At 51.6% G+C, this 56,674-nt stretch carries 53 protein-coding genes, 4 tRNA genes and 1 riboswitch (1 of these 58 cut by a window edge); of the genes, 37 read left to right on the forward strand and 20 right to left on the reverse strand.

The features are described 5' to 3' along the window. Positions 1-90 precede the first annotated feature (90 nt). From hpf to IEV97_RS10555, 4 genes are all read right to left on the reverse strand, one after another. Positions 91-390, reverse strand: coding sequence for a ribosome hibernation-promoting factor, HPF/YfiA family (gene hpf, locus IEV97_RS10540; RefSeq protein ID WP_188501498.1), 300 nt, complete (start codon positions 388-390; stop codon positions 91-93). Positions 391-414: 24 nt separating this feature from the next. Continuing rightward, a complete protein-coding gene (locus IEV97_RS10545; RefSeq protein ID WP_188501499.1) occupies positions 415-1,293 on the reverse strand; it encodes a tyrosine-type recombinase/integrase in 879 nt (292 codons plus the stop codon). A gap of 74 nt (positions 1,294-1,367) precedes the next feature. After that, positions 1,368-1,562 (reverse strand): 30S ribosomal protein S21, encoded by a 195-nt coding sequence (gene rpsU, locus IEV97_RS10550; RefSeq protein ID WP_007653500.1) that lies wholly within the window; start codon positions 1,560-1,562, stop codon positions 1,368-1,370. A gap of 161 nt (positions 1,563-1,723) precedes the next feature. Further along, positions 1,724-2,863, reverse strand: a complete 1,140-nt coding sequence (locus IEV97_RS10555) for an acyl-CoA dehydrogenase (RefSeq protein ID WP_188501500.1) — start codon at positions 2,861-2,863, stop codon at positions 1,724-1,726. A 327-nt stretch (positions 2,864-3,190) separates the two neighbouring features. Between IEV97_RS10555 and IEV97_RS10560 the strand changes: the two genes are divergently transcribed. The 15 genes from IEV97_RS10560 to IEV97_RS10630 all read left to right on the forward strand — a co-directional run bounded on the left by IEV97_RS10560 (position 3,191) and on the right by IEV97_RS10630 (position 18,473). Further along, on the forward strand, positions 3,191-3,937 hold the full coding sequence (locus IEV97_RS10560) for a tyrosine-protein phosphatase (protein ID WP_188501501.1): 747 nt from the start codon (positions 3,191-3,193) through the stop codon (positions 3,935-3,937). Positions 3,938-3,960: 23 nt separating this feature from the next. Continuing rightward, positions 3,961-4,971, forward strand: coding sequence for an NAD-dependent epimerase/dehydratase family protein (locus tag IEV97_RS10565; protein WP_229733897.1), 1,011 nt, complete (start codon positions 3,961-3,963; stop codon positions 4,969-4,971). A 68-nt stretch (positions 4,972-5,039) separates the two neighbouring features. Then, the gene (locus IEV97_RS10570; RefSeq protein WP_188501502.1) at positions 5,040-6,437 is read left to right on the forward strand and encodes a tetratricopeptide repeat protein; all 1,398 of its coding nucleotides are present in this window, start codon (positions 5,040-5,042) and stop codon (positions 6,435-6,437) included. Continuing rightward, complete coding sequence (locus tag IEV97_RS10575; protein ID WP_188501503.1) at positions 6,437-7,225, forward strand: phosphosulfolactate synthase; 789 nt, start codon at positions 6,437-6,439, stop codon at positions 7,223-7,225. Before IEV97_RS10570 ends, IEV97_RS10575 begins: the two co-directional genes overlap by 1 nt. 89 nt (positions 7,226-7,314) lie before the next feature. After that, entirely contained in the window at positions 7,315-8,259 is a 945-nt protein-coding gene (locus IEV97_RS10580) for a polyprenyl-phosphate transporter (protein WP_229733898.1), read from the forward strand. A 20-nt stretch (positions 8,260-8,279) separates the two neighbouring features. Next, positions 8,280-9,017 (forward strand): shikimate dehydrogenase family protein, encoded by a 738-nt coding sequence (locus IEV97_RS10585; protein WP_188501504.1) that lies wholly within the window; start codon positions 8,280-8,282, stop codon positions 9,015-9,017. Between the two features lie 97 nt (positions 9,018-9,114). Further along, positions 9,115-9,516, forward strand: coding sequence for a YkvA family protein (locus IEV97_RS10590; protein ID WP_188501505.1), 402 nt, complete (start codon positions 9,115-9,117; stop codon positions 9,514-9,516). A gap of 231 nt (positions 9,517-9,747) precedes the next feature. Continuing rightward, the gene (locus IEV97_RS10595) at positions 9,748-10,326 is read left to right on the forward strand and encodes an RNA polymerase sigma factor (protein WP_188501506.1); all 579 of its coding nucleotides are present in this window, start codon (positions 9,748-9,750) and stop codon (positions 10,324-10,326) included. After that, positions 10,310-12,049, forward strand: a complete 1,740-nt coding sequence (locus tag IEV97_RS10600; protein ID WP_188501507.1) for an outer membrane beta-barrel protein — start codon at positions 10,310-10,312, stop codon at positions 12,047-12,049. The genes IEV97_RS10595 and IEV97_RS10600 overlap by 17 nt, the downstream gene beginning before the upstream one ends. A gap of 91 nt (positions 12,050-12,140) precedes the next feature. Next, entirely contained in the window at positions 12,141-12,308 is a 168-nt protein-coding gene (locus tag IEV97_RS10605) for a hypothetical protein (RefSeq protein ID WP_188501508.1), read from the forward strand. 98 nt (positions 12,309-12,406) lie between these two features. Beyond that, on the forward strand, positions 12,407-12,784 hold the full coding sequence (locus IEV97_RS10610) for a hypothetical protein (protein ID WP_229733899.1): 378 nt from the start codon (positions 12,407-12,409) through the stop codon (positions 12,782-12,784). 122 nt (positions 12,785-12,906) lie between these two features. After that, positions 12,907-13,275 (forward strand): hypothetical protein, encoded by a 369-nt coding sequence (locus IEV97_RS10615; RefSeq protein ID WP_188501510.1) that lies wholly within the window; start codon positions 12,907-12,909, stop codon positions 13,273-13,275. A gap of 190 nt (positions 13,276-13,465) precedes the next feature. After that, a complete protein-coding gene (uvrB, locus tag IEV97_RS10620; RefSeq protein ID WP_188501511.1) occupies positions 13,466-15,493 on the forward strand; it encodes an excinuclease ABC subunit UvrB in 2,028 nt (675 codons plus the stop codon). A 316-nt stretch (positions 15,494-15,809) separates the two neighbouring features. After that, a complete protein-coding gene (locus tag IEV97_RS10625) occupies positions 15,810-17,483 on the forward strand; it encodes a M28 family metallopeptidase (RefSeq protein ID WP_188501512.1) in 1,674 nt (557 codons plus the stop codon). Between the two features lie 93 nt (positions 17,484-17,576). Beyond that, complete coding sequence (locus tag IEV97_RS10630; protein WP_188501513.1) at positions 17,577-18,473, forward strand: hypothetical protein; 897 nt, start codon at positions 17,577-17,579, stop codon at positions 18,471-18,473. A 21-nt stretch (positions 18,474-18,494) separates the two neighbouring features. On the opposite strand, the gene IEV97_RS10635 is transcribed toward IEV97_RS10630, so the two are convergent. The 3 genes from IEV97_RS10635 to IEV97_RS10645 form a co-directional block, all read right to left on the reverse strand. Beyond that, the gene (locus tag IEV97_RS10635; protein ID WP_188501514.1) at positions 18,495-20,699 is read right to left on the reverse strand and encodes a B12-binding domain-containing radical SAM protein; all 2,205 of its coding nucleotides are present in this window, start codon (positions 20,697-20,699) and stop codon (positions 18,495-18,497) included. A 408-nt stretch (positions 20,700-21,107) separates the two neighbouring features. Next, on the reverse strand, positions 21,108-21,341 hold the full coding sequence (locus IEV97_RS10640; protein ID WP_188501515.1) for a DUF2798 domain-containing protein: 234 nt from the start codon (positions 21,339-21,341) through the stop codon (positions 21,108-21,110). A gap of 51 nt (positions 21,342-21,392) precedes the next feature. Further along, a complete protein-coding gene (locus IEV97_RS10645) occupies positions 21,393-21,569 on the reverse strand; it encodes a hypothetical protein (RefSeq protein ID WP_188501516.1) in 177 nt (58 codons plus the stop codon). Between the two features lie 143 nt (positions 21,570-21,712). Here IEV97_RS10645 and IEV97_RS10650 point away from each other — a divergent pair, with 143 nt between their 5' ends. Next, a complete protein-coding gene (locus IEV97_RS10650; RefSeq protein ID WP_188501517.1) occupies positions 21,713-21,997 on the forward strand; it encodes a hypothetical protein in 285 nt (94 codons plus the stop codon). Between the two features lie 80 nt (positions 21,998-22,077). On the opposite strand, the gene IEV97_RS10655 is transcribed toward IEV97_RS10650, so the two are convergent. Together IEV97_RS10655 and IEV97_RS10660 are read right to left on the reverse strand one after the other, a co-directional pair. Beyond that, positions 22,078-23,217 carry a DUF5074 domain-containing protein gene (locus IEV97_RS10655; RefSeq protein ID WP_188501518.1) on the reverse strand — a complete coding sequence of 380 codons (1,140 nt, stop codon included), beginning with the start codon at positions 23,215-23,217 and terminating at the stop codon, positions 22,078-22,080. A 23-nt stretch (positions 23,218-23,240) separates the two neighbouring features. After that, positions 23,241-25,154, reverse strand: a complete 1,914-nt coding sequence (locus IEV97_RS10660) for a TonB-dependent receptor plug domain-containing protein (protein WP_188501519.1) — start codon at positions 25,152-25,154, stop codon at positions 23,241-23,243. 103 nt (positions 25,155-25,257) lie between these two features. Next, a riboswitch (cobalamin riboswitch) is annotated at positions 25,258-25,460 on the reverse strand. Positions 25,461-25,810: 350 nt separating this feature from the next. Here IEV97_RS10660 and IEV97_RS10665 point away from each other — a divergent pair. After that, positions 25,811-26,410, forward strand: a complete 600-nt coding sequence (locus IEV97_RS10665; RefSeq protein WP_188501520.1) for a DNA-3-methyladenine glycosylase — start codon at positions 25,811-25,813, stop codon at positions 26,408-26,410. A 1-nt stretch (position 26,411) separates the two neighbouring features. Here IEV97_RS10665 and IEV97_RS10670 read toward each other — a convergent pair whose 3' ends face one another. The 4 genes from IEV97_RS10670 to IEV97_RS10685 form a co-directional block, all read right to left on the reverse strand. After that, on the reverse strand, positions 26,412-29,159 hold the full coding sequence (locus IEV97_RS10670; protein ID WP_188501521.1) for a TonB-dependent receptor plug domain-containing protein: 2,748 nt from the start codon (positions 29,157-29,159) through the stop codon (positions 26,412-26,414). A 220-nt stretch (positions 29,160-29,379) separates the two neighbouring features. Next, positions 29,380-29,556 (reverse strand): hypothetical protein, encoded by a 177-nt coding sequence (locus tag IEV97_RS10675; protein WP_188501522.1) that lies wholly within the window; start codon positions 29,554-29,556, stop codon positions 29,380-29,382. 141 nt (positions 29,557-29,697) lie between these two features. Next, a complete protein-coding gene (locus tag IEV97_RS10680; protein WP_188501523.1) occupies positions 29,698-30,204 on the reverse strand; it encodes a hypothetical protein in 507 nt (168 codons plus the stop codon). Positions 30,205-30,497: 293 nt separating this feature from the next. Then, on the reverse strand, positions 30,498-31,694 hold the full coding sequence (locus IEV97_RS10685; RefSeq protein ID WP_188501524.1) for a THUMP-like domain-containing protein: 1,197 nt from the start codon (positions 31,692-31,694) through the stop codon (positions 30,498-30,500). Between the two features lie 135 nt (positions 31,695-31,829). On the opposite strand from IEV97_RS10685, the gene IEV97_RS10690 reads away from it, so the two are divergent. Then, positions 31,830-32,519, forward strand: a complete 690-nt coding sequence (locus IEV97_RS10690; RefSeq protein WP_188501525.1) for a DUF4397 domain-containing protein — start codon at positions 31,830-31,832, stop codon at positions 32,517-32,519. Positions 32,520-32,669: 150 nt separating this feature from the next. Then, positions 32,670-33,977 carry an adenosylhomocysteinase gene (gene ahcY / locus IEV97_RS10695; protein WP_188501526.1) on the forward strand — a complete coding sequence of 436 codons (1,308 nt, stop codon included), beginning with the start codon at positions 32,670-32,672 and terminating at the stop codon, positions 33,975-33,977. A 66-nt stretch (positions 33,978-34,043) separates the two neighbouring features. On the opposite strand, the gene IEV97_RS10700 is transcribed toward ahcY, so the two are convergent. The 4 genes from IEV97_RS10700 to IEV97_RS10715 all read right to left on the reverse strand — a co-directional run bounded on the left by IEV97_RS10700 (position 34,044) and on the right by IEV97_RS10715 (position 40,408). Continuing rightward, positions 34,044-34,778: a glycosyltransferase family 2 protein gene (locus tag IEV97_RS10700; RefSeq protein ID WP_188501527.1), complete on the reverse strand. Its 735-nt coding sequence runs from the start codon at positions 34,776-34,778 to the stop codon at positions 34,044-34,046. Positions 34,779-34,894: 116 nt separating this feature from the next. Further along, entirely contained in the window at positions 34,895-35,635 is a 741-nt protein-coding gene (locus tag IEV97_RS10705) for a LytR/AlgR family response regulator transcription factor (RefSeq protein ID WP_188501528.1), read from the reverse strand. Between the two features lie 30 nt (positions 35,636-35,665). Further along, positions 35,666-38,638 (reverse strand): two-component regulator propeller domain-containing protein, encoded by a 2,973-nt coding sequence (locus tag IEV97_RS10710; RefSeq protein WP_188501529.1) that lies wholly within the window; start codon positions 38,636-38,638, stop codon positions 35,666-35,668. 228 nt (positions 38,639-38,866) lie between these two features. Next, a complete protein-coding gene (locus IEV97_RS10715) occupies positions 38,867-40,408 on the reverse strand; it encodes a glycosyltransferase family 2 protein (protein WP_188501530.1) in 1,542 nt (513 codons plus the stop codon). Between the two features lie 266 nt (positions 40,409-40,674). On the opposite strand from IEV97_RS10715, the gene IEV97_RS10720 reads away from it, so the two are divergent. The 4 genes from IEV97_RS10720 to nadD are packed head-to-tail and all read left to right on the forward strand — an operon-like array spanning position 40,675 to position 42,735. Next, a complete protein-coding gene (locus IEV97_RS10720) occupies positions 40,675-41,268 on the forward strand; it encodes a sigma-70 family RNA polymerase sigma factor (RefSeq protein WP_007653448.1) in 594 nt (197 codons plus the stop codon). 25 nt (positions 41,269-41,293) lie between these two features. Further along, the gene (locus IEV97_RS10725; RefSeq protein WP_188501531.1) at positions 41,294-41,575 is read left to right on the forward strand and encodes a zf-HC2 domain-containing protein; all 282 of its coding nucleotides are present in this window, start codon (positions 41,294-41,296) and stop codon (positions 41,573-41,575) included. A 6-nt stretch (positions 41,576-41,581) separates the two neighbouring features. Further along, positions 41,582-42,166 (forward strand): guanylate kinase, encoded by a 585-nt coding sequence (gene gmk / locus IEV97_RS10730; RefSeq protein WP_188501532.1) that lies wholly within the window; start codon positions 41,582-41,584, stop codon positions 42,164-42,166. Beyond that, positions 42,163-42,735, forward strand: coding sequence for a nicotinate (nicotinamide) nucleotide adenylyltransferase (gene nadD, locus IEV97_RS10735; protein ID WP_188501533.1), 573 nt, complete (start codon positions 42,163-42,165; stop codon positions 42,733-42,735). The genes gmk and nadD overlap by 4 nt, the downstream gene beginning before the upstream one ends. Positions 42,736-42,884: 149 nt before the next feature. On the opposite strand, the gene frr is transcribed toward nadD, so the two are convergent. The 3 genes from frr to IEV97_RS10750 all read right to left on the reverse strand — a co-directional run bounded on the left by frr (position 42,885) and on the right by IEV97_RS10750 (position 44,868). After that, positions 42,885-43,448: a ribosome recycling factor gene (frr, locus tag IEV97_RS10740; protein ID WP_188501534.1), complete on the reverse strand. Its 564-nt coding sequence runs from the start codon at positions 43,446-43,448 to the stop codon at positions 42,885-42,887. Between the two features lie 52 nt (positions 43,449-43,500). After that, positions 43,501-44,286: a UMP kinase gene (gene pyrH, locus IEV97_RS10745; RefSeq protein ID WP_188501535.1), complete on the reverse strand. Its 786-nt coding sequence runs from the start codon at positions 44,284-44,286 to the stop codon at positions 43,501-43,503. 84 nt (positions 44,287-44,370) lie between these two features. Further along, positions 44,371-44,868, reverse strand: coding sequence for an acyl-CoA carboxylase biotin carboxyl carrier protein subunit (locus tag IEV97_RS10750; RefSeq protein WP_188501536.1), 498 nt, complete (start codon positions 44,866-44,868; stop codon positions 44,371-44,373). Between the two features lie 87 nt (positions 44,869-44,955). Here IEV97_RS10750 and IEV97_RS10755 point away from each other — a divergent pair, with 87 nt between their 5' ends. The 14 genes from IEV97_RS10755 to rpoC all read left to right on the forward strand — a co-directional run. Continuing rightward, positions 44,956-47,511 carry a M1 family aminopeptidase gene (locus tag IEV97_RS10755; protein ID WP_188501537.1) on the forward strand — a complete coding sequence of 852 codons (2,556 nt, stop codon included), beginning with the start codon at positions 44,956-44,958 and terminating at the stop codon, positions 47,509-47,511. A gap of 154 nt (positions 47,512-47,665) precedes the next feature. Further along, a tRNA-Tyr gene (locus IEV97_RS10760) sits at positions 47,666-47,748 on the forward strand. Positions 47,749-47,788: 40 nt separating this feature from the next. Then, positions 47,789-47,861: transfer RNA gene (locus IEV97_RS10765), tRNA-Gly, on the forward strand. A gap of 113 nt (positions 47,862-47,974) precedes the next feature. Continuing rightward, positions 47,975-48,046: transfer RNA gene (locus tag IEV97_RS10770), tRNA-Thr, on the forward strand. Between the two features lie 69 nt (positions 48,047-48,115). Continuing rightward, positions 48,116-49,303, forward strand: a complete 1,188-nt coding sequence (gene tuf, locus IEV97_RS10775; RefSeq protein ID WP_188501538.1) for an elongation factor Tu — start codon at positions 48,116-48,118, stop codon at positions 49,301-49,303. Positions 49,304-49,410: 107 nt separating this feature from the next. Beyond that, positions 49,411-49,483, forward strand: a tRNA-Trp gene (locus tag IEV97_RS10780). Positions 49,484-49,511: 28 nt separating this feature from the next. Then, entirely contained in the window at positions 49,512-49,703 is a 192-nt protein-coding gene (gene secE / locus IEV97_RS10785; RefSeq protein WP_188501539.1) for a preprotein translocase subunit SecE, read from the forward strand. A gap of 9 nt (positions 49,704-49,712) precedes the next feature. Next, positions 49,713-50,270: a transcription termination/antitermination protein NusG gene (nusG, locus tag IEV97_RS10790; protein WP_188501540.1), complete on the forward strand. Its 558-nt coding sequence runs from the start codon at positions 49,713-49,715 to the stop codon at positions 50,268-50,270. A gap of 12 nt (positions 50,271-50,282) precedes the next feature. Further along, complete coding sequence (gene rplK, locus IEV97_RS10795) at positions 50,283-50,726, forward strand: 50S ribosomal protein L11 (protein WP_007654322.1); 444 nt, start codon at positions 50,283-50,285, stop codon at positions 50,724-50,726. Between the two features lie 16 nt (positions 50,727-50,742). Then, positions 50,743-51,435 (forward strand): 50S ribosomal protein L1, encoded by a 693-nt coding sequence (gene rplA / locus IEV97_RS10800; protein WP_007654321.1) that lies wholly within the window; start codon positions 50,743-50,745, stop codon positions 51,433-51,435. A 4-nt stretch (positions 51,436-51,439) separates the two neighbouring features. After that, positions 51,440-51,964 carry a 50S ribosomal protein L10 gene (gene rplJ / locus IEV97_RS10805; protein ID WP_188501541.1) on the forward strand — a complete coding sequence of 175 codons (525 nt, stop codon included), beginning with the start codon at positions 51,440-51,442 and terminating at the stop codon, positions 51,962-51,964. 41 nt (positions 51,965-52,005) lie between these two features. Beyond that, positions 52,006-52,386: a 50S ribosomal protein L7/L12 gene (gene rplL, locus IEV97_RS10810; protein ID WP_007654319.1), complete on the forward strand. Its 381-nt coding sequence runs from the start codon at positions 52,006-52,008 to the stop codon at positions 52,384-52,386. A gap of 151 nt (positions 52,387-52,537) precedes the next feature. Beyond that, positions 52,538-56,416: a DNA-directed RNA polymerase subunit beta gene (rpoB, locus tag IEV97_RS10815; RefSeq protein WP_188501542.1), complete on the forward strand. Its 3,879-nt coding sequence runs from the start codon at positions 52,538-52,540 to the stop codon at positions 56,414-56,416. A 102-nt stretch (positions 56,417-56,518) separates the two neighbouring features. After that, positions 56,519-56,674, forward strand: the beginning of a protein-coding gene (rpoC, locus tag IEV97_RS10820; RefSeq protein ID WP_188501543.1) for a DNA-directed RNA polymerase subunit beta'. Its footprint extends 4,170 nt past the window's final position; 156 of the gene's 4,326 nt are visible here — the first part of the coding sequence; it begins with the start codon at positions 56,519-56,521; the stop codon falls past the right edge of the window.

Genomic DNA, 56,674 nt, shown 5'->3' on the forward strand with positions numbered 1-56,674 from the left:
CGGCCTGCCTAAACAAACCGGGACCTTGTTAAATCTGTCAACTTATTTCAGGACGATTCACTGTTCAGGTATGGCAAAGTTCAAACGGGCTTAGTGCGCCATTTGCTTTTGCTTGAAGCGCTTGAGCTGACGGCGCATGGCCTCTACTGCCGCGTCGGCGGCTGCTTCGAAAGAGGCTGCGTCTTCTTTTGAGAATAGGGTGGAGCCTGGCACGTATAGCTTTATCTCTACAGTTTTGTTATCTGTTCCATCATTGTTGTTATGTTTAAGAAACACCTCGCCCTCTACAACGCGGTCGTAGAATGTTTCCAGTTTGTCTACTTTCTGCTGGATGAAATCGGTCAGCTGTCTGTCAGCCTCGAAGTGGATTGAATGCATCTGTAGCTTCATAATCGTAACATTTTATGGTTAAACTTATGCTTTTGGATGAGCCTTCTCGAAAATCGATTTCAGCTTTTCTATTGAATTGTGTGTGTATACCTGTGTGGCGGCCAGGCTGGCGTGCCCCAGCAGGTCTTTGATGGCATTGAGATCAGCGCCGTTGTTCAGCAGGTGAGTAGCGAAGGAGTGTCGCAGCACATGTGGGCTGTTATGTTCAGAAGTGGTAACCAAGCTGATGTACTTTTTAGCGACACGGTAAACGAACTTCGGATAGAGTGGTCGTTCTTTATTAGTAACGAGCAGCCTTTCCGAATTGTTATTGCCAAACAGGCTTTTCTTGAGCTCTAGATACTGCCTGATGGAATGGACGAGCGTGTCGTTCAGGGGGATGATGCGCGCCTTGTTTCCCTTGCCTAGTACCCGCACTGTTTTGGCATGCAGGTCCACGTCTTCGTGCGCTATACCTATGAGTTCGGCCAGTCGCATACCGGTCCCATACAGGAACTCCAGTATCAGGCGGTCGCGCTGTCCCTCAAAGGTGTCTTCGAAGATAAAGGTGTCCAGGAAATTATTGAAAGGTTCTTCCGGCACAAAGGCAGGCAGTTTCTTCGACACTTTGGGTGCCTTGATGCGCAGCATCGGGTTGGCGCTGATGCGTTGCTGGCCCAGTAGGAATTTATAGTAGGAGCGGAGGCAGGCGATCTTGCGGTTAACAGAGCGGGCCTCCAGGTTTTTGTGCACAAGAGTCAGGATCCACGACCGGATGATGGCATGGTCTGCCTCGGCGGGATCGGTGATCTGATAGGTGTCCTGCAGGTACTGCGCGAACTGGCCCAGATCGGTGTGGTAAGAGGTAAGCGTATGCGGGCTATACCGCTTCTCGTATTCGAGATACTTAAAAAATAATTCCATACCTTGGTGTAAAAGACAGGGGTACCTGCCATTTATACCAAGGTATGGAAAAATAAAATATCTTTAAAGAAAGACTAGTAGTTTTCGTTCGCGAAAAGCTGCTGCTTGTACTTGGCTCTTTCTTTTTGCTTTCTCTTAGAAACAGATGGCTTCTCGAAGAACGTTCTCGCTCTAAGTTCTTTCAGAACACCAGTTCTCTCAAATTTCTTCTTGAATCTCTTCAGGGCACGGTCTACAGACTCGTTATCTTTTACGTTTACAATAATCATGTTTTTCCTCGCTTCTTCTGATATTTAGGGATGCAAATTTAGTTAATGTTTTACTTAAAAATCAATAGTTTGGCGAAAATAATTCCGCGGACCATGCAAAAGTGCTGCAGGCACAGCCAAAACCAGCTTGCGTGCAAGTTAAAACACTTTTGATTGCCAACCTATTTCAGGATGGCTCTGGAGATAACAAGTTTCTGGATCTCGCTTGTTCCCTCACCGATGGTGCACAGCTTGGCATCGCGGTAGTACTTCTCGGCTGGGTAGTCTTTCGTGAAGCCGTAACCGCCGAAGATCTGCACACCCTCGTTGGCCACCCGCACCGATACCTCAGAGGCATACAGTTTCGCCATGGCCGATTCCTTGTTCACGTTCAGGCCGCGGTTCTTCATGTCGGCTGCCTGGTAGGTGAGGAGAGAAGCCGCCTCGATCTCAGTGGCCATGTCGGCCAATTTGAAGGAAATGCCCTGGAAGCTGGAGATCGGCTTGTTGAACTGGCTGCGCTCCTGCGAATAAGCCAGTGCCGCCTCAAAAGCGCCCTGTGCTATACCTAGCGAAAGCGCCGCGATGGAGATACGACCGCCGTCCAGCACTTTCATGGCCTGAATAAAGCCTTCGCCCACCTTGCCCAGCATCTGGTCCTTGTGCACGCGGCAGTCTTCGAAGATCAATTCCGTCGTTTCCGAGGCGCGCATCCCCAGTTTGTCTTCCTTGCGTCCCGCGCTGAAGCCCGGTGTGCCTTTCTCGATGATAAAAGCCGTCATGCCATGGGAATCACCCACTTCGCCGGTGCGCACGATCACCACCGCCACGTTGCCGCTCTTGCCATGCGTGATGAAGTTCTTGGCCCCGTTGATCACCCAATAGTCACCGTCCTGTACCGCCACCGTGCGCATGTTGCCGGCGTCAGAACCTGTGTTGGGCTCTGTCAGTCCCCAGGCGCCGATCCACTCGGCTGTGGCTAATTTAGGCAAGTACTGTTTTTTCTGCGCCTCGTTGCCGAATTGCAGGATATGGCCCGTGCAAAGGGAGTTGTGCGCCGCCATGGAGAGGCCAATGGAACCGTCAATCTTAGAAAGCTCCGCGATGGCCGTTACATATTCCAGGTAGCCGAAGCCGGATCCGCCGTACTCGGTCGGTACCAGCACACCCATCAGGCCCAGCTCGCCCAGTTTCTTGAACACTTCCACCGGAAATTCCTGGCTCTCGTCCCATTCCATCATTTTTGGTTTGATGTGCTTGGCTCCGAAGTCCCGGATCATATCGGCAATCATGCGCTGGTTTTCTGTGTAGTTAAATTCCATTTAAGTTTAGATGTTATAAAGTCGCGTGTATTAAACTGATAAACGAATAAAGGGTTTACAAAGCTAACTAAATTAGCCTGATTGCCAAATTCGGTGTTTTAGTTTCATTTAGTTGATGTTTGAACGCCGGCCGTGGTTTTCTTTCCGGCTGCTTTCAGTGTCGTATAAATTCAGTAATTTGACGGTTGCGCTTCCCGGTCTTATATTAAATCCAAACGGACTGCGTTTATTTTGATAGCGTATAATATTTGCGTTATTTTGATGTTGCGTTGCCGTGTTTGGCAACGTTTGTGTTTTGTGCCGTGTACATACGGTTGAATTGAGCAAATGATAAAGTTTTTCCAGAATCTGTTTGGCAAGGAGGAAGTGCAGGTTGAGTCGCTGGGTATGCTCGGCGTAGACATGCACTCGCACATATTGCCAGGTATAGACGACGGCGCCGCTACGGTGGAGCAGTCGCTGGAACTCGTGCGCGGCATGAAGGAGATGGGCTACCGCAAGCTGATCATGACGCCCCACATCATGAGCGATTTCTACCGCAACACGCCCGAGATCATACGCACGCAGTTGAAAGTGCTGAAGGATGCCGTTACGGCCGAAGGTATAGAAATGGAGCTGGCCTGTGCCGCCGAGCACTACCTGGACGAGGCCCTGCTGCAGAAGCTGGAGGACAACGAGGAACTGCTCACATTTGGCGACAACTACCTGCTGTTCGAGACCTCTTTCCTGAACGAGCCGCTCAACCTGCGCGAAGCCATTTTCCGGATGCAGTCGCTGGGTTACAAGCCGGTGCTGGCGCACCCGGAGCGCTATACCTATTTCTATGGCAAGTTCGACGACCTGGTAAAACTGCGGGAGCAGGGCGTGCTGCTGCAGCCAAACCTCAACTCGCTTACGGGCTACTACTCGCCGGGTGCCAAAATGATCATCGAAAAACTAATTGACGCCGGTCTGGTTGATTTTCTGGGCTCCGACGCGCATAGTCTGAAGCACATTGCCAACCTGCAGAAGGTGCTTTGCTCGAAGTATCTGGTAAAGGCCCTCGAACTTCCGCTACTCAACAGTAAACTATAAATACCTTAACTCATCCTATACCCATGTCGATGGTTTTCGTGACAGGCGGCAGCGGCCTGATTGGCAGCTATCTTATACCGGCACTCGTCGCGCAGGGCCACCGGGTGCGTGCGCTATACCGTGGCCAGGTGCCGGCTGTCGCGCAGGCTGACCAGGTAGAGTGGGTGGAGGGCGATATTCTGGATGTTGCCTTGCTGCGGAAAGCCCTGCAGGGTGTAGCCTACGTCTTTCATAGTGCCGGTCTGGTGTCTTATGCGCCCCAGGATGCCGAGTTGCTGCAGCAGGTGAATGTGGTTGGCACTGCCAATATCGTAGATGCCTGCCTGGATGCGGACGAAGAGATCAAGCTGTGCCATGTCAGCTCGATTGCTGCCATTGGCCGCAACAAGGAAGCAACCCTACTCAACGAAACCAGCAAGTGGGATGCCGGCGATAAGCAATCTGCCTACGCCGAGTCGAAGCACTACGGTGAACTGGAGGTGTGGCGGGGTATAGCTGAAGGCCTGCAGGCCGTGATCGTGAATCCCTCCGTGGTGCTGGGCCCGGCCGACTGGAACCGCAGCAGCACCCGCCTGTTCAAGTATGTGTACCAGCAGCGCCCGTTCTACACGCCGGGCAGCGCCAATTTTGTGGATGTGCGCGATGTGGTGGAGGCCATGCTGCGCCTGACGTTCTCGGATGTTTCCGGCGAAAGGTTTATCTTGAATGCCGGGCAGCTCACTTATAAAGAGTTTTTTGCGGAGGCCGCCCGGTGCTTCGGCAAAAAGGCACCCTCTTTCAGAGTTTCTCCGGCGCTGGCCGAAGTGGTGTGGCGACTGGAGCATGCCCGCGCCTGGCTAACGGGTGGGCGACCGCTTATCACAAAAGACACTGCCCGCGTGGCCGCCAAAAGTCACGTATTTGATAATCAGAAAGTTAGGAAAACAACAGGTATGGAGTTCCGGCCACTGACCGAATCCATCGCCTGGACATGCCAGGTTTTACTGCAATTAGCACAGAATCAGAGAGGTCCGGAACTGACCCGCGCAAACTAAACTATTTGCAGTTTATAAATGTAGTTAAAAGACAAGAACTGCCTTTTGCAGTCTGTGGGATATAGGAGATGAAAGAGAATTTTGACGAGCACAGCGAGGATTCTGAACTGATCATTCGGTTCGAGCAGATGCTGGGTACAAACGAGACCGTTTTTTTTGACCTGACCGATTTTGAATATATAATAGACCACTATACCGCCAGCTTTGACTATAAGAAGGCGCTGCTGGCCTGTGAGTCCGCTATAGCACAGTATCCTTTCTCGACAGGGCTCCAGATAGACAAGGCGCAGCTGCTGGCCATGTCCGGCAACTTCGAAGACGCCATGGTGCTTATTGACCAGGTAGCCGAGGTGGAGCCACAGAACCCGGACGTGCTCCTGACCCGGGGCATCATCTTTACGCAGCGCGGCGAGTACCGAAATGCTGTGGACCATTTCAAAAAAGCCCTGGCCTTTGCCGAGGACCGCGACGATATCTATTTCAACATTGGCCTGACCTACCAGAGTTGGGGCAAGTTCAGCTCGGCCATCAAGTACTACAAGAAGTGCATCGAGCTGAACGTGGAGAACGAGGCCGCCATGCAGGAGATCATCTACTGTATGGAGATCACGGGCTCTATGCGCGAGGAGCTGCCCTTCTTTCAGGCCTTTATCGACAAAGACCCCTATTCGTATGTGGCCTGGTTTAACCTGGGCAACGTGTACAACAAGCTGGGCTCCTACGACAAGGCCATCGCCGCTTACGACTACTCCACCCTCATCAAGCCCGATTTTATCACCGCTTACAACAACATGGCCAACGCCTATGTGTTCATCGGGGAGTATACCAAAGCCATCGAAGCCTTTAACGGCATGTTGGAGCACGGTTCGCCTTCGGCAGAGGTGTTCTGCAACATAGGCGAGTGCTACGAAAAAATGCAGCAGTGGGATTTGTCGCGCCGCTATTACCAGAAGGCCATTGACCTGGATCCGGAGATGGACGAGGCCTGGTTTGGCATAGGCGTGGTGTTGGATGCGCAGGGCAAGTGGTACGAGTCCGTGCACTTCTTTAAGAAGGCCGTTACGCTTTACGACGACAGCGTGGACTACTGGGTGGCGCTGGCATCGGCGGAATACCATGTGGGCCATGTGGTGTCGGCGCTGGAAAGCTACGCGCGTGCCGCTGAGATCCAACCGGAAGACAAAGACATCTACCTCAACTGGTCGATCATCCTCTACGAGCAGGGCAATTTTGAGGAAGCGACTGAAATAATTCTGAATGCGATAGAGCTGCAGCCTGACGAAGCAGAGCTGTATTACAGGGCCTGTGCCTACATGCTTTCGGCAGGAAAATACCGCGAAGCATACAATTATCTGGAAAATGCGTTAATTTTGGACTTCGAAAAACATAAGCTGTTGTTTGAGTTCTTCCCTGAGCTTGAGTCTCAGCGCGCATTATCCCGACTAATTGACCAATATCGCAAATAATGAACAGTAATTATATCTTGAACGGCCTGCCAGAGCGCGAGGCAAAGCCGCGTGAGCGTGGCTTTACCATGGCCATGGACAAAGGCCTGAGCATACGTGAAGTAGAAGACTTCCTGGATGTGGCCGGGGAGTACGTAGACATCGTGAAACTGGGCTGGGCTACCTCTTATGTAGTACCAAACCTGCAGCGGAAGCTGGACGCCTACCGCGCAGCCGGTATACCCGTTTACTTCGGAGGTACCTTGTTTGAGGCCTTCATCGCCCGCAACCAGTTCGAAGACTACCGCCGTGTGCTCGACAAGTATAATATGACGTTTGCGGAGGTATCGGATGGCTCTATCGAAATGAACCACGAGAAGAAGTGCGGTTACATTCAGACACTGTCTGAGCAAGTGACCGTGTTGTCAGAAGTAGGCTCTAAGGATGCCGAAAAGATCATCCCGCCTTACATGTGGATCAGGCTGATGCAGGCTGAGCTGGACGCAGGCGCCTGGAAGGTGATTGGCGAGGCCCGCGAGGGAGGCAACGTAGGTTTGTTCCGCTCCACCGGTGAGGTGCGCAGCGGTCTGGTGGAAGAGATCCTGACCAAGATTCCATTTGAGAAGATTCTGTGGGAAGCTCCTCAGAAAGCGCAGCAGGTATGGTTCATTAAACTGCTGGGCGCTAACGTGAATCTGGGTAACATTGCGCCGAGCGAGATTATTCCGCTCGAGACGATCCGACTGGGCCTGCGTGGCGACACCTTTACGCACTTCATCAACAACGGGCAGCCCATCATTGATGCCTAACTAATTCATACAAAGAGAAAATTGCCTACCGGTTTTCCGGCAGGCAATTTTTTTTAGGTATAGCAATTGACAAAATCAGTAAGACAAGCATGAAACGACGTTCATTGAAGGAACACCTGCTCCTCTATTTAAAAGGCATGAGTATGGGAGCGGCAGACGTAGTGCCGGGGGTGTCAGGGGGTACCATCGCCTTTATATCAGGTATTTACGAGGAACTGCTGGATTCTATACGTTCCGTTAACGGAGAGGCTTTGCGGTTGCTGTCACGTTTCGACATCAAGGGTTTCTGGAAACACATTAATGGGAGCTTCCTGGTGGTACTGCTTGCCGGTATTCTCACTTCCATCCTCTCGCTTTCCAACCTGGTGGTATACCTGCTGTCCAACCATCCCATTCTGGTGTGGGGCTTCTTTTTCGGGTTGATCGTCGCATCGGTGGTAGTGGTGTCTAAAAAAATTACCCATTGGCGCCCCGCCACCGTTCTGTTCGGACTTATCGGGGCCGCTATGGCCTATTACATCACGGTGGCTGTGCCGATGCAAACACCCGAGGCGCATTGGTTTGTCTTCATAGCTGGTGCCATTGCGATTTGCGCCATGATCCTGCCCGGCATTTCGGGAAGTTTTCTGTTGCTGCTGATGGCCAAGTACGAGTTCATCATGAATGCGCTCAAAGAGCTCAAGTTGGACATCATCCTTATTTTCGGGGTGGGCTGCGTGACGGGCCTGCTGGCTTTTTCGCATGTGCTCAACTGGATGCTGAAGAAGTATCATAACGTGACCGTAGCACTCCTGACAGGCTTCATGCTGGGCTCGCTCAACAAGGTATGGCCCTGGAAAAAGACGCTCGAAACCTACACTGACCGCCACGGCGAAGTAAAACCGCTCCTGCAGGAAAACATACTGCCGGGTGCGTACGCCCAGCTGACAGGCGAAAGTTCTTATCTGCTCTACACGGTGCTGCTGGCCATTTTCGGTTTCCTGGTGGTATACCTGCTCGACCGCCTGGCAGACCAGCCGGCCGGTAAAGTATAAACTCCTGAAACACACACGGTATGCGTAAATTCGGTCTCGTCGGCAAAAAACTCGGACACTCCTTCTCAAAGCGCTACTTCACAGAAAAGTTCGCCCGCGAAGGTATAGCCGATGCTGTCTATGAGCTATATGAACTTCCCGAAATCGCCGGGTTTCCTGAACTGCTGGCGCGTGAGCCTGAGTTGGTCGGGCTGAACGTGACGGTGCCCTACAAAGAGGCCGTTATCCCATACCTGCACGAGCTGGACAACAGCGCTGCCCGTATAGGTGCCGTGAACACCATCAAAATAGAGGACGGCAAAACCAAAGGCTACAACACCGACTTCATCGGTTTCAGGGACACGCTGCAGCAGTTTTACCCGGCGGGTGCGGGTGCCAGAGCGCTCGTGCTCGGTACGGGCGGGGCAGCCAAAGCGGTTTGGGCTGCCCTGGACGAGCTGGCTATACCTTATACCTCCGTCTCCCGAAACCCTGCCCGGAATCAGCTGCAGTACGAAGCCGTAACACCGGAAGTACTGCAGGCTTATGCCTTGATTATCAATACGACACCGCTCGGTATGGCCCCTGACACAGCAAGCGCTCCGGCTATACCTTACGAGGCCCTGACACCGGGGCACTACCTCTACGACCTGGTCTACAACCCCGAGGAAACCCTGTTCCTGCAGAAAGGCCGCCTGGCCGGGGCGCATACGATGAACGGGTTGCCGATGCTCCATGCCCAGGCCGACGCTGCCTGGAAAATCTGGGCTAACGAATAATCTGAATAAAATATTGCGTATATTTTATGTTATCCTGAAACTTTCTGGTAGTGCTGCTGCGTAAGGAGAAATAGACCACCCCCTTACCCTTATACCCATGATGCACTTGACCTACCTTCGCCAGAAAGCGCATGAGATGAATGCGGAGATTTACGCCCTATACCTGTCTGCCCGCCACCCGGAGGTGAGATGGTATGTGCCGCTCCTGCTGGCGGTGGTCATCGGCTACGCGATTTCCCCCATCGATCTGATTCCTGATCTGGTGCCTGTCTTTGGTTTCCTGGATGATGTGGTGCTGGTGGTGCTGGGTATCCACACGGCTTATCAACTGGTGTCCAAAAACATACTTGGCCAAGCCCGCCTGCAGGCCTACGAAGTGCTGAGCCAGGATGGCGAGGGGGCTACTGGCGCTTACCAGATCATCGGCTATACTTGGGTGCTGATTGCTGCCCTTTTCTCGATCATGTTCTACAAGCTTTTGTTCCTGACAGTCCTCTAAAACTTCTCTCACCTTAAATAATTCCGGCGAAGGCCTTTCCGTTCTGGAGAGGCCTTCGCTGTTTATACACAGTTCTGCTGTTGTTAGAAAAATTATTTTTTATATATTTACCATGCAATTGTTCTTGGTGCGCTTTTATGCCATCCACCAGAGGTGAAAAATTATTTTTTTGTGCTTGCAACCATTGCCTCGCTATGGGAATCATAGGAGTGGAGCTAAAAGAAAAGGCGTTTGAAGCTTTTTACAAAACCTAAGTCAGACGAGGATAAACTCATAGAGGGGTGCATTGCCGGCAAGCGGGACATGCAGCGGCTGCTCTATGACCTTTATTCGCGCAAGATGATGGCGGTTTGTATGCGCTACGCCCCGACCAGCTTCGAGGCAGAGGATATGATGCAGGAGGGGTTTGTGAAAGTGTTTGCCAACATTCAGAATTTCAAGCGGGATTGTCCGCTCGAGTTCTGGGTACGCCGCATCATGATCAACACAGCCCTGAAGCAGCTGCGGCAGAAGTCGCTCATGACCGTTTCACATGAAACGGAGGAAGTGGGCAACATCGCGTCGGAGGGCGTCAACCTGACGGGCTACTCCATGGATGAGTTGCTCGGTATGATCCAAAGCCTCGCCCCACGCTACCGCATGGTGTTCAACTTGTACGCCATCGAGGGTTACAACCACAAAGAAATAGGGGAGATGCTCGGCATTTCCGAAGGTACATCAAAGTCACAGTATTCACGCGCCAGGGCCATACTGCAAGGTATGCTCGAGCGCCAGGAGAAAACATATCAAGAGAATGTCATCAGCCAATAACCATAAGCGAAACACACTGGAAGACGAATTCCAGCGCCGCCTGTTCGATGCTGAGGCCAGGCCTGCCCCGGACCTATGGGCCCGCATCGACCACGACCTGACCGTGCAGGAAAACAAGGATTACAAGAAACGGGCGCTCTTTTACCGGCAGCTTGCCGCAGCCTGTTTCGTGCTGTTTGCCCTGACCGGCGCCCTGCTGGCCTATTACTACAGCGGCAGCCTGAACCAGCCCGGAACCCGGCCAGGTCCAGGTATAGCCGCCGCACCGGCAGCCAAACCGGCTGCCGCCCCTGTAACCGTGGAGGAGGCCATGCAGGCCTATGCCACGCAGCAGGAGGAAGCTGCAGCCATGGCCTACACCTATACCGAGGAAACAGCAACTACCAAGCAAGCGGCAACTACTAAAAGAGCGGCAAATGCTACAGGTATAAGCCAAGGCGAGCGGCCTGCAGTTGCCGAAGCAGCTATACCTGTAGACGGCCCGCAGGCAGGCGATTATTACAATGTGTCGCCGGGCTACAGCCCATACCTGGGCTATACGCCAATGCAGGGCCGCAGCAGAGGCTATATGTCGGGTGGTTTCCCGGGCAACGCTACTGGCACTACGCAAGGCAATCTTTTTGCTCCTCAAGGCAGCCGCTATACCCAGATCATCACCTGGGAGAGCGTATCCATCACATTCGGAAACAGCGCACCAGCTACAGGACAGCAATTCCCAGTAGGAGACCAGTCGCTGGCAGCCAGGCCTAAGTCGTTTGCCGAGATGAGCGAGGCACAGCAGGCCAGCCGCCAGCAGGCACAGCAGTCGGCGGAGGCGGCGCAACGTAACCTTGCCGCCCAGCAACCGAAAAGCGTGGAAGTGGCAACTAAGGCAAACAGCCGCTGGAGCCTCAACCTGGCTTATGTGCCCTCTGTGTTCGAGCAGAACATTGGTCTGCCGGACCCGCTCTCTATGCCATCACAGAACAGTGGGAACAGGTTCAGCCTGGCGGCAGCGGGGCCAAGTGTCAATGCCTCGAGAGAGTCTTTCCAGAATATATCGGCCGCCCACGACGAGTTTGAAGAGAGCACACAACCGGCTTACTCCTATGCAGTGGAAGCAAAAGCCGGTTTCAAATTAAAGAATAAGTTGAAGCTGCTGACAGGTATAGGCTTCAGCGAGAGCAAGTCACGCTCCAGGTCTAACTTTATCGTGCGCCAGTTCTGGACGAAACCCCGCTCCAACGAGCGCTACGAACTCAGCCCAACTACCTACTTCACATCGGCACTAAACGATGGCTTCTCGTCCGATTCCGTGAGCGTGGCCCGCACAGGCGACTCGTTCGATACCGAGTACAAGTACCGCCACCTGACCGTGCCGGTAGGCTTGCAGTACGAGCATGACATCAACAAAGACTGGTTCGTGTATGCCGCCGCGGGTGTGGCTGCCAACTTCCTGCTGGAGTCCAGCGTGACGGCTTCCAATCAGGAGGTGCAGTCAGTCAATTACACCGCCGACGACTACGACTCGCCTTTCCGCAACGTGCAATTCTCCGGCAATGGCTCTGTGGGCGTTGGCAAACGCATCTCGCCTAACCTGACGCTGGCACTTGGCCCGGAGGTGCGCCACTACTTCAACACCCTGGTGGCAGACCCAGACAAAGCCGCCGCGCCACAGGGAAAACCCTACGCCATCGGTATGAACATGAGCCTGAACTACCAGCTGGGCAACTCCCGAAAATAATTTCAGATTTTTTTCAAGGCCTTGCAACCCTTCAGCGCCAATTGGAATCATAAGAGTATAGAGTGATTGGTTGATTTTAGATAAAAGCGCTATGCAAATGATGCTGTTCATGAGATCCGTTCTGCAGACCCTGGTTGCCCTGGTGGCTGCCGGCCGTGAAAATATATCAGGGTGGTATGTATTGCTGGCGCTTTTACTCTTTTCTGTGCTGCTTTCGGGCTGCACGGTCCAAGACAATTCCTTTTTAGGCGCCTTCTAAACGTCGCCTTCCGTGCTATGAAAAAGATGTTGTGGTGTGCGGCTATTGCTATTGTTCTGTTGGGGACGGCGACAGGCTGCGCAAAATCAGATGAAGACATGCAACCTGTAGTAAATGAGAAAGGGCTGCGCGAGTCCGTTCAGGGCAAGTGGCGCATTGAGCGCGTGAATAACAAGCTGTGCCGCAGTGGCAATTGCACCTCGGTGATGTACACAGGCACTGCAAGCGACTACTTCGAGTTTAAGGCTGACAGTGCCTTCCTGCAACGTGCAAGCCAGCAGAACGCCAAGAGTGTGTATCGCGACAGTTTCAAAGCCGACTACTCACAGCCAAACGCGTTTGTGCTGAGCAATTTCGGATGGTCAGCCCGGTTCCATGTCCTGCACCACGACCAACGCATGCTGGTGCTCGAAGGAACCTATTACGGCTCAGACCCAAGTGCCATCTTTACGGATACTTATTATTTATACAGATAAAGGGCTCCCGACGCAGCGCAAAGGTGCCGGCGGATGAAGAAGACTACGCATCAAACAACCCGGAAACCAATGCCCGTGTTGGGTAGCCCTGCTCACCAAAGCCATTAGTACAACATAAAACTATGAAAAGTGTCCTGTCCCTTGTTGTGCTATACCTGTTGCTGGCGCTGCTGCTCGTGAGCTGCGCCGACCAGGAAGAGGCGGTTCCGGCCTGCCTGCAGGTAGAGGTGGTGGGGCCCGATTGCGCAGCCGGCTGGTACGTGCTTCATATTCTGGACGGCGACGGTACAGGCGAGCAGCGCAGCAACCAGTACATCGGGCAATTGCAGAGCGGCTTCGTCACCACCGACAACCTGCCCGAGGCATTGAGGCACTCCGGTAAGACCGCCTTCCTGTCGCTGGAGCGCAACACCGAGTACGGACCGATTTGTACCGCCGTGTACATGATGTTTCCGCCGGTGCGGGTCAAGCAGGTTTGCTCAGATGTATAGAACAGTTTTTACAGAGTGCCTAATTTTTTAATTGTTAGGAATAGTTAAACATGCAAAGACCTGCTCCTTAGAGCAGGTTTTTTGTTTCCGGGCGGGATTCATGTCACGACTACTATTATATTGACAAAGGCTAAACTAAGAGTCCATTTTTCATGTTATAGTATATCTTTACAAGTTGTAAAACCAACGAATGGATTTTAAGCTAACATCAGAGTTTCAACCAACCGGCGACCAGCCAAAAGCCATAGCCCAACTGACCGACGGCGTGAACAGAGGCGAGCCTGTGCAGGTGCTGCTGGGTGCCACGGGTACGGGTAAGACTTTTACCATGGCCAACGTGATCAAGAACACCGGCAAACCCACGCTGGTGCTTTGTCACAACAAGACGCTGGCCGCGCAGCTCTACGGTGAGTTCAAGCAATTTTTCCCTGATAATGCGGTCGAGTACTTTATCTCGTACTACGACTACTACCAGCCGGAGGCCTACATTGCTTCTTCGGATGTGTTCATCGAGAAGGACCTGCAAATCAATGAAGAGATCGAGAAGCTGCGTCTGCACACTACTTCCGCTTTGCTTTCGGGGCGCCGCGATGTGATCGTGGTGGCCTCGGTGTCGTGTATCTACGGTATCGGTAACCCGGAGGAGTTTGGCAAGAACGTGATCTACCTGGCACCGGGCCAGAAGTATAGCCGCAACAACCTGCTCTATACCTTTGTGCAGATCCTCTACAGCCGCACCGAGGCCGAGTTCACACGTGGAACATTCCGCGTGAAAGGTGATACCGTGGATATTTTCCCCGCCTATGCCGACTTTGCCTACCGCTTGTACTTCTTCGGCGACGAGCTGGAGCAGATCCACCGCATCGACCCGGTGTCGGGCAAGAAGATCGCCGACGAAAAAGCCGTGACGCTATACCCGGCCAACCTCTTCGTGACGGGAAAGGACACGCTACAGCAGGCCATCCATGAGATACAGTATGACATGGTGGCGCAACACGACTACTTCCTGAAAGAAGACCGTCCGGTGGAGGCTAAGCGCATTAAGGAGCGCACCGAGTTCGACCTGGAGATGATCCGGGAGCTGGGTTACTGTTCAGGTATAGAAAACTACTCCCGCTACTTCGACCGCCGTGCCCCGGGTGCCAGACCGTTCTGTTTGCTCGACTACTTCCCCGACGACTTCCTGATGGTGATCGACGAGAGCCACGTAACCGTGCCACAGGTACGCGCCATGTGGGGCGGTGACCGCTCTCGCAAAGTGGCGCTGGTAGAGTATGGCTTCCGTTTGCCGGCCGCCATGGACAACCGCCCGCTTACCTTCAACGAGTTCGAGAGCCTCATGCACCAGGTGGTGTTTGTGAGCGCCACGCCGGGCGACTACGAGATTCAGAAATCAGAAGGCGTGATTGTGGAGCAGATTATTCGCCCGACAGGCTTGCTCGATCCGGAGATCGAGATCAGGCCAAGCGCCAACCAGGTGGATGACCTGCTGGATGAGGTAGACGAGCGCATCAAGCGCAATGAGCGCGTGCTGGTGACAACCCTAACCAAGCGGATGTCCGAGGAGCTGACCAAGTACATGGACCGCCTCAACATCAAAGTAAAATACCTGCACTCGGAGGTGAAGACCTTGGATCGTGTGGAAATCCTACGCGAGCTGCGACTGGGTGAGATCGACGTGCTGGTGGGGGTGAACCTCCTGCGTGAAGGGCTTGACTTGCCGGAGGTAAGTTTGGTAGCCATCCTCGATGCCGATAAAGAAGGCTTCCTGCGTGATCAGCGCTCCCTGATCCAGACGATGGGACGCGCCGCCCGTAACGAGCGTGGACGTGTGATTATGTATGCGGATCGTATTACGGGCTCCATGCAACGGGCTATCGATGAGACCAACCGCCGCCGCGCCACACAGATGGCCTATAACGAAGAGCACGGCATCACGCCACGCACCATCCTCAAAACGAAGGACGAGATCTTTGAGCAGACATCAGTAGCCGACTCCAAGAAGAAAGAAGTGAAGATGTACGCCGGTCCGGATGAAGTGTCGCTTGCAGCAGAACCGGTGATCCAGATGATGAAGCGCGACGAGCTCGAAAAGCTGATCAAGAAGACCGAGAAGCAAATGGAAGCCGCCGCCAAAGACCTCGACTTCCTGCAGGCCGCCAAGTACCGCGACGAACTAGCCGAGCTCCGGCAGTTGCTCAAGACGAAGCGGGACTAGGAATTTTGGAGGTTATAAAGCTGAGAAGTTAGAAAGTGTAAAAGCACTCCTGGCGCTATGTTGGGTGTGCTTTTCGCTTTTAGACCTTTGCGCTGAGACCTCGCGGTGTCCGCAGGTCCCGCGAGTGTCTGTTCCGAAAGCCGCCGCTATACCCGATCTGTGTCTTAGCAAGTTTAGCAGCAGCTGGCTACGCAGGTATAAGGTATAAGGTATAACCCCAGCCAAACAGCTTTTTTTCTCGCGCAGCTTTGCGTACTTTAACAATCTGTAGCCACTATACCTTATCTCCGGCTATTTCCATCAACTTTATAGCACCATGATCAAAAGAATCAAACCTCTCTTCCTGCCGGTGATCTTGGCCGGAGCGTTCACAGCCTGTCAGTCTTCCAGCCCTGAAACAGGGGAAGCCGGTGCTGAAACCGTCGCCACACTTTCAACCGAAAGCTACGGCAACTATCTGAGCGCACTGGCCGCTGATGACATGGAGGGCCGCAAGCCTTTCACATCCGGTGAGCAGAAAACGCTGGATTACCTGGAGCGGGAATTCAAGGCGCTGGGCGTGGAGCCGGGTAACGGCGACAGCTATTTCCAAGAGGTGCCGATGGTGGAGGTGAATACCACCGCCAGCCCGAGTATGACCATCAAGGGCAGGCAGCAAGAACTCAAGCTCGAAGGCCGTACCGATTACGTGATCTGGACCAAACGCACGGACGAAACCATTAACATCGATCCAACCGAGATGGTGTTTGCAGGCTTCGGCATTGTGGCGCCAGAGTATAACTGGAACGACTATGCCGGGCTGGATGTGAAAGGCAAGATTGTGGTGATTTTAGTAAATGACCCGGGTTTCTACGCGAAAGATAAAGCTGTGTTCAATGGCAATGCCATGACCTACTACGGCCGCTGGACCTACAAATTTGAAGAGGCCGCCCGCCAGGGAGCAAAAGGTGCCCTGATCATCCATGACACGGAGCCAGCCGGTTACGGCTTCCAGGTGGTGCAGAACAACTGGAACACTTCCAAAATGTACCTCGACAGCCGCGGCAAAGAAACCTATCGTTGTGCCATGGAAGGCTGGATCACTACGCCAGTAGCTGAGAAACTGTTTGCCGCCGCAGGTATGAATTATAAGGCGGTGTTGAGCAAAGCGCATCAGCCGGGTAACAAACCTTTCCCGCTTCACCTGCAGGCCAGCACCTCTATGAAAGTGAAAACCCGCTACGACAAGACTTCCAACTTCATCGGCAAGATCACCGGCAGCACGCGCCCTGACGAGAGTATCATCTACACTGGCCATTGGGACCATCTGGGTATAGGCAAGCCCGACGCGGCGGGTGACAGCATTTACAACGGTGCTGTGGACAATGCCAGTGGGGTAGCCGGTCTGCTGGAGATCGCCAAAGCCTTCAAAGCGCAGTCGGTGCAGCCGGAACGAACGGTGGTTTTCCTGGCTGTGACAGCAGAGGAGCAGGGATTATGGGGCTCGGCTTACTATGCCGAGAATCCGGTATTCCCGAAAGAGAAGACAGTTGCCAATATCAACATGGACATGATGAACCCTTATGGCAAAACCAAAGATGTGGTGCTGTACGGTATGGGCCAATCTGAACTGGAGGATTACATCACAGCAGAGGCCGAAGCCGCAGGTCGTTATATGGCACCGGAAGAGAACCCGGAGGCAGGTCTGTACTACCGTTCTGACCACTTCAATTTTGCCAAAATAGGTATACCGGCGCTCTTCATCGGACCGGGTGTGGATCTGGTGGAAGGCGGCAAAGAAGCGGGCAAGAAGAAGCTGGATGAGTACTACGCCAACTACTACCACAAAGCGGCCGACCAGATGCACCCTGATTACAAGGTGGATGGGGCCGTGGAGGACCTGAAACTGCTTTACCAGGTGGGCAAGCGTTTGGCTGGCTCAGCGGAATGGCCGCAGTGGAAAGCAGGTTCGGAGTTTAAAGCCGTGCGTGATGGATATATGAAAAAGTAACTATAGTTTTGTCCCCCCATATCTTCTGCATTATGTGCAGGAGATATGGGGAGAAACGCCTTCTGTCCATCAATTTAATAATTAAGCTTTTTCATGAAATTTAATTTGCTGCTCTTCGTGGCTCTCCTTCCGCTTTACTGCTTCGGCCAACATGCGTTGGTTGGCGACCCAACTTATAATAAAACGGTGCCACGCCTGATATTTATGAAGCACAATGAAAGCAGCAGCCCCTTGTTGAACTCAAAGATCAGCCCTACTGACTTTGAAGGGAAGATGTCATCTAAAGAGACGAGTATTTTTGTTACCTACAAGCGCAATGAGAAAGTAGGATCTACTGTAGGGAATTACGCTCAACTTACGGTGCCTCCCAGTAGACTGATGGACTTTCATTTGATGTATGGCTATAATTATAAGGTATTCATTGATGAGGCCACAGCTACCAAAGGACTACGCTTCAGTATTGCCCTTACGCCTAACGATAAAGTAGAGAGTAAGAACCTTGGTAGCCATGCACTGCAAAATGGCAAAGTTGTCACGAAAAAGATAAATTCGAAGTCATTCGAAATTAGCCAGAACGATAGTATCCTGACCGTATACATTGCCGCATCGAATCTGACTGCAGGCTCATACCTGACTTTCAATGCGCAGGTTAGTTCGGTCAATTTCAGTGAGATTGGACCTTTCGGGATTGAGAATCCAGCCTACATCGATTATGTCAGTTTTAATATGCCAGAGATTTTCCTCTATGACCTTGTTGCTCAGGATGTGGCGCTAGAATTGGTTTCGCAGGAAAAGAGGCCGTTTGAACTGCTCCATTTTAAGAGGGACAAAGAAGGAACGATCGATAAATTTAAAGTCGACAGCTACAATTACAAATGGATGATAAACCCCAAAAGCAATGAGGGTGGCTTTAAATTTAATTTAACAGAACTGCTTTTTCCAGAGAAGAAAGATATAGGTATAACACCTCCCGAACTGCTCATGCTATAATCGCCATCTTTCTTCCAGCCATTACAGCAACAACAGCCCCTTCTCCCGCAGCTCAAACCAAACCGGCGAGGCCAGGAATTCCGAGAAGCTCAGGTGCGCATCCAGCGGATAAGTTTCTTCCAGTTGCTTCAGCGTCATAGCCGGCGCCTCTTCTGAGGTCAATAGCGTAAGCTGCTCTAGCAGCCATTGCCCGATGTTCGCGGTTGTCTTGATCTGGAAGTCCTCGGCCTTCTCGTAGAAAGTGAGTACGCAGCGCTCAATGGTCTGGCCTTTCTTGGCGTACATCATAAAGTCGATCTCCGGCACATTCCCCAGCCAGAACACACGGGCCAGTTTGCGCTCGCTGTCCGGTTTGGCAGGTTCCTGTATGGCCTTGGCGATCAGATTACGGTCTGTGGTCACGCGCGGCACTTTGAAATCGAACCAGAAGGAGAGTGGCTCCTCTAGCCCCACGCCGTGCATAAAGTTGTAGAGCGCCTTGGCCAGTCCAGGACCGAACAGCTCGTGGTCGGTGCCTTGTGGATCGTCATGCCAGAGGTCGTTGTTGGCGAAATCTCCTTCCGGCGGACCCACCTTTACCACGCCAAATTTCTCGGGGTGCTTGCCTACCGGGCTGTGCGCCGTCATGCTGAAGCGGTGCCAGTAGCCAGACTGGATCACACCGTTCAGGAACAATTGCCGCACTACCTCCAGCGAGTCGATCGTTTCCTGGGCGGTCTGGGTAGGGAAGCCATACATGAGGTAGGCGTGCACCATGATGCCGGCCTGCGTAAAGCCATCGGTCACACGAGCCACCTGGGCAATGCTCACGCCTTTCTTCATCAGGTCCAGAAGGCGATCCGAGGCCACCTCCAAACCACCTGACACCGCAATACAACCCGAGGCGGCCAGCAGGCGGCAGAGGTCGGGGGAAAATGTTTTCTCGAAGCGGATGTTACCCCACCAGGTAATCTTCACACCGCGTCGAAGCAACTCAATGGCCAGATCGCGGAGGGCGGCAGGCGGTGCGGCCTCGTCCACAAAATGGAAGCCCGTCTGTCCGGTTTGGGAGATGATCTGCTCAATTCGGTCGACCAGCAAAGTGGCCGGAGCCGTTTCGTAGCGGGAAATATAGTCAAGGGTGATGTCACAGAAAGAGCAGCGTTTCCAGTAGCAGCCGTGGGCCACGGTGAGTTTGTTCCAGCGGCCGTCGCTCCAGAGGCGGTGCATCGGGTTGATCACGTCGATCACCGACAGGTACTCCTGCAGTGGCAGGTCGCTGTAATCCGGGGTGCCGACTTCGGTATGCGGAATGTCCTTATCCAGGCAGCCGTTGATGTAGTCTACCTGGCCGTCCTGCAACATAAAGGTGCGCTGCAGTAAATCCACCTGGCGCTCGCCTTGCAGGTATTCCAGCAGCTTCAGCCAGGGGCCTTCACCATCGTCGAGCGTTACAAAATCGATGTACTTAAACAGGCGTGGTTCTCGAAGGGTACGCAGCTCGGTATTCGGGTAGCCGCCCCCCATCAAGGTGTGGATGTGCGGATAGTTTGCTTTGATATACTGCGCCAGTCGCAAGCCGCCGTACAGGTTGCCCGGGAAAGGGATGGAAAAGCCCACCACATCCGGTTGCACTTCCTGCAAACGTTCCTCCAGCAGTTCCAGCAGCATCCGGTCTACCAAGTTGGGCTCCGTCTGCAGCGATTCTTCCAGCGGATCAAAGGAAGTAGCGGACAGGGCCAGCTTCTCGGCGTAGCGGCTGAAGGCAAAGTAAGGGCAGATCGTCTCCTTGATCAGGTCACCCAGGTCCTCCAGGTATAGCGTGGCCAGGTAGCGGGCACGGTCCGTGATGCCCATGCTGCCAAAAGCCCAGTCAATGTCCTCCACCTGATCGAAGCGGGAAGCCTCGGGCAAGTAGCGGCTGTAGCTGATCTGCTGGGCCAGAGTCGTATCCTTGTTCTGAAGAAAGCGAATCACCGGCTCGATGGTGTGCAGGTACTCCCGCTTCAGGCGCACGATACGCCGGCTGTTGTCTGAGAGTTCAAAATCACCTGCCTCTACGGCCTCAAAGATGCGGGTTAATCCTGCTTTGGTGAACATGCGCAGCACCAACTCAATGCCAAAATCGGCCTGGGTAACAGAGTAACCCTGACCTGACAGAAAACCTTTGATGTAGGCGGTGGCAGGGTAGGGTGTGTTGAGCTGCGTGAGCGGCGGCGTGATGAGCAGTATGGTGGGCTTCTTCAAGTCTCGGGAATCTTAAAATAACAAACGCCCCACAGGGCGCGGACTGCAAAACTACTGATTCTGCAGCGCTTTCTAAACAGATGCTGTCAGGTTAACAGTTCTACCACGCACAGGGTTCAGTATGGAGATGTTGGGAATGAGGGGCTTAAGGAATGGCAGGTATAACATTGAATAATTTATTCATTAAATAGGTATTTAATTATATAAATCAATTTAGATATCATTATATTTGCATTATTATCATCTATAGTTGAATGCTTCTGGGCGTTAAAGCCAGGGTTTTAAGCTGTGAAAACATGAAAACCTGGAGCAGTGGCTAGTGATGGTGTAAGTGTTTCAATTGTTCCCTAAAACAAAAGGCCCGCGGTGCTATCGCGGGCTTTTCGTTTGTTGGAGGTATAGCAATGCCTAACTGAGCAGTTGCGACGTTTTATTGACGAGGTAATTCGCCCCGGGCACAATCGCCAGCACCGTACCAGCCACCAGCACAAACAGCACCACAAACAGGCGCAGCCAGTTCATAAAGAAGTTATCGGCAAAGCCGAAGGTATAGAGCTGCAGGGCAGAGGCTATCAAAAGGCACAGCAGGGAGATGACCAGCAGCTTGCGCTTGAGCGCCGGGTTCAAAAATTTCTTTTTCATGGCAGACCGGGTATAGCCGCAAAGTTAAGGGTTAGGCCGATAGCTGCGTTATCAGGCGTGTCCTTTTTGTGCTTCGGCATCCGAGCTGTCGTCCTTGGTATGGCTCGGGTCGTTTGTACCGCTGCCCTGCGGCGGTGGCGTTTGCTTGTCGGCCGCTACTTTTTTCTTGTCCGACGACATTTCCTTCGTGCTCTTTTCCTGATCAGACTTGTTTTTTCCGTTCACCATACCTTTATGCGTTAGTACTCTCTGTCATACGGCAAACCATTGGCCGGAGTAGCTTTTTTTAACTCTAATTGTAGGGCGGTCGTACATTAAAGGGCTGTACCCGACTGCGGTATGGCGCTTTGAAAATCTAAAACGAAAGAACTATGAAATCGATAAAGACAACAGCTGCTGTGCTAGGCGTACTGCTAGGTATAGGTATGGCATCCTGCAACACAGGTACTGACCCTGGCGAGACAAACACCGAGCGCAGCGACTATGAGCGAACCGAAGAAGCAGATCGCAGCAGCATGGACAACGACACCACCGAAAACTACGAGGATATCTATGAAGGCCGCGAAGGTACCGCCATCGGAGACAGCGCCTACAACCAGGAGGGTGACCGTAAGAAACGCTACGACAAGGACCTGAAACCGAACCCGAACCAGTAAGCTGGCTCAGGTATAAAAGCACGATGCCCGGCGCTCAGTTAATGAGTGCCGGGCATCGTGCTTTTCAGGAAGCGTAAGTGCTACCGGAACAGAAAGCCATTCGGGGCTATACCTACCCGGAAGGAATCGACAGCAGCGCCACTCTGCGGATTGTAGCGCACTACCCAGCCATTGGAGGCATAGTCGGTAGCTTTGCCAGCGTAGATGGTGCCGCTGGCAGGTTCTATACCCAGCCCATTGAAACCGTAGGCAACGTAAGTACCCCGGTCGATCAGCGGCTTAGTGGCCAGTGTAGTCGCGTTCACGTCCTGCACCCATACCTTGTTGTTGAACACATAGTAGAGCTTGTCGCCATTCAGGTTTGGCGTGAGCTTGCCTGGAGCCGGAGCATTCTGGCTGAAGGTGAGGGTGCTCATGACGGAATTGCTCGTTGTATTGATCTTAGCAAGAGAGCCGGGCGTGCTCTTTTCTTCACTCACAAACCAGTTATCGTCTTCATCTACATCCCATACCTCAATGCCGCTGCTGCTTACCCAAAGTGTGTTGTTGCGGTCCAGCGCCAGGCTGTTGGGTCCGTCGTTCACCGTAATGGATGTTTCAATAGCGTCTGTCGCGGTATTGATGACTGTTACCGTGTTGCCACCGCTATTGGTTACGTAGAGTTTTCCGGCAGCTATTAGGAGCTGTTCAGGCTTCACCCCTACCGTAATGGTTTTGGTCACAGTGTTGGTTTTCAGGTCTACCACAGCCACGCGGCCGTTGCTATAGGCATAGGTAGCAGGGTCGTAGCCGAGCCATTCGGTCACGTAACCCTTGTCATCGTTCAGGGCAGCGAAGTAACGGGGAGCCTCCAGACCGGCAATTTCGCTTTCGGCTTTCAGGGTGTTGGCATTGGTCACCACCACCTTGCCGCTGTTGTTCATCACCAGGTATAGCCGGTCGCCCTGCTGCGCCATATGCTGCAGCACGTCGCCGAGCACCAGTGGCGCATTCACTTTCTTGAAAGACTCATTTTCTACTGATTTGCTGTCGTGGCTGTAGAAACTCACAGAGGCGTTCGAGTAAGTCATGGCACCTTCGTTAGAGATAAGCACACCATTACGGGCATACTCTCCGGCGGGGCCGTTGTTGGTATCATCGCTGCAGCTGGTAAATACAACCGCGCCAAAGGCAAAAGCAGCTGACAAAAGATAGCTGCGGAAACGGGTAATTTTTTTCATGTTATTAAGGTATGGGTGTGAAACTAAGGTATGACAAAGCGTAAGCCGACAGCCAGACTTCGTGGCGGCATCGGCATGTTTTCGAGCACGGTATAAGCGCGGTCGGTCACATTGTCGCTGCGCACCGATGCGATGAATTGATATTGACCGAGGGTGATTTTCTTATGCAGGGCGAGGCTGAGCAAGGTATAGCCGGGCAGGCTGCTGGCGTTGCTGTTGTCGGTGTAGCGGAGGCCAGTATGCGTCAGGTTGCCGAGCAGGGTCCAGGTACGGAAGGTGAGGTCGGCGCCCAGCTGTGCTTTGTGCAGCGGCACATGCGCGAGCTGACTGTTCAGTTCCTGGTTTCCTTCATAGGCTTTCACCTGCTCCGATGCGGTATAGGTATAGGCGCCCGTGGCAGCCAGTTGCCAGTCGCCGAGTGTGGTGCTGGCGCGGCTGCTGAGCTCTATACCCTGGGAGCGTACTTTCTGCAGGTTGCGGGGGGACCAGTAGCTGGACGTGACGGGCATCCACTGTATCCAGTTATCCACGAGCATGCGGTAAACATACAGTTCCGACTCCAGTTGCAGAGTGCCCAGGGTATAGCGGTGTCGCAGCCCGGTTTCGTAGCTCCAGCCTTGCTCCGGCTTGATGTCCGGGTTGCCGCCCGGTTGCCAGAAGCGCTCGTTCAGCGTCGTCACGCGGTAGCTGCCCGATACGTTGCCCTTCAGGTTTAGCTGGTGCTGGTCGTGCTGCAGCATGAGCCAGTTGGCACCCAAAGTAGGAGCCGGAGCGGGGTTATAGCCTTTCACGAATGCCTGGCGCAGATTCAAACTCAGGTCGAGTCGCTTGCTGGGGTCGTAGCGGAAGAGCAGGAAAGCCGAGGCGCGGTCTTCTTTTACCTGCCGGCCATAACCCTGCACATCGGCCTCGAAGTGCTGCAGGTTCAGGCCACCCCGCAGACTCCAGCGGCGGGCGTAGGTATAGGTTTGCTCTGCCTGCACCTGGTAGGTGTTGATGTCGGTAGTAGAATGGTTGTTGTTATCAGTGAAGAGCAGGTAATCGTTGAAGACGGCGGCTTTCACGGAGGTTTCGCCCCAGTTGCTGCTGTGGTTAAGCTCGGTCATCAGGCGCAGGTTCCGGTCAACTTGCTCGGCATTGGTGTTGGCAGCACCCAGGGATGGTGGTACTTCGCGGTCGGCGTGGGTATACCAGCCATGCAAAGCCAGTCGGGTGTTGTCGGAAAGCTGCCAGCTCACATCCTGTGTGAAGCCATGCTGGGCTACCTGCGCCTGGTCCTGCTGGCGGGTGGGCCCCCCGATGCGGCCGTAGTCCCGGAAGGAAAAGTCGTTCTCTGCTGCCAGGTAGTAGCCGCCCAAGCCTACCGATACCTTCCGGCCGCTGTAACGGGCACTGGCGCTGGAGAAGTAGCGGCCGAAACTGCCGACTTCCTGCAGCACATCTGCGCCGAAGCCAGGCTCCAGCTGTGTCGGGGAGTTCAGCAAAATCGCTCCACCAATCGCCCCGCTGCCATAGGTTGCACCTGCCGCACCGTGCTGCACCGCTATGCTTCCGATACTGTTCAATGGCAACAGGGACATGTCATTTTGCCCCAGGGCAGGCTGGCTGATGTTGAGTCCGTTCCAGAGCACGGCGGTATGGGTGGGGCTCGTGCCGCGAAAAGCAGGAATCGCGATGCCGCTCGGCCCGTTCGTTTTCAGGAACACCGGCGTGCGGGACTGCAAGGCATCGGCTATGGAGCCAGCGGTATAGGTGCGCAGGAAAGTGCTGTCGAGTGTGGTGACGCGGCTGCCGGAGGCAAAGACCTCAGCGGGCTTGCCGAATACCTCGACGGTGCGCAAATGATACAGCGTGGTATCCTGCTGCGCCAAAGCAGCCGGTGCTATACCCAGCGATAAGGCCAGGCACGAAAAAAGGAGGAAATGAAACTTTGCCACGTATACGCTTGCTTAGATCCCGAAGCATGCAGGCAGGTAGAGGCAGAACGGCGCGCGAAGGTGTAGATAGCGAGCAGTGCAGCTTTTTACCCGAAAGCATACGACTAATTTGGTCAAACTGGCAGGTCTCCTGGCTCTCTTCAGGTCAGCCAGCCTTCCCATGCGTTGTGCGGCACAGTGGCGGTGGTTTTGGCTCACCCTTTTTAAGAAGATTACAGTTGCGGGAACAGCATAGGTCTCACACCTATTTCCCTTTTAAGGCTTTGCGTTGGATACAGCAAGGCCACCAATCTGAAGGCAAAGGTAATGATTATTTAATGAGTAATGAATAATGACGAATGAATAATGGGCGGATAATGAGAAATGACTACTGGGGGACGGTGAATGGGTGATGATAAATGACGGATGATGAATTTGTAAAGAATAACGGTGGTGAAGGTTGAGGGAGGTGTAGCGAATAATCCATGATGCGACGAATTGGTTAATCTGATGGAGAGAGTGAGGCATGAATTGTCACTGACGTATGCTTTGGCAAAAGCTTCCCCCAGCTTAGCTGCCTCTTTCTATCAGCGACATCGCCGACCTCCCTTTGATTCGCACGTAATACACCATTACCGATTATTCATTCGTCATTACTCATTATTCATTATTTAATAGTGAAGCTCAACAAAGACTTTTATACCCGACCTGATGTCGTGCAGGTGGCGCAGGACCTGCTGGGGAAATACCTGTATACGAACCATGAGGGTATCCTCACCGGCGGCATGATCGTGGAAACGGAGGCGTACTCCGGCACAAACGACAGGGCCTGCCATGCGCACCTGAACCGCCGGACGCAGCGCACCGAGATCATGTACCACGAGGGCGGCGTGGCCTATGTATACCTGGTGTATGGCATGTACAACCTGTTCAACATCATCACCAACGTAGAGGGGCGAGCCGATGCCGTGCTGGTCCGGGCCATCGAACCGACAGAAGGTATAGAAGAGATGCTGCTACGTCGCAACATGGCCACATCTAAACCCAATCTGACGGCCGGACCGGGCGTGCTCAGCATTGCCTTAGGTGTAAACCGTCGCCATTACGGTGCCTCCCTCACCGGCGACACCATCTGGATAGAAGACAAAGGTATAGCCGTGCCTGCCGAAGGTATAGCCATCGGCCCCCGCATCGGTATAGACTATGCTGGCGAAGATGCCTTGCTTCCCTGGCGCTTCTGGCTGAAGGACAATAAGTGGGTCAGCCGGAAGAAGTAGGCTAGGGCTGCACTCGTGTGTCGCTGCTGAAACGGTAAGAAGTGGCGCCCACCGTGCCGTGCCTGGTTATACCTTCGCACACGGCCACAAACTCCGTGATGACATCCGATGTGAAGAAGATAACAGTCGCTTTACCGTTGGCGTCGGTCGTTACATTCGGCTGCCAGTGGAGCGTGCTGCGGAAGTCAGGCAGGTTGTGACGCTCCTCCGCTACATCGTAGCGTGGCGAGTAAAACTCCGATGGCTTGTTGTAGCCGGCCAGCTTGAAGTTGATCGTGCCGGGTGACTTTTGATTGGCGTAGTTGTAGTTCGGGTTGCCTCTTTTGCTGAAAAGTGCAATGACACCGCTGCCTGACGAAGAACCAAAAATGGCCGCATTAGCTCCCTTCAGGACTTCTATAGCTTCTATGTTCGAAGGGTCCAGCATGTTGACGGTTTCGAGTTCTACGCGCATGCCGTCGAGTACAAACAAGGGCGTTCCTCCCCCGCGTATCTCGACAGAGGTTTCGAAGCCCGAACCAGTTACCTGCACACCGGCTACCCGGCCGGCCAGATACTGTAGCACAGTCGGATAAACGACTGTCATTTTATCTAGCTCAATACGGGCGTCCACATTCTCCTTAAAATAAATGCGGTGATCATTGCTGAATTCCTGCTTCTTGGCTGTTACGTCTACCTGCTTTAGCTGAATGGCTCCCGTGGTCAGGCGGTGCTGGCGGTCGGCTTTCGCCCAGTCGCTCATGCGTTTGCGGTAGGCGGTGATCTGCTCGGGTGAGATAGTGGCGCCCTCCAATGCCTGGAAGTTCGGGGTGGGGGCAGCGGCTTGGTCCAGGTGGATGAGCTGATTATTGCTACCCTTTGAAGTTCGTGCCTGTACGAACACCTTAAGTGTGTCTTCAAAGTTTAGCCCTACGAACCGGAAACTGCCATCGGGGTTTGTCTCTGCCATCACCAAGTTAGGCAGCGCAGCCACACTGTCTTTTGGAGCTGTATTTGGCGTGAAGATGAGCGTCAGGTTGCTTTTCTGCGGGGTCTTCTTGCCGAGCTCTTTTTCAACTCGCCCCGAAAAGGAGATGCTTTGCTCCGGTAAATGCGTAACGGTCGGCAGTCTGTCCTGTAGCAGGTCGCCCCAGTCGAAGCGGCGCCAGCCTTGAGTGAGCAACAGCAGGTCCAGGTGCCGGCGTGCATGCGGCTGCTTCTTGTCGAAGTAATAGGCTGGCTGCTCGATATTGCCTTTTAACTCGCCCTGCAGGTATAGCTGCGAGTAAATGTTATTCTCGTAGGGTTGCTGGTTCAGGTCACTCAGGGCATCGCGCACCGCAAGCGAGAAATTGCCGGCTACTGGTTTGCCGTTCGCATCGCGAGCTTCCAGTTGCATGGTCACTTTTTGCCTTTTGCCATACATCGTCTTGTCGGTCGTGAGGTTGAGCTGGACTTGAGGCGGATGGTTGACAAAAGCCAGGCGCTCGCTAAGGGCTTTGCCGTCGGCGCTGAACAAGGTGAAGTGGACCATGCCCGCCGGGAAACGGGAAGCAGGTATAGCCGACTCCAGAACTTTCTGGTCGGTGTTGGCTCTCACCGCAAAAATAAGGCTGTCGGCCGCATGCGCGATCAAATATAAGGGGCCAAGCGAGGCTGCGTTCTTAAAGTTTTGCTCAATCCGGAAGTTAAGGGTGTGTTCACTGAGCTGCACCACCTGTAGCACCACGCCTTCTGGTTTTGCCTCCGGCAGCTTATAGCTGGCGGTGCGGCCGTTCGGGAGTTGCAGCTGTGCGGTGTAAGTTTTGCCGGGCTCAGGTGTGAAGGTAAAGGCGCCCATCCCCAGGTGTTCACTCTTAAAGTCCATCACGGTGTTCCCCTGCTGGTCGTGCACGGTGCCTGCCACCTGCTGGCCTTTGCCGCTTATGTCTATTGCCTTAAAGCCCACCCGCGAAGGTATACCCGCCACCAAGTGCCCACCTTCCGGAAAGAACTGCAGATCAAAGGCTGGTTGGCCGACCGGCAGGCGATAGCTGCGCTGAAAAGGGTTGCTCTTGTCATCGGACTGCACCAGCAAAAGGGCTTCCTTGACAGTACCACTTTGGGCACTGCTAAAGAAGAGCGGCAACCGGGCCATACCTTGCGCATCTGTCACAAGGCTGCCTGATTTTCCTTTTTTGCCATCCAGCATCAGTTGCGTTCTAAGCTTCAGGTTTTTGATTGGTTCGAACGGGTGCCTGTAAAACTGCAGGCTGGCTATCAAAGAGTCGCCGGCTGAAGAAGTGTGTGTCTGGAAAGAGATGCTGGCTTTGACCTCTGTAAGGGAGGGGCTGGAGATGTTGAGCTCTCTGGTAAAAAAGTACTGCGGATCGAAATTGCGCATCCAGTTGGTATAGGCCCGGAGCTGGTATAGTCCCTCTGAAAGGGTGTCGGGTAGGTAAAAATCGCCATGTGCCATGCCGTCATGCAGCTTGAGCTTTCGGCTCAGGCGCACTTTGTTGTCAGGCCCCACTAGGTCGGCATACAGCACCGTGCTCAGGCTATCGGTTGTGTTCTGTGGGGCGTAGGCCTTGAACCAAATCGTTTCGCCGAGGCTGTAGAGTGTTTTGTCCTGGTGCAGGTAGACGCTCTCCTGTGGGTACAGGGCGTAGAACTTCTGGAGTTGGAGCGCGATGCGCGTGATCAGGTCGTCGTTGTTGGCCTTTTTGAAGCTGAAAGCAAGAAGCAGTAAAACAGCAGGCAATGATAAGAGCAGTAGAGGTTTGCGCATAGCTTGGCTTATATTAGATGATGCTTGATCTGTACAAATAGTAAGCCAATAATATATAAAAAATAATATATTATTCAAACAATTCATTTTTAAAGCTAATTCCGGCTGCAGGTATAGCTGCGGGGGCGTTTAGCACTGCTTATATATACCAAAGGCCCCGGCCATGCTGATCGTAGTCAACAAAGCCGGGGCCTTTGGCAGTACAGCTATATCGGACGCCTTATTTCTTCTTTTGCTGCTCGTTGTCGGTGCGGGCTTGGGGCGTTGGGTTGTTTGATCCCATTTTTCCTACCGCGTCCTTGTGCAGGTCGTTGCCGATGTCCTTCTTAGAGCCGGACTTGCCTGTGCTGGTCTGCTGGTTTTTCGGCATGTTTTTGTTTTCCTTTTCGTTTTTCATAGCATTCAAATGTTAGTTCGGTTACAACTTGCGACTTCTATACCTGGTTTACGAAGCCTGATAGCACGGGTTTAGGCCAACAGAAAAGCCCGCAGCATTTGCCACAGGCTTTTCTGTCTTATATTCAGCTAAACTATATTATTAGGAATTATCGTCGCTGGAGCCTGAGTTGTTGTTATTCTTGTTACTCTGGCGTCCTGCCTCTGCATGTCCCTCTGAGTCGCCGTGCCAGCCTTTGCCCTGGTTTTGGCTTCTACCCTGAGACTGGTTGCTGCTGCCTTGTGGCTGATTACCGCTTCGGCCTTGAGACTGATTGCCGCTGTTGGCCTGTGACTGACCGCCCTGCGATGAACTGCTTCTGGCAGATGACGAAGAACTGTCGTTCTTGTGGCTCTGTCGGCCGGCTTCTGCATGGCCTTGTGAGTCGCCGTGCCAGCCCTGGCCCTGGTTGCTGCTTCTTGCCTGTGAGCCCTGGCCGCTCTGGCCCGAAGGGTTGTTCTGAGAACGGGAAGTGCTCTCAAACTCACCGGACTGGTTTCTAGGCTGGTTCTGGTTATTGTTGCGATTCTGATTCTGACCCTGATTCAGGTTGTCCTCATTACCGCGCTTCATATTCTGATTCTGATTTTCCTCATTATTGCGTTTCATAGCTTTCGTGTATTTAAGTTAAACATAGTGCCTCGTCTCAGACGGGACCCTCTTTTTTACGGGCTAAGTTTCTAACAGTTAATAAATTAAGCGAGCAACTGTTGGAGCAGGTATAGCAATAAAACCGACTGTTGCTAGTATGGGTATATAGCGCTATGAAAGTATAACAGAGGGTGTATGTGTTTGTGAATGAGCTTGTTGATTGGCTGAGCGAGTGGGGTCAGTCATAAGAAGGCTTGGACTATACAAAGAGAAGGGAAAACGAAAGCGATCGAAATTAATATGAAAAAAAATTACCCGGAAGGGCCAGTCACTTTCCGGCAATAGACCACAATGGGCTTCTGGTGCATATCCGTTGTGAAGAAAAGATAGTCTGCTCCGCCCTCTTTTATACCTGTCTTCTTTCGAATATCAGCCACCGACTCCGGAAAGTTGCGCACCGTGATGTTGGCCTTGCGCTGCGGCAGCCTGGCCAGGATCTCTTTTTTATGGTAGCGCCCAACCCCCTGGCAGGCGAACGAACGGCCCGGAAAACCAGGTATGAGCTGGTCGGAGGTATAGAGGTGACTGTTGGGATGTAGCTTGTAAAGGCCAAATTGGCTTGCAAGGCTGCGGTAGGCGCCAGCTTTCAGGATGGCTGCGTTGGGCTCGTAGAGGTATGCCTTCGGGTCGGCAAAGCTGACAATCGTCTGTTCTTCCCGCTCTTTGGTAAAGGTAAGCACCTGAGAGCTGCCGTCGGGTAGCAGGTTGATTGCATGGCGCTCGGGATTGGTAGCCGCCTGGGGCTGTAGCATGTATAGCACCTCCTTGCACTCGTTGTGCAGCGCGATCACCCATACCTGTGCCACGGCGCCCAGTTGTTCCAATGCCAGTTCAATGTCCAGCATAGGTGAGGTCTTGAGCAGTACCGCATCCGCCTTTTCAAACAGCAAGGGAAGCAGCTGCAGCACATCCGGTTCACAGTCCTGCAGCAGGTGCACCTTCTCCTGTCTGTCGCCGCGCCGCGCCGGATCCAGGTATAGCACATCAGCATGGCCGGTGAATCCTTGCAGGAAATCTTCGGCGGTGGTATTGACGGCATTGATGTTAGCAGCACCCAGCAATTTAAAATTATAGGCGGCTATTTCTGAAAGCCCGCTGTTCTGCTCCACATGCACCACCTGCTCAAAATGCTTGGCAAAAAAGAAGCTGTCCACCCCAAATCCACCTGTCAGGTCGACGAGCAGCTTGCCTTTTACCAGCGAAGCTTTGTAGGCAGCGGTAGCCTCCGAGGAGGTCTGCTCTACGGATAATGTCGTTGGAAAAACCACATCCGGATGCGCCGCCCAGGTCGGCAGCTTGTCAGTGGCCTTCTGCCGCGCCTGGATCTGTTTGACCAGTTCAGAGACCGGCAACTGGGGGTAACGGCCTGCCTGCAGCATCAGTTCGGCGGGGTTGCGGTGCTGGTGCTGCTTGATGAAATCTTTCTCTTCCGGAGTATAGTGCTTCATGGTGCGCTGCAAAGGTACAAATTTAATCAGTCCCGTTTTTTTTCATAAAATCCGACCGGCCGCAAACAATCCTTATACCTGCTGGTTCTATTCACAACTAAAAGAAATTTTTAATTAATTATTTATCAGACTACTATGAAGAAATGGATGAAAATCATGCTGCTGGCAGTGTTGCCGGCAATGGTGCTGACAAGCTGCGACGATGACGATGATGACAACGCTATGATCGAAACTGCCAATGTAATGGTGGTGCACGCCTCTCCTGACGCGCCTGGCGTAGACCTGCTGGTAGACAACGCGAAAGTGAACACGGCTCCCCTGACTTTCCCGAACAACACAGGCTACCTCGATGTGCAGGCAGGCCGACGCAATGTGAAGGTGAATGCCGCCGGCACCAGCACAACCGTGATCGATGCCAACCTGGACCTTGACAGAAACGAAAGCTACTCCGTGTTTGCGATCAACACGCTAAGCGCCATTGAGCCCCTGGTGCTGGAAGACGACCTGGATACACCTGCCGCCGGCAAAGCGCACGTGCGCTTTGTGCACCTGTCGCCTGACGCGCCTGCCGTGGATGTGGCCGTGACCAACGGACCTGTACTTTTCGGCAACCGGGCCTTTAAGAGCGCAACGGACTTCACGCCTGTCGATGCCGCCTCTTATAACCTGGAAGTGCGCCTCGCTGGTACTCAAACAGTAGTGCTGACCGTGCCGAACGTGCAGCTGGCTGCCGGCCGCATCTATACCATTTTTGCCAGAGGTTTTGTGGCCCCGCCTGCCAGCAACACAAACGCCCTTGGAGCCGAGATCATTACGAACCGATAACCGCGAAGGAGACATACCTACAAGAGGCCTGTGCCATTGGCACGGGCCTCTGTATTTAAAACTGTTTGACTTTCAGCCGTATACTAATCTGGAGTTGAAGATGACAGAGAAATTTTATAATTTTGTGCTTCCTTAAGAAAATATTACAACATGATTGATACGCAACTAAAGTACAAGGTAAAAGATATTTCGCTGGCCGAGTGGGGCCGCAAAGAGATCAGACTGGCTGAGGCAGAGATGCCTGGCCTGATGGCAATCCGTCAGGAGTACGGCCCAAGCAAGCCGCTGGCGGGTGCCCGCATCGCCGGCTGTCTGCACATGACCATCCAGACCGCCGTGCTGATCGAGACACTTGTGGAGCTGGGCGCTGAGGTGACCTGGTCTTCGTGCAACATTTTCTCTACGCAGGACCATGCCGCCGCTGCCATTGCAGCTGCCGGTATCTCGGTTTACGCCTGGAAAGGGATGACGGCCGAGGAGTTTGACTGGTGCATCGAGCAGACGCTCTTCTTCGGTGAAGACCGCAAGCCGCTCAACATGATCCTGGACGATGGTGGTGACCTGACCAACATGGTGCTGGACAAGTACCCGGAGCTGGCCGATGGCATCAAAGGCCTTTCGGAAGAAACGACTACCGGCGTGCACCGCCTGTATGAGCGCGTGAAGAACGGTACGCTGCCAATGCCTGCCATCAACGTGAACGACTCGGTAACCAAGTCGAAGTTCGATAACAAGTATGGCTGTAAGGAGTCGCTGGTAGATGCGATCCGTCGTGCTACGGATGTGATGATGGCTGGTAAAGTAGCGGTTGTGGCTGGCTATGGTGACGTAGGAAAAGGTTCTGCCGCTTCGCTTCGTGGTGCCGGTGCCCGTGTGATCGTTACTGAAATCGACCCGATCTGCGCCCTGCAGGCTGCTATGGATGGCTTCGCGGTTAAGAAAATGGCTGATGTTGTGAAAGAAGCTGATATTGTGGTGACGGCTACCGGTAACAAAGACATCATCACGGAGCAGCATTTCCGCAGCATGAAAGACAAGGCGATCGTTTGTAACATCGGTCACTTCGACAACGAGATCGACATGGCCTGGTTGAACGGTGCGTACGGTCATACCAAAGACACCATCAAGCCGCAGGTTGACCTGTACAACATCGAAGGCAAGGACATCATCGTGCTGGCGGAAGGCCGCCTGGTAAACCTGGGTTGCGCGACTGGTCACCCATCGTTTGTAATGTCGAACTCTTTCTCGAACCAGACACTGGCCCAGATCGAGCTTTGGACCAACGCGGATGCCTACGAAAACCAGGTATACACCCTGCCGAAGCACCTTGATGAGAAAGTAGCCCGCCTGCACCTGAGCAAAATTGGCGTAGAGCTGGATGAGCTTCGTCCGGACCAGGCCGCTTACATTGGCGTGGAAGTAGAAGGCCCTTACAAGCCGGAGTACTACAGATACTAATCCTAGGAATCAGGTATAAACAAGAAAGCCGGGGCATCAGCTCCGGCTTTTCTGTTATTGCGATTGTTATTGCGATTTGAATCTGCCTAGTTTAAAGAATTTGTAGACCGAGGCCTTCACCTGCTTGAACTTGTTGTCCAATTTCAGGTACTTGTTGGCTCTATCACGATAATGGACGCGGCGATGTAAACCCAGATGCGTGGTATATGGCCTGTCCAGAATCACGGCAGTATAACCCAGCTCACTGAAGAAATCCGATATCTCCCGCTCAAACTGACCGAGGCTAAACTGCGTAAAGCCGCCCATCAGCTTGTAATCGCTCATGCGCTTCAGGCTTGGATTCAAAATAAAGATCTCCTTCTTCACTTCTCTATACCTGATGCCCTGGTACTCCTGCTCCTCTTCCGCGAAGAAATCAGCAGGGAGCTCTTTTGCGATTCTTCCCCACACCGTGATCAGCTTAGGGAATGCCTCCATCAAAGCAAGCGAGTCCTCTATAAAGCCCTCACGCAGGAACACCCAGTCGTCTTCGCAATGGAAGATGTACTCCGTGTCCACATGGCTGTAGGCAATCTCGATGCTCCTTCGCTGGCCCAACTGCTCCGGGTTCACAATCGTCTCAAACTTGTCGTAGCTGAACTTCTGGAGTACTTTCTCCAGCCCTTTCCGGTTGCCGCTGTCCTCAATCACCAGTATCTTCTCGACAGGGTAGGTGTTGAACTTGAAAAAGGTCTTCAGTGTGGCCTCGAGCAAGTCGAAGCGGTTGCAGCTGGTAAAAACAACGGTGATTTTCTGGGACATAAAAATGCTGTGACGAAGCACAAAGATAAGGGGACGCCTAAAATAATTGCCCTGGCCTTTCGATTATTTAAAGGTCAGGGCAATGAATGGCTTTTGCCAGGATTGTAGCGTTTCTGTCAGATAATGTTGAAGCGCGACATCAGCGATTTTTTGTAGGATTTTCCGATCGGGATATCGCCTTTGGAGAACACGACTGCGTTTTCTTCCAGGGCTTCTACTTTGTCGAGGTTGGCGATGTAGGAGCGGTGCACGCGCACAAAGTTGCTGGAAGGCAGCTTGTGCTCCATGTCTTTGAGTGTGGAGCTGACCAGGTACTTCTGGTCTGCGGTGACGATGAAAGAGTAGTTGTCATACGCCTCTACCCACAGAATGTCGCTATAATGCACTTTGATGATGCGGTGCTTAACCTTGACGAAAATGTAGTCAGTTTGCGGTTCCGCTTCCTTTGGTGCTTTTCCTGCGCCATTCTCAACTCCCTTTTGCCCGGAATCGTGCTTGTAGAGTGCCAGCTCAATGGCAGAGCGCAGGTTTTTTTCGTCGAATGGCTTGGCCAGAAAGCCATCAGGCTCTGTTTTCTTTGCCCTGTCCAGTGTGTCCTTGTCGGCATAGGCGGTCAGGTAAATGAAAGGAATGTCGAATTCCTCCCGAATTTTAGAGCCTATCTCAATGCCGTCAATGTCACCTTTCAGGTTCACGTCGAGCAATACCAGATCTGGTTGCATGGTTCGGATCATGTCAAGGGTGCTTTCACCGGAGTCGATGGCGCACGTCTGGTAGCCCAGCTCCTCCAAACAGGCGGCCAGGTCTTCTGCGATTATAATCTCGTCTTCCGAAATAAGAATCTTTGGTTTCGTCATAGCATTAGACTCTTACGTAAAATTATCAACTTACGGTGACAAAACAAAATATAATATTGCTTTTGTACCATTATTATTTAAGTAATCGATATGGCCGCCCAGCTTTTTGGCCAGAGACGACACCAATTGCAAACCAAACGACTTCTTGCGCCGCTCCTCGAAGTCAGTTGGCAGGCCTATCCCGTCATCGTGCACAGTCAGGGCATAGGCGTCCTGCTGTTCCGACCGCAGGTAAATGGCGACCTGCCCATACCGGTCGGGGAAAGCGTATTTGATGGAGTTTGAAACAAGCTCATTGACAATCAGCCCCAACGAAAGCGCTGTATCGGCTTCCACCATAATGGCAGGGATATCAAGCTTGATTTTGATATGGCGCTCCCGTATCCCATAGGTAGCGCCCAATCCCTCGCATATCGCCTCCATGTAGGCATTCAGATCAATCGAGGCCAGGTCCTCGTGCTGGTATAGCCGTTCATGCAGGATGGCCATCGACCTGACCCGCCCCCGTACAGCCTGCATCACTTCGAGGGCCTTGGGGTCCTGCACACGCCGGGTCTGCAGGTTAAGCATGCTCATGATGATCTGCAGGTTATTTTTGACACGGTGGTGGATTTCTTTCAGCAGGATCTCCTTCTCCCGGTTTTTCTCCTCCAGCAGCCGTGTGCGATGCTGTACCTTCTGCTCCAGCAGGGTATTGAGCTTCACCAGGCTTCTTTCGCGCAGCCTGACCACACTGATGGCGCCGCCGGTAGCGACAAGTACCATCAGGACAATGAACCACTCCCGGCGCCACACCGGCGGTACGATCGTGAAGGTATAGGTAAGCGGGCTCGGGGTCCAGTAACCATCGCTGTTGGCGGCCAGCAGCTGAAAGGTATAGCTACCCGGATCGAGGCTGGCGTAGGTGGCGAAAGAATAATCGGTGACGGCAGACCATTGCTCGTCGTGCCCCTTGAGCCGGTAGCGGTAACGCACCCGGTCGGGGGCCGTGAGCGAGATGCCATGAAAGTCAAACGTCAGGTGGTTTCTGTTGTGCGGCAACCGCAGGTTGACCGGTAGCCCGGTAGCAGAGTCGATGATGTAGCCCATGCTTGTCCAGTCGGTAGGTTTTTGGAAAAGCATGATGTTGGTAATGAGTGTGTTTGGGTATACCTGGTTGCGGCGATCCATTTCGGGCAGGTACATGGTCAGCCCTTTGGCTGTGGCGAACCATACCGTGCCGTCAGGCGTCTGCGTAATCCCCCTATTGCTCACCTCCAGGCCCCTGAACCCTTCCTGGTTTGCGTAGGACCGGATGCTGAGGCGGCCCTGGTTGTGGAGCTGGTCGAGCTGCACTTTCAGCACTCCCCGGCTGGTGCCTACCCACAGGTGGTTTGTGTTGTCGACGTAAAGGCTTTTTATACCTTCGTTTGGCAGGCCATTGCTTGAGTTGTATACCTTGGGTGCCTTCCATTTGTCGTGCCAGGCCATGATGCCGTAGTTGAAGCCGCCAAAGTAGAGCGTACCTAACTCGTCTTCCGTGATTGTGAATACCTCGCGGAAATCCGTATTTCCCAGACCTTTGGCTGCAGTTAGTTTGCTGTTTTCGTACCGGAACACACCTTTCTCGGCACCTATCCAGATTCTGTCACGGCTGTCACGGTGCAGGGCGTATACCTTGCCTGTGCATTGCGGCTGATGCACGGTCTTGATGTATTGCTGGTTAACGGGCAGGATGGCTAATCCGGCCGCTGTGGCCAGCAGCAGGTCACTAGTTGGCATGGGCAGGGCCTGGTATACCTCAGCTGATGGCAACCCCTGCGCTGTGCCATAGTGGACCACTTTGCCAGGCCCCAGTCGGTACAGTCCGTTGCTGGTGCATACCCAAACATCGTTCTCGTTCGCCACCCACATGCTATGCAGGGTAGTCCCTTTTGGCCAGATGTCGGTTTGGAGCCAGTTCAGGATGCCGCCTTCCATAAAAGCCGCATAGCCGTCATCGGTGCCCAGCCATACCCTGCCTTTGGTGTCCTGCGCCAGGGCCGATATGACAGGCTCCTTTACCTGTCCCATATCAAAAAAGTGGACGAACCAGGGGTTGCGGTACTGCATCAGGCCATGGCCGGTCGTGCCGATCCAGATGTTGCCTTCCCGGTCTGTTGTGATGCAGTTGACTCTGTCTGTGCGCAAGCCACTGTAACGGGTAAGGTGCTGAAACTCCTGGCCGTCGTATTTGATCACGCCATTCAGGTGCAGACTCAGCCATTGGTGGCCGTAGTTGTCCGTAGTGAAGTCTCTTACGTTCGGGCTTTCTATACCTGTCGGGAGCTCGAAGTCTTCCAGTTTATTCATTTTGAAAGTGGCCGCGCCGTTCGCCGTGCCGATCCAGATGGTGCCGTCGGGTGACTGGTCTAGAGCATTAATGCTGTTATCATTCAGGGCGCTGTTGGCAGCGGTATAGTTGTTTGTGCCCTTTGCGTTTATTCTGTAAACACCCTGCGAGTTGCTTCCTGCCCAGAGCTCGTTGGTAGCCGTAAAAAGCAAATCGTTATAGCGAACGGGCGGCAAACCGGTGTGCCGCACAAACCTGTCTTTAGTCAGGGAGTATATGCCGCTGTCCGTAGCAGCCCAGATAATGCCCTGATTGTCTTCTGCAATGCTGTGGACGCCACCAGGTGGTAGGCCGGCTTCCTGGTCATATACATCAAAGCTGTCGCCATTAAGCACCATCAGCCCCCTGTCAGTTGTCCCGATCCAGATGCGCTGCCTGCTGTCGAGCAGCAGGCAGCGTATGCTGTTGCTACTCATGCCATCCCGCTTGGTATAGGTATGGAAAGCAGACCCGTCGAAGCGGCTGAGGCCTCCAAGAGTAGCCACCCAGAGCTGCCCTTTGTTATCCTGCAGTATGTCGTTTACCTGCGACTGCGGCAAGCCCTGCTCAAGCGACCAGTTTCGGAAGTTGAACTGCTGCGCATGCGTGTGGAGCGAAACTACCAGTAAGAGTATAAGAGCAAAAAGGCGCATCAGGATGCCAGGGCGTTAGACAGAATAATATATGCAGCTAATATATTTTGTAATAAAAAATAGCTTAATAATTATATTACTCTAAAGCTAAGTTTTTGTTGCCTACGGCCTATACCTGATGTTATACCACTATTGTGTATGCTGACTCTGCTACTAAAAAACCAATGCCTATACCGGCTGCAGGTTCAACCAGACAGCAGGTATAGGCATAGAAAAAATGGGGTCCCCTTATTGGTTTGTGAGGTGTTTGTTGATGCCGTTCGAGCAGAAAATGCTTTTCTCAGTAATGGCCTTCTCCAATATAGCATCGTTTGCGGCCAGGCTCTGGCGTGAGTTTTCCTGGTGATGCAGGTGATAAGCTATACCCCCGAAGGCCAGATTTTGCCGTTTGGTACCGCTGTTAAGCAACCGGATGGCAAACTCACTGTCCTCCCGGCCCCAGCCCACAAAATCCTCGTTGAAGCCATTCACCCGGATGATGTCCTCCATCCAGAAGCCCATGTTGCAGCTCTTGATAGATGCGATGCCCGCATTTCCTTTGCTGAAAAGCCTGGATAGAAAAGGCGAGTTCGTGGCATTGAGCCTGTTCTTTATACCTGCCGAAAGAGGAGAAATGGGAGCGGGGCCACGGCTGATCAGGTTCTGGCTCAGCTCCGGGCTCAGCAGCACCCGTTTCCCCTGCGTAAAATAGCCTTTTCGGGCTGCCCGGCGGTGGCCTTTCAAAAAGTCGGGGTGCAGCACCATGTCGCCGTCAATGATCACCACATACTCGCCGGACGCCATGGCGATGGCCCTGTTGCGGCTCTCGGCTGCTCTGAACCCCAGGTCTTCCTGCCAGCTGTGCAGCACCGGCACCGGCGACTCCTTTGCTAAGCTCTGTATTAGCGCGCGCGTGTCGTCACGGGAACCGTCGTCGGCCACGATAATCTCGCGTGGCAGTTCGCTTTGCTGAAAGGCGCTGCGGAGTACGGTGCCCAGGGCCTCCTTCCAATTGTAGGTGGTGATGACCAGGCTAATGCCGAGGCGCTGGTTCTCTTCGTGCAGTTTCATGTATTTGTAAAAAGTGCCATTGGCGTTGGAGAAGGAGATGGCCATACCTTCGTACCCATACAAAATCCCGCGCTGCAGCACATAGTTCCTGAAAAGCGAAAAGGCCCATTTAAAGTAGCTTTTGGCAGGGGAGGAGCTTTTGCGGAACCGCTTCTCTCTGGCGAAGAGGGTCGTATACTGGTCCATCTTGGCGATCAGCTGCGAAATGCTGTTAAAAGAGAAGTGAACCATGGTGCCTCGCAAAGCCCGCACCTGCAAATTGTCTGTTTGGATATACTCGTGCACGGGCAGGTCAGCAAAGCGGGTGGTGCCTTTGTGGTAGAGGCGCAGCACATAGTCGTTGTCCCAGCCGCAGGCTTTGATGTGCTTTTTGCCGTAAAAGTTGTGGCGCAGGAAACTGTATACCTGGTGGGTGTCGCGAAGGTCGAGCTGCAGTATTTCTTCCGCCAGTTCAGGGGAAAGCACCTCGTCGCTGTCAATGGACAGTACCCAAGGGTGGGTGGCGTGCTGCGCCGCCAGGTTCTTCATCGGTCCAAACCCGAGAAAGGGATGCTCCACGATGCGCACATTCGGAAAGCGGGCCGCTATGGCCAGAGTTTCGTCCGTAGAGCCATTATCCAGTACAATTATCTCGGCAAAGCGCTGCAATGCATGCAGGCAGTCGGCGAGATGCTGCTGGCTGTTTTTGGTAAGAATGGTAACAGAGATGGCTTGGCTCATGCTTGGGGATGCGCTGGGTTTTGGAACTGCAAAATTAAGTTTTAAGACTTAAATCAATTAAAAAAAGCGCAGGAACTACTGAAAGTACGAAAATTCCGTATGTTTCTAATAAAGATAAGGATAGGAAAGGCTGTCTGCGCCCTGTCCTCTACATACCAATGCACATCCATGCAACCCAAACGCGGCTAGAAAGGTATGTAGTTAAAATTTCTATATTTGCGTATAATTACGCGATTACGACTTTATCAATTACAAAATCAAGTCAAATGAGCGAGCAAACAGGTAAACAGTTGAGTAAAGAGGAAAAAGACGCCCGATTCGAGGCGGAGCTACTGCCTGTGCTGGATCCTCTGTACAATTTTGCCTACAGGCTCACCCTCGATGAAGATGATGCGAATGACCTGGTGCAGGAGACATACCTGAAGGCTTACCGCTTTTTCGACTACTTTGAGCAAGGAACTAATGCAAAAGCCTGGCTGTTCCGAATCCTGAAGAACTCTTTCATCAACGAGTTCCGGAAAAAGAGCAAACAGCCTGCCAAGGTAGACTACAGTGAGGTCGAGGGCTACTACAATTCGGACGACGTAGAAGGCGAGGGCGGCGTAGCCTCCACCACCGACATGCGCACCGAAAGTGTACAGGACCTGATTGGCGACGAGGTGGCCAGCGCCCTAAACGCATTGCCGGTTGACTTCAGGACCGTGATCATCCTTTGCGATCTTGAAGGCTTCACCTACGAGGAAATGGCTAAAATTCTGGATATACCGATCGGTACTGTGCGTTCCAGGTTGCACCGTGCCCGTAACTCTTTGAAAGAGAAGTTGGAAAAGTATGCGAAGAGCATGGGATATAACAGTTAGAATAACCTAAAGACTTTGAGTTAAGATGGAATCAAGATTTACAGCAACGCACCAGAAGCTTTCCGATGACGGTCATGAGTCGGAATGCGACAAGATTGTCAAGTTATTGGACCTGATGATTGATGGAGAAGCCTCCACAGAAGAACAGTCCTATTTCAATACCCATATCGAAGAGTGCGTTCCCTGCTTCGAAAGCCATCAAAAGCAAAAACTCCTCAAAGGGCTTGTATGTGGTCATCTTAAGCGCGTAATTGTGCCGGAAAGCTTAGCTTTGTCCATTAAAGCAAGGATTCAAGAAACTGTATAACCCCTGATGCAAGGAAAGATCATCATTTTTTCGGCTCCCTCCGGTGCCGGCAAAACTACTATTGTAAAGCACCTCTTACAGGTAAACCCATCGCTTGCCTTCTCTATTTCGGCCTGCACACGCGATAAGCGCGGCCGCACCGAGGAAAACGGAAAAGACTACTACTTCATAACACCGGAAGAATTTAAGCAGAAGATCGCCAACGACGAATTTGTGGAGTGGGAGGAGGTATACGAAGGCGCCTTCTACGGCACTTTGAAATCCGAAATAGAACGGATCTGGAGAAGTGGTAAACACGTGATACTGGACGTGGATGTAAAAGGAGGGCTAAGTATAAAGCATTTTTACAAAGAGAGAGCACTGGCGGTGTTCGTGAAGCCGCCCTCCATAGAGGAACTGGCCAAACGCCTGCAGGCCCGCAACACCGACTCGGCGTCCAGCATTTCAAGCCGCGTATTCAAGGCGGAGTTTGAGATGAAGTTTGAAGACCAGTTTGATAAGGTGATCGTGAACGACAACCTGGAACAGGCTTGTGCCAAGGCCGAAAAGCTGGTCAATGAGTTCCTGAACACTGAACCGGCTATCGTATGAAAGTAGGGCTGCTGTTCGGCTCCTTTAATCCCATCCACATCGGGCACCTGATACTGGCCAACTACATGGCCACCAATACGGACCTGGATGCAGTGTGGCTGGTGGTGTCGCCGCAGAATCCCTTCAAGCCAAGCAATACACTGCTGCACGAGTTCGACCGGTTGCACATGGTGTCGCTGGCCGTGGCCGACAACCCGGATCTTGGGGTGTCGAACATCGAGTTCAACATGCCCAAACCGAGCTATACCATCGACACGCTCACCTACCTGCAGGAAAAGTACCCAAGCTACGAGTTTGTGCTGATCATGGGGGAGGACAACCTGCCGCTCTTTCCGAAGTGGAAGAACTCAGAGAAGATACTGGAATACCACCGGGTATACGTATACCCGCGGTCCGGCTCCACGACCACTGAACTGCCTCCTCTGCCGAATGTGACCTTTGTTAAAGCCCCTGTGCTGGATATCTCAGCCACCTTTATCAGGCAGTGCATCAAAGAGGAGAAGTCTATCAAATACATGGTGCCCGACGAAGTCGCTGACTATATTAAAGTGCACAAGCTATACCTATAGTTCTTGATGAAGGAGTCTTTTGACAAAGGACAAAAGAATTGGAGTAACTAAAAAAAGAGAAGCGCTTTATGATGATCATAAAGCGCTTCTCTTTTTCAGGATATAGGATAAAGCCCTTTGTCTTATGTCCAGCAGTCTTTTGTCAAAAACTACACAGTCATAATCTCTGCTTCTTTCTTCGATAGCAACTCGTCAATCTTCACGATGTAGCTGTCGGTTATCTTCTGCACCTTGGCCTCCGCATCACGCACGGCATCTTCAGAAGTTCCTTCTTTCTGCAACTTGCGCAGTGAGTCGTTTACATCTTTGCGGATGTTGCGGATAGCGATCTTGCCACCTTCAGTCTCGTTTTTTGCCTGCTTTACCAAGTCACGGCGACGCTCTTCCGTAAGCGGAGGAATGTTCAGACGAACGCCGTCAGCCTCCACAAGAGGGTTCAGGTTCAGGTCGCTGTTCTTGATGGCCTTGCCTACTTCTGCCACCATCTGCTTTTCCCATGGCTTGATCATCAGGGTACGGGCGTCCGGCACCGTGATGTTAGCTACCTGGGAGATAGGCGTTGGAGTGCCGTAGTAATCTACGCGCAGGTCCTCTACCATGGCAGGTGATGCTTTGCCGGCTCTGATTTTGAGCAGCTCCGAGTTGGTGTGCTGTAATGCTTTCTGCATAGACTCCTCGGCTTCGCTGAGGTAAAACTGAATTTCTTCCGTCATATCAATTTTAGCTTAATAAGGTTCTTCGTGTTATCTGATATACTATGGTTTACTAATTTCTGTCAGTCGGTCTGGCGCTTTCCGTAACCTGGATCTTGTCAGCAGTTTCCTCTACCGATTCAACCAGGTCCTCCATGGTCACAAGCGTCCCTATTTTCTCGCCCTGTACCAGTCGCTTCAGGTTGCCTGCTGTGTTCATGTCAAACACGATGATGGGCAGATCGTTCTCCTTGCAAAGCGTAAAGGCGGTCATGTCCATTACGTTCAGCCCTTTCTCAAACACATCTTTGAAGGAAATGCTCGAGTAGAAGATCGCGTTAGGGTCTTTTTCCGGATCGGCTGAGTAAATGCCATCCACGCGGGTTCCTTTCAGCACGACATCCGCCTCAATCTCGATCGCGCGAAGACTAGCCGCTGAGTCGGTTGTGAAGTAGGGATTACCGGTGCCGGCACCGAAAATAACAACACGTCCTTTTTCAAGGTGACGTACGGCACGGCGACGGATATAAGGTTCGCATACCTGCTGAATGTTCAGGCCAGACAGCAGACGGGTATAGACACCCAGTTTCTCAAGGGCGCTCTGCAATGCCATGCTGTTAATAACAGTAGCCAGCATACCCATGTAGTCGCCCTGTACGCGGTCAAGTCCCACTTGCTCAGCCTGAACACCTCTGAAGATGTTGCCTCCACCGATCACAACTGCTACCTCAACGCCAAGTGCGGCTACTTCCTTAATCTCCTGCGAGTACTGCATCAGTCTGTCTGAATCAATGCCGTACTGCTGTTCTCCCATCAGCGCTTCGCCGCTTAACTTCAGCAATATTCTTTTATACTTCACGGTCGTTTTATTGTAATGTTAACGTTTATGGTGCTCATGCTGCTGAAAGGCAGTACATGCTGCCCATCCGGCAACACAAAAAAATTAAAATAGAATCAAAATCTGGTTTTTCTCCACGTTCTGCTTCACAGCTACCTTGATCTCCTTCACTACGCCGTCTCCGGGCGATTTGAGAATGTTTTCCATCTTCATGGCCTCCAGGATCATGATCGGATCTCCTTTTTTAACTTCCTGTCCGGGCTGCACTTTTATTTCGAGTATCAGACCAGGCATCGGGGCCTTCACATCGTTCACTTTCTGGGCATTGGCATTGCTCATGCCCAGCTTGTCGAGCAGCAGGTCGAAGCGGTCCTTTGCGCTCACGGTCTGCTTCACGCCGTTTATCTTGAAAGTGAATGTTTTGGCCTGATAGTCAGCCTCTACCAGCTCTGCGGTATACGACTTGTCGCCTTTTATGATGTGGTATCTGTTAGGTCCAAGAGGGGAAATGTCCCAGTTGAAAGGTGATCCATTAAGGAGAATAGCGTCTTTCTGAATATCAACCTGCCATGTCTTGTCGTTAGCGGTTTTGATCTGGAGCATCTTTATAAATCAGGTTTTGGAAGCTTAAAGATAATTGATTTATCAGAGTATTTTTAGAAATTGAGCTCAAAATTAAAACATTCCATCATGAATCATAGGTTTCTGAGCATAGTTGGCCTTGCTACCGCTATGGCTTTTACAGGCGGTTGCAGTGTGAATAAACAAACCAAGGCGACGGCTGTGGTTGAGCCAGTAGCAGGCAAACCAGCCCCGGTGGTTGCCGAGCCTCCTGTGTGGGCCCCCAAGAACCATGCGTTCAACCCATCCAAAACCAGGCTGCACGACCTGCTGCACACCAAATTGCGTGTCAGCTTTGACTGGGAGAAGCAGTACCTGCATGGCCTTGCGGAGCTGACCCTCAAGCCTTATTTCTATCCGCAGCGCCAGCTTGTGCTCGATGCCAAGGGCTTCGATATCCACAGCGTGAATCTGATGCAGGATGATGCTGAGGCGAAGGAGCTGCAGTATACCTACGATGGCATGAAGCTGACGATTGACCTGGGTAAGTCCTATACCCGAAACGATAAGTATACCCTGGAGATAGACTATACAGCCAAGCCGAATGAACTGGCGGTAGGCGGCAGCGATGCCATCACCCAGGACAAAGGCCTGTACTTCATCAACCCGAAAGGGGAGGAGTCTAACAAGCCGAGGCAGATCTGGACACAGGGCGAGACAGAAGCCAACTCCGCCTGGTTTCCTACCATTGACTCGCCCAACGAGCGCATGACGCAGGAAATTTACATCACGGTAGACCAGAAATATACCACGCTCTCCAACGGCACTTTCATCTACTCCCGCAAAAACGCAAATGGCACCAAGACCGATTACTGGAAAATGGAGCAGCCGCATGCGCCATACCTGACCATGATGGCGATAGGGGAGTATGCTGTGGTGAAAGACAAATGGCGCGACCTGGAAGTTGATTACTATGTAGAACCGGCCTACGAGAAAACTGCCAGAAAAATATTTGGCAACACACCCGAAATGATGGAGTTCTTTTCCAAGAAGCTAGGTGTAAATTACCCTTGGTCGAAGTATTCGCAGGTCGTCGTTCGCGACTTCGTGTCGGGGGCAATGGAAAACACGACCGCTTCCACTTTTATGGAGGACCTGCAGCTGAACGAGCGGGAACTGCTGGATAAGAATTGGGATGGCATTATCGCGCATGAGCTGTTCCACCATTGGTTTGGGAACTATGTCACCACCGAGTCATGGGCCAACCTGCCGCTTAACGAGGCCTTTGCCAATTACTCAGAGTACCTCTGGACCGAGCACAAGTATGGCGCCGACGAAGCCGCCCTCCACCATCTGGAGGAACTGGGCCAGTACCTTGACGAGTCCGAAACCAAACGCGAACCGCTGATCCGCTACCGCTACGCCGACCGCGAAGACATGTTCGACAGCCATTCATACGCCAAAGGGGGACGCGTGCTGCACATGCTGCGCAAATACGTAGGCGATGAGGCCTTCTTCGCCTCGCTCAACCGCTACCTCACCAAAAATAAACTCTCGGATGTGGAGGTGGCCGAATTGCGCATGGCCTTTGAAGACACCACCGGGGAAGACCTGATGTGGTTCTTTGACCAGTGGTTTATGCGCGCCGGCCATCCGGAACTGAAAGTAAACCATACCTATCAGAATGGTGCGCTCAAGCTGCAGGTATGGCAGCAGCAGGACACCCTTTACCAACCGGTATACAGGTTGCCTCTGAAAGTGGCCGTTTGGGAAAACGGGAAAAAAACCGAGCATAAGATTGAAATCACGAAAGCCAATCAGGTTTTCAAATTACAGGCAAGCACCGAGCCCCAGCTCGTGCTATTCGATAGCGAGCAGCAGCTACTCGGCACGGTGGAGCACGCGAAGACCACGGAAGAACTGGTTTTCCAATATAAAAATGCAAAGTCCCTGGCTCCAAGATTAGGAGCGTTAGAGGAACTGGGGCAGGAACTGAACCAGCAGGAGATGGTGAGTTTACTACAAGGCGCTTTGAAAGACAACTTCTGGGCAATTCGAAATCTGGCCCTGGACGTAGCAGGGCGTTTGCCGGCTAAGCATACCGAATCCCTGGAGCCGATCGTGCAGCGGATGGCAGAAAGCGATAAGAAAGGAGAGGTGAGAGCGGGTGCTATCATGCAACTGTCAGAGTGGGGTGAAGATGAATACACCGACCTGTATAAAACAGCGATGCGTGATAGTTCTTACAAGGTAGCGGCGGCGGGTATACTGAGCTATGCCATGACGGAGGCGCCGGATATTAATCAGCGCCTGGCTGCTTTTGAAAAAGAGACAAACGAAGAGATAGTACTGGCACTGGCATCCTACTATGCCGTGAAGGGAGGTCCGGGAAAATACGATTGGTTCATGAAGCAGCTGAAAAATGCCAAAGGGTCCGGGTTGTACTATCTGCTGCAAAGCTATGGGGCCTTTATGGCAGTGAACCCAGAAACCTATAAGCCAGAGGCGATCAACCTGCTTTCAGAAATGGCACAGGAACACTCCCTGTATTTTGTGCGCATGGCTGCCTTTCAGACACTTATGGTGCATTCTGAACGTCCCGAGATAGTAGAGTTGCTGAAGGAAATCAGAGCGAACGAGCAGGATAAAAGGCTATTGGAACTGTATAATCAAGTTTCGTTGTAATGCACCGATAAAAAAAAGTGAATTATTTTACAGAGAATATTTGACTGGAAAGAAAAAGCGCTTAATTTTGCATCTCCTTAGAACAGACAGCGGGCTGAAAAGCAGTTTTGAAGCACTAGGGAAGGGCTGGATAAGTCAGCCAGGTTAAATATTAGGGGAGATTCCAGAGCGGCCAAATGGGACGGACTGTAACTCCGTTGTAGTGATACTTCGCAGGTTCGAATCCTGCTCTCCCCACAATTAAGACCACGCATTTTAATGGTTTGCTGCATTAGAAGCGGGAGTAGCTCAGTTGGTAGAGCGATAGCCTTCCAAGCTATAGGCCGCGAGTTCGACCCTCGTCTCCCGCTCAAATAAGCAAACAGCGTGCTGCTTATCAAATATGGGTTGTCTGGTGAGGAATTTCATGAAGATGGATTTCCTTTTTAGTATAAACTCATTTTTACGATAAGTGATGGAAAAAGCCGACGTAGCTCAGGGGTAGAGTACTTCCTTGGTAAGGAAGGGGTCGTGGGTTCAATTCCCATCGTTGGCTCAAAGTCCGTTACGTGTATAATTAACGCAACATACTTAAACGTTTTAACCTTAATTTAATTATTATACAATGGCTAAAGAAACATTTGACCGTTCCAAACCGCACGTAAACATCGGTACTATCGGTCACGTTGACCACGGCAAAACAACTTTGACTGCTGCCATTACAACAGTTTTGGCTAATAAAGGTCTTGCTCAGCTTCGCGACTTCTCTTCTATTGATAACGCTCCAGAAGAAAAAGAAAGAGGTATTACAATCAATACTTCTCACGTAGAGTACGCAACTGAGAACCGTCACTATGCTCACGTTGACTGCCCAGGTCACGCTGACTACGTGAAGAACATGGTTACTGGTGCTGCCCAGATGGACGGTGCTATCCTTGTGGTTGCTGCAACTGACGGCCCAATGCCACAGACGCGTGAGCACATCCTTCTTGCCCGTCAGGTAGGTGTACCTCAGCTGGTAGTATTCATGAACAAAGTGGACATGGTGGACGATCCAGAGCTTCTTGAGCTTGTTGAGATGGAAATCCGTGAGCTTCTTTCTTTCTATGACTTCGACGGTGACAACATTCCGGTTATCCAGGGTTCTGCTCTTGGTGGACTGAATGGCGACGCGAAATGGGTTGCTACTATCGAAGAACTGATGGCTGCTGTAGATAGCTGGATTCCGATCCCTGCTCGTTTGACTGACCTTCCATTCTTGATGCCAGTAGAGGACGTGTTCTCAATCACTGGTCGTGGTACTGTAGCTACAGGCCGTATCGAGCGTGGTGTAATCAACTCAGGTGAAGCAGTAGAGATCCTGGGTATGGGTGCTGAGAACCTTAAGTCAGTAGTAACTGGTGTTGAGATGTTCCGCAAGATCCTTGACAGAGGTGAAGCTGGTGACAACGTAGGTCTTCTTCTCCGTGGTATTGAGAAAACTGATATCCGTCGTGGTATGGTTATCTGTAAGCCAGGTTCTGTGAAGCCTCACACGAAATTCAAGGCTGAGGTTTACGTTCTTTCTAAAGAAGAAGGTGGTCGTCACACGCCATTCTTCAACAAGTACCGTCCACAGTTCTATTTCAGAACGACAGACGTTACTGGAGAGATCATGCTGCCAGAAGGTGTAGAAATGGTTATGCCAGGTGATAACATCACTATTGACGTGACGTTGATCAACGCTGTGGCGATGGAGAAAGGCCTTCGTTTCGCTATCCGTGAGGGTGGTAGAACAGTAGGTGCCGGTCAGGTAACTGAAATCATTGCCTAAATAATATTAAACAAGCCCGTTTCTGGAATCTTTTTCGGGAACGGGTTTGTTTTTAATATTCTTTTAAATAAATTTGCACTCCAATTAAAATTGGTGTGCATTTTTTTACGGGTGTAGCTCAATTGGTAGAGTAGTGGTCTCCAAAACCATTGGCTGGGAGTTCGAGTCTCTCCACCCGTGCAATATTAAATTTATTAAAGCGAAGGCGATGAGCAAAGTAAAAGGCTACATAGACGAGACAGTGGAGGAAATGAAAAACAAAGTTTCATGGCCTGCATATTCTGAATTACAGAATAGTTCTGTATTGGTGTTGATCGGGTCTTTGATATTTGCTCTGGTTGTTGGAGCTATGGATTTTGTTTTTGACTCTACGTTGTCTTGGTTTTACAACCAGTTTTAATCTAGGTCTATGGCTGATTTAAAATGGTATGTGGTTCGCGCAGTTAGCGGACAGGAGAAAAAGGCAAAGGCGTACCTTGAAAACGAAGTTGTAAGGCAAAATCTTAGCGAGTACGTTCCCCAGGTACTCATACCAGCCGAAAAGGTGTATGAGATGCGGGGTGGGAAGAAAAAGATCCGAGAGAGAAACTTTTTCCCGGGTTATGTCCTTGTACAAGCTGATCTTTCGCATGGTGAAGCTGAGCACATCATCATCAGTACACCAGGCGTTATCGGTTTCCTCGGATCAAACGAGGGAGGCCAGAATAAAAAGCCGGTTCCACTGCGCCAGACAGAAGTAAACAGAATACTGGGTACTGTTGACGAGGCAGAAGAGCAGGCCGAAGTATTGGATACTCCATTCTTAGTTGGAGAAATGGTGAAAGTGATGGACGGTCCTTTCAGTGGATTCTCAGGTACTGTGGAGGAAGTGTTCGAAGAACGTAAGAAACTCAATGTTATGGTGAAAATATTCGGCCGTAACACACCAGTTGAGTTGAATTACATGCAGGTAGAAAAAGAATCGTAGTAAATACAAATAATGGCAAAGGAAATAAAAGGTTACCTGAAACTTCAGGTAAAGGGAGGTGCCGCGAACCCATCGCCACCGATTGGACCTGCACTTGGTTCTAAAGGTCTTAACATCATGGAGTTCTGTAAGCAGTTTAATGCTAGAACACAGGATAAGCCAGGACAAGTGTTACCAGTGTTGATTACAATATACGCAGATAAGTCTTTTGACTTCGTTATTAAGACGCCACCTGCTCCTGTATTGTTAATGGATGCTGCTAAGATTAAGGGAGGTTCTAAAGAGCCTAACCGTAACAAAGTGGGTTCAGTTACATGGGATCAGGTAAGAGAGATTGCAGAGCTGAAAATGCCTGACTTAAATGCTTTCAAACTGGAGGCCGCCATGAAAATGGTTGCTGGTACAGCAAGAAGCATGGGCATAACAGTGTCTGGAAACGCTCCGTGGAACGAATAATTAGAGTTAAAGGATAATGGCGAAGATTTCAAAGAACAGGAAAGCAGCTTTAGAGAAGGCTGACCTGACAAAAGAGTATTCTTTAACAGATGCGGCTTCAGTAGTAAAAGATATCACTTTTACCAAGTTTGATGCCTCTGTTGATATTGATGTACGCTTAGGCGTTGACCCTCGCAAAGCCGACCAGATGGTTCGTGGTATCGTTACCCTTCCGCATGGCACCGGTAAAGACGTAAAAGTACTGGCATTGGTAACGCCTGACAAAGAGCAGGAAGCCAAAGATGCAGGAGCTGACTTCGTAGGTCTGGATGATTATATCCAAAAGATTGAAAAAGGCTGGACAGATGTAGATGTGATCATCACGATGCCTGCTGTAATGGCTAAAGTTGGCCGTTTAGGTAGAATTCTGGGTCCTCGTAACCTGATGCCAAACCCTAAGTCTGGTACAGTTACACAAGACGTTGCTAAAGCAGTAAAAGAAGTAAAAGCTGGTAAGATCGACTTTAAAGTTGACAAGTATGGTATCATCCATACGAGCGTTGGCAAAGTTTCCTTCTCTCCAGAGCAGCTAGCTGCTAACGCCGCTGAAGTGATTGCTACACTGAACCGCCTGAAGCCATCTTCAGCAAAGGGTACTTACATTAAGAGCATAACATTGTCTAGCACAATGAGCCCGGCCGTAATCGTTGACAAGAACGCAACTATCTAAGAACATGACCAGGGAAGAAAAAGAGATAATTGTTAAAGACCTGAGCGAGAAGTTAGCGAACACTAACTATTTCTATATCACAGATGCGTCTACCATGAGCGTAGCCGGCATCAACCAGTTCAGGAGAATGGCCTTCGAAAGAGGCCTGGAGTACAAAGTTTACAAAAACACTTTCATTAAGAAAGCATTGGATACCCTGGAGGCGGACACTACCTCTCTGGAAGAAGTACTGAAAGGTTCCTCTGGTATCGTGTTTTCTGCTGAATCAGGAAATGCTCCTGGTAAGCTGCTGAAAGACTTCAGAAAGAAAGGCAATGCACTTCCACTGTTGAAGGGTGCCTATATTGATGGCGGTATTTATGTTGGTGAGAACCAGCTTGACACACTTGCCAGCATCAAGTCTAAGAACGAGCTTATCGGCGATATCATTGGCTTGCTTCAGTCTCCAGCTAAGAATGTTGTTTCCGCTCTTCAGAGCAGCGGCGGCAAACTAGCCGGTATCCTGAAAACCCTATCTGAAAAAGAATAATTTAAAAACGTAATCAATAAGTAACTTTTAATTTCAATAAAATGGCAGATTTGAAAGCATTCGCTGAGCAGTTAGTAAACTTAACTGTGAAAGAGGTTAATGAACTAGCTACAATTCTTAAGGATGAGTATGGTATCGAGCCAGCTGCTGCTGCTCCAGTTATGATGGCTGGTGGTGGTGCTGCTGAAGGAGGAGCTGCTGCAGAAGAAAAAACTTCTTTTGACGTAATCCTTAAGTCAGCTGGTGCATCTAAGCTTGCAGTTGTTAAGCTTGTAAAAGAATTGACTGGTCTTGGCCTGAAAGAAGCTAAAGAATTGGTAGACGGCGCTCCTAAGCCTTTGAAAGAAGGCGTAGACAAGAACGAAGCTGAATCACTGAAGAAATCTTTGGAAGAAGCTGGTGCTGAAGTAGAGGTTAAATAATCTCACTTACCAACATACCGACAACAGGTAGACCTGGCAGTTTCGTCAGGTCTTTTCCTGTTTGTATATGGATTCAAATTTGAATCCTTTTTTTGCCCGTAACCAATTCCATGGTTATGTGCTGGAATCATATTGTAAACGTTAAAATTCCATGGCTTTGGCTAAGAATAAAACGACAGAGCGAATCAATTTTGCCTCGATTAATCCGGTAATCGACTATCCTGACTTCCTAGATGTTCAGCTACAGTCGTTTCAGGATTTCTTTCAGCTGGAAACTCCGGCCGAAAACAGGGCACAGGAAGGACTGTTCAAGGTGTTTGCCGAGAACTTCCCAATTTCTGATTCTCGGGAAAACTTTGTTCTCGAATTTATCGACTATCATATAGATCCTCCGAAATACTCAGTAGATGAGTGTATTGACCGGGGACTTACTTATTCGGTTCCACTTAAGGCAAAGCTCCGTCTGATTTGTAACGATGAGGACAACGAGGACTTTGAAACAATTGAGCAGGAAGTGTTCTTGGGTAACATCCCATACATGACCGAGAAAGGCTCATTTGTGATCAATGGTGCTGAGCGTGTGATTGTATCCCAGTTGCACAGATCTCCGGGTGTATTCTTTGCCCAAAGCAAGCATACAAACGGCACCAAACTCTATTCTGCCAGAATTATCCCTTTTAAAGGTTCTTGGGTTGAGTTTGCTACAGACGTGAACAACGTGATGTACGCTTACATCGACCGTAAGAAGAAATTCCCTGTAACTACCTTGCTTCGTGCAATCGGCTACGGAACAGATAAGGACATCCTTGATCTGTTTGGTCTTTCGGAAGAGTTGCCGGCAACGAAGGCAAATCTGAAGAATGCCATCGGCAGGAAACTGGCTGCCCGTGTGCTTCGCACATGGACAGAAGACTTCGTGGATGAGGATACAGGTGAAGTGGTTTCAATTGACCGTAACGAGGTGCTGTTAGAACGAGACTCTGAAATATCACAGGATGATATCGATGTTATCGTTAGCTCCGGTACGAAGTCTATCATCCTTCACCGCGAGAATGTAAACATCGCAGACTACGCTATTATCTATAACACGCTTCAGAAAGATAACTCAAACTCTGAGAAAGAGGCGGTTGAGCAGATCTATCGTCAGCTCCGTAACACGGAAGCACCGGATGAGGAAACTGCGCGTGATATCATTCAGAAGCTGTTCTTCTCTGATAAGCGTTACGATCTTGGTGAAGTTGGTCGTTACAGAATTAACAAGAAGCTTGGTCTTGACACAAACTGGGATGCGAAGGTGCTCACGAACGAGGACATTGTCCTGATCGTGAAATACCTGATCGGTTTGATCAACTCCAGGGCTGTAGTGGATGATATTGACCACTTGAGCAACCGCCGTGTAAGAACGGTAGGCGAGCAGCTTTACGCGCAGTTTGGTGTTGGTCTTGCCCGTATGGCAAGAACCATCAAGGAGCGTATGAACGTGCGTGACAACGAAGACTTCAAGCCAGTTGACCTGATCAACGCGCGTACGCTTTCTTCTGTGATCAACTCGTTCTTCGGAACAAACCAGTTGTCTCAGTTCATGGACCAGACCAACCCTTTGGCAGAAGTGACGCACAAGCGTCGTGTGTCTGCACTGGGGCCAGGCGGTCTGTCAAGAGAGCGTGCCGGTTTCGAGGTGCGTGACGTGCACTATACCCACTATGGACGTCTGTGTACAATTGAAACACCGGAAGGTCCGAACATTGGTCTGATATCTTCTCTGTGCGTACACGCTCGCGTGAACCACATGGGCTTCATCGAGACGCCTTACCGTAAGGTAAATGAAGGTATAGTAGAGATGGACGGCACTGTTGAATACCTGACCGCCGAAGAAGAGGATACCCACCACATCGCACAGGCTAACGCCATTATCGACGATAAGGGTAACTTTATTAATGATAGAGTGAAAGGTAGATTTGAAGGTGACTTCCCTGTGGAAGAACCTAGCACCTATACCTATATGGACGTTGCTCCGAACCAGATCGTATCGGTTGCGGCCTCGTTGATTCCGTTCCTGGAGCACGATGACGCCAACCGTGCCCTGATGGGTTCAAACATGCAACGCCAGGCCGTTCCACTCTTGAAGGCGGAAGCCCCAATTGTAGGCACCGGTCTGGAAAGAAGAGCAGCTATTGACTCGAGAGCACTCGTTATCGCTGAAGGTGACGGTGTGATTGACTTTGTAGATGCCAACAAGATTGTAGTAAAATACGATCTGACAGAAGAGGAGAAGTTGGTTGCTTTTGATGCGGAGTATATCACATACAACCTGATCAAGTTCAGAAGAACCAACCAGGATACCTGCATTAACCTGACACCGATCGTTTATACTGGTCAGCGCGTAACGAAGGGCCAGCCGCTTTGCGAAGGTTATGCCACTAACAACGGTGAACTGGCAATCGGCCGTAACATGCAGGTGGCGTTTATGCCATGGCAGGGATACAACTTCGAGGATGCTATTGTTATCTCTGAAAAAGTAGTAAGAGACGATATCTTCACTTCTATCCACATCGAGGAGTTCGAGCTGGAAGTTCGGGAGACGAAGCGTGGGGAAGAAGAACTTACTTCTGAGATTCCGAACGTGAGCGAGGAAGCCGTGAAGAACCTGGACGAGAACGGTATCATCCGCATCGGTGCTGAGGTTCGAGAAGGCGATATCCTGATCGGTAAGATCACACCAAAAGGTGAGACCGACCCGACTCCGGAAGAAAAACTGCTGCGTGCGATCTTCGGTGACAAAGCCGGTGACGTGAAGGATGCCTCGCTTAAGGCGCCGCCATCACTGAACGGTGTAGTAATCGAGACCAAACTTTTCTCCAGACCTAAGAAAGACAAAAACCTGCGGGCTAAGTCTAAAAAAGAGGTTGAAGAGCTGAAAGTAAAATACTCGAAGGATCTGAATGTTATCAAGAACGTGATGGTTGATAAACTGGTAGCTTTGCTGGAAGGCAAAACGTCTCAGGGCATCAAGCACAAGTTCGGCGACGAGATCCTGACGAAAGGAGTGAAGTTCACCAGAAAGAACATCATTGAGGCCCTGTTCCCGGAGAAGAATCCATATAAGGACGAAAGTAACTATGCGGTTCCGGAAGAAGTGAACATGTTCAAGGATCTGATTCTGGAAAACTGGACTGCCGACGAGAAGACCAACAGCATGCTGGTGGAGCTTGTGAAGAATTACAACAAGCGCCGCAACATCACTTCTGCACACTTCAAGCGTGAGCGTTTCACACTGGAGGTAGGAGATGAATTGCCAGCAGGTATCGTGCAGCTGGCCAAGGTATACATCGCGAAGAAGCGCAAGCTGAAAGTAGGTGATAAGATGGCCGGTCGTCACGGTAACAAAGGTGTGGTAGCCCGTATCGTGCGTGAAGAGGATATGCCATTCCTGGAAACAGGTGAACCAATGGATATCGTGCTGAACCCACTGGGTGTACCTTCAAGGATGAACATCGGTCAGATCTATGAAACCGTGCTTGGCTGGGCTGGCAAGAAACTGGGTAGAACTTATGCTACTCCGATCTTCGACGGCGCCACTGAAGACCAGGTACAGGCCGAACTGAAAGAGGCAGGTCTGCCAAGCTTCGGTCGTACATACCTGTACGATGGTTTGTCAGGCGACCGTTTCGACCAGCCGGTAACAGTGGGTGTGATTTACATGCTGAAATTGGGTCACTTGGTTGACGATAAGATGCACGCCCGTTCTATCGGTCCATACTCTCTGATTACACAGCAGCCATTGGGTGGTAAAGCCCAGTTCGGTGGTCAGCGTTTCGGTGAGATGGAAGTGTGGGCGCTTGAGGCATTCGGTGCTTCGAACGTACTGCAGGAAATTCTTACAGTGAAATCTGATGACGTGATCGGCCGTGCGAAAGCCTACGAGGCAATCGTGAAAGGTGACGTGTTGCCAAAACCAAATATCCCGGAATCATTCAACGTACTGATTCACGAGTTAAGAGGTCTGGCGCTCGAGATCACCTTAGAGTAGTAAAGTATAAGCTGAGCGCCCTGGCAAAAGCCGGGGCGCTTGGCGCACTTTATACAAACTAGCTGTGAGGCATATTCATTGTATCGACATTATTGTAATAATATGGCATTTGCAAAAAACAAAAAGCTAACTCAGGACTTCTCCAAAGTAACGATAAGCCTGGCCTCTCCAGAGTCGATTCTAGAGAGATCAAATGGCGAGGTTACAAAGCCTGAGACAATCAACTATAGAACCTATAAGCCTGAAATGGGTGGTCTG

The sequence above is a fragment of the Pontibacter amylolyticus genome, from assembly GCF_014638845.1.
In the GTDB taxonomy this organism is placed as follows: Bacteria; Bacteroidota; Bacteroidia; order Cytophagales; family Hymenobacteraceae; genus Pontibacter; species Pontibacter amylolyticus.

What these genes read in the sequence shown, in the direction of transcription:
- IEV97_RS10565 (WP_229733897.1), top strand. Translation starts at nt 3,961, where the DNA reads ATGTCGATGGTTTTCGTGACAGGCGGCAGCGGCCTGATTGGCAGCTAT.
- IEV97_RS10615 (WP_188501510.1), top strand. Translation starts at nt 12,907, where the DNA reads ATGAAAAGTGTCCTGTCCCTTGTTGTGCTATACCTGTTGCTGGCGCTG.
- rplK (WP_007654322.1), top strand. Translation starts at nt 50,283, where the DNA reads ATGGCAAAGGAAATAAAAGGTTACCTGAAACTTCAGGTAAAGGGAGGT.
- IEV97_RS10710 (WP_188501529.1), bottom strand. Translation starts at nt 38,638, where the DNA reads ATGCGCCTTTTTGCTCTTATACTCTTACTGGTAGTTTCGCTCCACACG.
- IEV97_RS10605 (WP_188501508.1), top strand. Translation starts at nt 12,141, where the DNA reads ATGCAAATGATGCTGTTCATGAGATCCGTTCTGCAGACCCTGGTTGCC.
- IEV97_RS10630 (WP_188501513.1), top strand. Translation starts at nt 17,577, where the DNA reads ATGAAATTTAATTTGCTGCTCTTCGTGGCTCTCCTTCCGCTTTACTGC.
- secE (WP_188501539.1), top strand. Translation starts at nt 49,512, where the DNA reads ATGAGCAAAGTAAAAGGCTACATAGACGAGACAGTGGAGGAAATGAAA.
- IEV97_RS10655 (WP_188501518.1), bottom strand. Translation starts at nt 23,217, where the DNA reads ATGAAAAAAATTACCCGTTTCCGCAGCTATCTTTTGTCAGCTGCTTTT.
- IEV97_RS10625 (WP_188501512.1), top strand. Translation starts at nt 15,810, where the DNA reads ATGATCAAAAGAATCAAACCTCTCTTCCTGCCGGTGATCTTGGCCGGA.
- IEV97_RS10720 (WP_007653448.1), top strand. Translation starts at nt 40,675, where the DNA reads ATGAGCGAGCAAACAGGTAAACAGTTGAGTAAAGAGGAAAAAGACGCC.
- IEV97_RS10610 (WP_229733899.1), top strand. Translation starts at nt 12,407, where the DNA reads ATGCAACCTGTAGTAAATGAGAAAGGGCTGCGCGAGTCCGTTCAGGGC.
- nusG (WP_188501540.1), top strand. Translation starts at nt 49,713, where the DNA reads ATGGCTGATTTAAAATGGTATGTGGTTCGCGCAGTTAGCGGACAGGAG.
- IEV97_RS10700 (WP_188501527.1), bottom strand. Translation starts at nt 34,778, where the DNA reads ATGTCCCAGAAAATCACCGTTGTTTTTACCAGCTGCAACCGCTTCGAC.
- IEV97_RS10690 (WP_188501525.1), top strand. Translation starts at nt 31,830, where the DNA reads ATGAAGAAATGGATGAAAATCATGCTGCTGGCAGTGTTGCCGGCAATG.
- IEV97_RS10755 (WP_188501537.1), top strand. Translation starts at nt 44,956, where the DNA reads ATGAATCATAGGTTTCTGAGCATAGTTGGCCTTGCTACCGCTATGGCT.
- IEV97_RS10585 (WP_188501504.1), top strand. Translation starts at nt 8,280, where the DNA reads ATGCGTAAATTCGGTCTCGTCGGCAAAAAACTCGGACACTCCTTCTCA.
- IEV97_RS10685 (WP_188501524.1), bottom strand. Translation starts at nt 31,694, where the DNA reads ATGAAGCACTATACTCCGGAAGAGAAAGATTTCATCAAGCAGCACCAG.
- IEV97_RS10725 (WP_188501531.1), top strand. Translation starts at nt 41,294, where the DNA reads ATGGAATCAAGATTTACAGCAACGCACCAGAAGCTTTCCGATGACGGT.
- IEV97_RS10560 (WP_188501501.1), top strand. Translation starts at nt 3,191, where the DNA reads ATGATAAAGTTTTTCCAGAATCTGTTTGGCAAGGAGGAAGTGCAGGTT.
- rpsU (WP_007653500.1), bottom strand. Translation starts at nt 1,562, where the DNA reads ATGATTATTGTAAACGTAAAAGATAACGAGTCTGTAGACCGTGCCCTG.
- tuf (WP_188501538.1), top strand. Translation starts at nt 48,116, where the DNA reads ATGGCTAAAGAAACATTTGACCGTTCCAAACCGCACGTAAACATCGGT.
- ahcY (WP_188501526.1), top strand. Translation starts at nt 32,670, where the DNA reads ATGATTGATACGCAACTAAAGTACAAGGTAAAAGATATTTCGCTGGCC.
- IEV97_RS10670 (WP_188501521.1), bottom strand. Translation starts at nt 29,159, where the DNA reads ATGCGCAAACCTCTACTGCTCTTATCATTGCCTGCTGTTTTACTGCTT.
- rplJ (WP_188501541.1), top strand. Translation starts at nt 51,440, where the DNA reads ATGACCAGGGAAGAAAAAGAGATAATTGTTAAAGACCTGAGCGAGAAG.
- nadD (WP_188501533.1), top strand. Translation starts at nt 42,163, where the DNA reads ATGAAAGTAGGGCTGCTGTTCGGCTCCTTTAATCCCATCCACATCGGG.
- IEV97_RS10590 (WP_188501505.1), top strand. Translation starts at nt 9,115, where the DNA reads ATGATGCACTTGACCTACCTTCGCCAGAAAGCGCATGAGATGAATGCG.
- frr (WP_188501534.1), bottom strand. Translation starts at nt 43,448, where the DNA reads ATGACGGAAGAAATTCAGTTTTACCTCAGCGAAGCCGAGGAGTCTATG.
- IEV97_RS10575 (WP_188501503.1), top strand. Translation starts at nt 6,437, where the DNA reads ATGAACAGTAATTATATCTTGAACGGCCTGCCAGAGCGCGAGGCAAAG.
- IEV97_RS10680 (WP_188501523.1), bottom strand. Translation starts at nt 30,204, where the DNA reads ATGAAACGCAATAATGAGGAAAATCAGAATCAGAATATGAAGCGCGGT.
- IEV97_RS10715 (WP_188501530.1), bottom strand. Translation starts at nt 40,408, where the DNA reads ATGAGCCAAGCCATCTCTGTTACCATTCTTACCAAAAACAGCCAGCAG.
- IEV97_RS10675 (WP_188501522.1), bottom strand. Translation starts at nt 29,556, where the DNA reads ATGAAAAACGAAAAGGAAAACAAAAACATGCCGAAAAACCAGCAGACC.
- IEV97_RS10545 (WP_188501499.1), bottom strand. Translation starts at nt 1,293, where the DNA reads ATGGAATTATTTTTTAAGTATCTCGAATACGAGAAGCGGTATAGCCCG.
- IEV97_RS10640 (WP_188501515.1), bottom strand. Translation starts at nt 21,341, where the DNA reads ATGAAAAAGAAATTTTTGAACCCGGCGCTCAAGCGCAAGCTGCTGGTC.
- IEV97_RS10705 (WP_188501528.1), bottom strand. Translation starts at nt 35,635, where the DNA reads ATGACGAAACCAAAGATTCTTATTTCGGAAGACGAGATTATAATCGCA.
- gmk (WP_188501532.1), top strand. Translation starts at nt 41,582, where the DNA reads ATGCAAGGAAAGATCATCATTTTTTCGGCTCCCTCCGGTGCCGGCAAA.
- uvrB (WP_188501511.1), top strand. Translation starts at nt 13,466, where the DNA reads ATGGATTTTAAGCTAACATCAGAGTTTCAACCAACCGGCGACCAGCCA.
- hpf (WP_188501498.1), bottom strand. Translation starts at nt 390, where the DNA reads ATGAAGCTACAGATGCATTCAATCCACTTCGAGGCTGACAGACAGCTG.
- rplL (WP_007654319.1), top strand. Translation starts at nt 52,006, where the DNA reads ATGGCAGATTTGAAAGCATTCGCTGAGCAGTTAGTAAACTTAACTGTG.
- IEV97_RS10650 (WP_188501517.1), top strand. Translation starts at nt 21,713, where the DNA reads ATGAAATCGATAAAGACAACAGCTGCTGTGCTAGGCGTACTGCTAGGT.
- IEV97_RS10750 (WP_188501536.1), bottom strand. Translation starts at nt 44,868, where the DNA reads ATGCTCCAGATCAAAACCGCTAACGACAAGACATGGCAGGTTGATATT.
- IEV97_RS10580 (WP_229733898.1), top strand. Translation starts at nt 7,315, where the DNA reads ATGAAACGACGTTCATTGAAGGAACACCTGCTCCTCTATTTAAAAGGC.
- IEV97_RS10555 (WP_188501500.1), bottom strand. Translation starts at nt 2,863, where the DNA reads ATGGAATTTAACTACACAGAAAACCAGCGCATGATTGCCGATATGATC.
- rpoB (WP_188501542.1), top strand. Translation starts at nt 52,538, where the DNA reads ATGGCTTTGGCTAAGAATAAAACGACAGAGCGAATCAATTTTGCCTCG.
- IEV97_RS10645 (WP_188501516.1), bottom strand. Translation starts at nt 21,569, where the DNA reads ATGGTGAACGGAAAAAACAAGTCTGATCAGGAAAAGAGCACGAAGGAA.
- IEV97_RS10570 (WP_188501502.1), top strand. Translation starts at nt 5,040, where the DNA reads ATGAAAGAGAATTTTGACGAGCACAGCGAGGATTCTGAACTGATCATT.
- IEV97_RS10600 (WP_188501507.1), top strand. Translation starts at nt 10,310, where the DNA reads ATGTCATCAGCCAATAACCATAAGCGAAACACACTGGAAGACGAATTC.
- rplA (WP_007654321.1), top strand. Translation starts at nt 50,743, where the DNA reads ATGGCGAAGATTTCAAAGAACAGGAAAGCAGCTTTAGAGAAGGCTGAC.